Raw genomic sequence first — 55,668 nt, 5'->3', positions numbered from 1 at the left:
GCCTCGGCCGCAACTTCGTCGAGGCCGCCCTGTCCCGGGGCGACAAGGTGGCCGCGACCGCGCGGAACGCCGGAAGCCTTGACGAGCTGGTCGCCGCCTATGGCGACGCGGTGCTCCCGCTGGAGCTGGACGTGGCCGACAAGGCCGCCGTGTTCGAGAGCGTGAAGCGGGCCAAGGAGCACTTCGGCCGACTGGACGTCATCGTGAACAACGCCGGCTACGCCCAGATCGGCGCGATCGAGGAGCTGACCGAGCAGGACCTGCGCGACCAGATGGAGACCAACCTGTTCGGCGCGGTGTGGGTGATCCAGGCCGCGCTGCCGTACCTGCGCGAGCAGCGCTCGGGGCACATCATCCAGCTGTCCTCGGCGGCCGGGGTCATCGCCATGCCGCTCGGCGGCGCGTACCACGCCTCCAAGTGGGCCCTCGAGGGCTTGAACGAGGCCCTCGCCGGCGAGGTCGCCGACTTCGGCGTCAAGGTGACCATCATCGAGCCCGGCGGCTTCGCCACCCGCTCCGGCAACAACCCCGACCCGCTCAACAACGGCCACATGGCCGAGCGCGACCCGGCCTACGACGGGCTTCGGCGGCGCCTCGGCGCGGTCGCCGGCAAGCAGCCCGCCGGCGACCCGGCCGCCGCGGCCCAGGCGCTGCTCAAGCTCGTCGACTCCGACAACCCGCCCCTGCGGGTGCTCTTCGGCCAGGGCTTCTACCCGATGATTCAGCAGGTCTACGCCGACCGGCTCAAGACCTGGGCCGACTGGCAGGATCTTTCGGCGGAGGCGCACGGCAAGCTCGACCAAGAAGCTCGGTGACCCTCTGACGTGCATGAGCGGTCGAATGACCGCCGGCGAAGAACAGCCACGAAGGAGAAGGACCGAGACATGGGCGATCACGCCACCAACCCGGCGACCGAGACGTTCCTCGCCCACCGCAACCTGCTCTTCACCGTCGCATACGAGATGCTCGGATCGGCGGCCGACGCCGAAGACGTCCTGCAGGAGACCTGGCTGCGATGGGTCAAGGCCGACGTGGAGCAGGTGCTCGACCAGCGCGCCTACCTGATCCGGATCACCACCCGGCAGTCGCTCAACCGCCTGCGCAGCATGAAGCTCCGCAGGGAGGCGTACGTCGGTCCTTGGCTGCCGGAGCCGCTGCTCACCGCGCCGGACGTGGCCGATGACGTCGAGCTCGCCGAGAGCGTGTCGATGGCGCTCATGCTCGTCCTCGAGACGCTGTCGCCGACCGAGCGCGCCGTCTTCGTGCTGCACGAGGCCTTCGACGTCGGCTACGACGAGATCGCGGACGCCCTCGGCAAAAGCCCGGCGGCCGTCCGGCAGATCGCGTACCGGGCCCGCCGGCACGTCGAAGCCCGCCGCCCGCGCGAGGCGGTCTCCTCCGGCGAGACCCGGGCGGCCCTGGAGTCGTTCCAGCGCGCGCTCGAAGGCGGGGACCTGCAGGGTCTGCTTGACGTGCTGGCCCCCGAGGTCGTTCTGGTGAGCGACGGCGGCGGCATCAAGCAGGCCGCGCCGCGGCCCATCATCAGCGCCGACAAGGTGGCCCGTTTCATCGTCGGCGGCATCGGCAAGGCCGGGGTCGCGCTCACCGGCGACCCCACCGTGGTCAACGGCAACCCGGCACTCATCCTCCGCGTGGACGGCGAGATCGACGGCGTCATTGCGATCCGCGTCGAGGACACCCGCATCACCGGCCTCTACTACGTCCGCAATCCGCAGAAGCTGACCCGCATCGGATCCGAGACCCCGCTCACCCTGCGATGACCACCGGTGGCGGACAGCCGGGCCTGCCCAGGACCCGCGTCGGGCTTCACCACCGAAGAGCGCCGAACAATCTCAGCCAGATCTCTTTACCGGGAGGTCGTTCATGACGAAGAGCATGACGAAGAGCATCGCCGGCGAACTCGCCGACCTGGAACTGCCGGTCGAGCGTGGTTGCCCGTTCGCCCCGCCCGCCGAGTACGAGCGACTGCGCGAGCACGCCCCGATCAGCAGGACTCGCCTGGCGAGCGGCGCCGAGGTGTGGTGGGTGTCCGGGCATGCGGAAGGCCGTGCCGTCCTCGCCGACCGCCGCTTCTCCTCCGACCGCCGCAAGGACGGCTTCCCGGTACTCAACGTCGATGCGGCAACCCTGCAGCAGCTCCGCAGCCAGCCGCCGTTGATGATCGGCATGGATGGCGAGGAACACGCCGCGGCCCGGCGTCCGGTGATCGGCGAGTTCACCGTGAAGCGGCTGGCCGCACTGCGCCCGCGCGTCCAGGAGATCGTCGACCGGTTCATCGACGACATGCTCGCCACCGATCAGCGTCCCGTCGACCTGGTGCAGGCGCTGTCCCTGCCGGTGCCCTCACTGGTGATCAGTGAACTGCTCGGCGTTCCCTATACCGACCACGACTTCTTCCAGAGCCGCACCGCCGTGGCGGTACGCCGGACCTCCTCGCCGGAGGACCGCCGGCGAGCCTTCGCCGAACTCCGCGCCTACATCGACGACCTGATCACCCGCAAGGAGTCCGAACCCGGCGACGACCTGTTCAGCCGGCAGATCGCCCGGCAACGCCGGAACGGCGCCCTCGACCACACCGGCCTGGTGAGCGTGGCCTTCCTGCTGCTGACCGCCGGACACGAGACCACGGCGAACATGATCTCGCTCGGCGTGATCGGGCTGCTCACCCACCCGGAGCAGCTGGCCCTGATCAAGGCCGATCCGGGCCGGACCCCCATGGCCGTGGAGGAACTGCTGCGCTACTTCGCCATCACCGACGCGGTCGCCTCCCGGGTGGCCACCGAAGACGTGCGGATCGGCGGGGTGAGCATCAAGGCCGGTGAGGGCGTCGTGGTCTCGAGCCTGTCGGCCAACTGGGACCCTTCGGTGTTCAAGAATCCGGCCGACCTGGATGTCGAGCGTGGGGCCCGCCACCACCTCGCCTTCGGGTTCGGCCCGCATCAGTGCCTCGGCCAGAACCTGGCCCGGATGGAACTGCAGATCGTCTTCGACACGCTGTTCCGCCGCATCCCCACCCTGCGGCTCGCCACACCGGTCGAGGACCTGCCGTTCAAGACGGACGCCGTCATCTACGGCGCCTACGAGCTCCCGGTCACCTGGTGAGCGGGACAGAAGCGGGCAGCGGGGCCCGCGTCGGCATCGTGGCCCTGCGGATCGGCCACCGCTGACGCGCGTGCCGATGCCGCACGCGCTCGGTGATCCGGCACGCCTGGGCCGCTCCCGAGCCGGCCGGTTCCGCCGGCCGATCGACTCCGCCTAGGCGGGGTCGAGGCCGAGGAGGCGGGCGACGAGGGCGACCTGTTCGGCGTAGTGGCGGAGGAACTCGGGCGAGCGGGGATCGACCCGGCAGACGCCTTCGATGACGTGCGGAATCGAGGTGGTCGCCATCGCGGCGGCCATCAACATGACCATCAGGCAGGCCGGGTCCACTTCAGCAGGCAGACGGCCGACCGACTGGGCGTCACTGATCTCGTCGACGGCCCTCTGCAGCCGCTCCGAACGGGGCGCGTGATCAGGATCGCTTTCCGGACCGGCGTACTCCAGACCGCCCCACGCCATCAGCCGGACACCGTCCGGGTTGCTCAGCGCCTCCAGCGCGTAGCGGCGGATCTGCTCGGGCAGCGGCGTGTCCGGCGTCACGAGCTCGCTCTCACGCTGCCGCCACTCCTGTGACAGGGCCTGGTAGAGGCCCTCCTTGCCGTCGAAGTAGTACGAGATCAGCTGCTGGTTGACGCCCGCACGGGCCGCGATCGCGGCGATCCGGCCGCCCGCGTACCCGTGCGCGGCGAACTCGGCCGCCGCTGCGTCCAGGATGAGCTTGCGGGTGCGCTCCGCGTCACGCTGCCGCTCCTGCGGCTTGGGTGACCTGCGCGGCTTCGGCGTGGGCACGACCCGATCATACCTCCACCTGACAGTCCCATCTGGCGAGCTGCGCTAATCAAATGAATGGTTGACAAAGATAAGTGGACTGTTGATTATGAGGCTGCGTGGCTAGGACGACAGAGAGGTTGAGACGATGACCGGACCGTACGACCACAAGACCGCCGTTCTCATCGTGGGCGGAGGCATCACCGGCCTGTCCGCGGCGTTCTTCCTCGCGCGGCGGGGAGTCCGCTCGGTGCTGGTGGAGCGGCACCCGTCGACGGCGATCATGCCGCAGGCGCGGGCGTTCAACCCGCGGTCGATGGAGATCTACCGTGCCCTCGGCCTGGAGGAGGAGATCCTCCGGCACCAGTCGATCCTGGTCGGCATGCCGGAGATGATCGGCGCGGGCACGCTGGCCGGTGAGGAGCGCTTCCGCGTCGACATGCTCGCCCAGGTCCGGCCCGGAGGCATCAGCCCGGCCGATTGGGCGTTGATCGACCAGGACGAGTTGGAGCGCGTCGTACGTCCGCACGCCGAGCGCGCCGGCGTGGACGTGCGGTTCGGCACCGAGCTGGTCTCCATCGACGGTGACGACGACGGTGACGACGACGGTGTGACGGCCGTCGTGCGCGACCTCGGCAGTGGGGCCGAATCCCGCATCCGCGCCGGCTACCTCATCGCCGCGGACGGCAACCGCGCGGGCATCCGCGACCGTCTGGGCATCGGCGCGGACGGCCCCGGCGTGCTGGGCCATGCCGCGCACTTCGTCTTCGACGCCGACCTCGACGGCGCACTGCGGGGACGCAGGTTCATGCTCGCCTACTTCGACCAGCCGGTGACGGGCACGGTCCTGGCCCCGTTGGGGCGGCTCGGGCGGTGGATGCTCGGGGTGCCCTTCCAGCCGCGCCACGGCGAGAGCATCGAGGACTTCCCCGAGCAGCGCTGCGTCGAGCTGGTCCGCCGCGCGACAGGGATCGCGGACCTCGATGTCACGTTGGTGCCCCCGGTGCCCGGCTGGAGCCGGACGGTGATGGACGTCAGGATCGGCGCGTGGGTGGCCCGGCGGTACCGGGCCGGCCGGGTGTTCTTCGCCGGCGACGCGGCCCACGTCTTTCCGCCGACCGGGTCCTTCGGCGCGAGCACCGGCATCGCGGACGCGCACAACCTGGCCTGGAAGCTCGCCGCCGTGCTCCACGGGCAGGCCGGACCGGCGCTGCTCGACACGTACGAGGCCGAGCGCCGGCCGGTCGCGCACACCACGATGGACACCGCACTGCGCATCCTCGACGCCCGCCACCACGCCGCAGGCGAGGATGCCACCAGGATCGACGAGGTGACCATGGCCTTCGGTTACCGGTACCGTTCCGCGGCCGTGCGCACCGAGCCGGCCACTCCCGAGGACCCGGTGGAAGACCCTCGCACCCCCAGCGGCCGTCCCGGCCTGCGCGCACCCCACGTGTGGCTGGAGCGCGCCGGGACGAAGCTGTCCACATTGGACCTGTTCACCGGCGCCTTCACGCTGCTGGCCGGCGCCGAGGGTGCGGAGTGGGCCGAAGCGGCCAAGGCGGTGGCGGCCTCGCTCGACCTCGACGTCGACGTCCACCGCGTCGGGGCCGCCGAACTGCGCGACCCGGACCAGCGATTCACGCACGCCTACGGCATCACCGATGCCGGGGCCGTCCTCATCCGGCCGGACGGGTTCGTCGGCTGGCGCGCCGGAGATCTTCTCCGGCAGCCGGAGCAGGAACTACGGCAGGCGTTGACCCGGCTGCTCGCCCTTGACGCCCGTGCCGTCAGTCGTGAGTGATGACCACCTTGCCGAAGCCACCGCCTGACTCCACGTAGCGGAAGGCCTCGGGAACGTCCTCGAACGGGAACACCCGATCGAGCACCGGCCGCACCCGATGGACCTCCACGGCGCGGGCCAGCTCGACGAAGTGGGTGCGGCTGCCCGTGGCGATGGGATGCAGCGTCGCACCCGCTCTGAACAGCAGCGCCGGGTCGATGGGCCGGGCTCCCGCGGCGCCGGAGAGCCAACGGCCGACGAAGGCCACGTCGCCGCCGAACGCGGCGGACTTCAGCGACTGCTCCAGCGGCCCCGTCGAGTCGACGACGCGATCGACGCCCACGCCGCCGGTGAGGGCACGGACCGTCTCCGACCACTCCGGGTCCTCCCGGTAGTTGATCACATCGTCCGCCCCTAGTGCCTTCAGCCGATCGGCCTTGGCGGCGCCGGACGTGGTCACGATCACCCGGGCCCCGGCCAGCTTGGCGAACTGCAGCACGAACAGCGACACTCCTCCCGACCCCAGGGTCAGCACGCTGTCCCCAGGGCGGAGCGGGCTGCCACTGGTCAGGGCGTTCCAGGCGGTCACCGCCGCCAACGGCAGCGCCGCGGCCTCCTCGAACGACAGGTGCTCCGGGATGGGCACGACGCCGTCCTCGCCCAACACGGCGTAGTCCGTCAACATGCCGTCGACCATCGTCCCGAGCTGCGCGGCGTTGTCCAGCCTGAACGGACCGTCCAGCCAGCGGGGAAAGACGGTGGCCGCCACCCGGTCGCCCGGCCGCACCCGGCTGACGTCCTCGCCGACGGCCACGACCTCCCCCGCCCCTTCACAGCCGGGCACCACGCCGGGCCTGATCGGCAGCGGATAGTTACCGGCGAGCACCATCAGGTCGCGGAAGCCGAGCGAGTTCGCGCGCACCCGGACGACGACCTGCCCGCGCGCAGGTTCGGGTATGTCGTGCTCCTGGACCGTCAGCCCGGCAAGGCCATGTCCCGGATCAAGGTGATAGCTCCTCATCGAACAGCCCTTTCATCGTCTCGTGATCATGTCGGTCCGGCGATGCCGGCGGACCGCCACCCGTTCCACGACGAGATCGTGTGGGGTGGCCGTGGCGTCCGGCAATTCCCTCGAGGGAATCGCCGGGGGCTCCGTGGACGCGGTAGAACGGTCTGGTGAGCAGCAGCACGATCGAACAGAGCGGCGTCGGCGCCGAGCTGAGCCGCTGGCGCCGGGCGCGCCGGCTCAGCCAGCTCGAACTGGCCACGCTGGCCGGCACGACCCAGCGTCATCTGAGCTTCATCGAGAGCGGTCGCTCCCAGCCGGGGCGGGCGGTGGTGATCCGGCTGGCCGAGTCGCTCGGCCTGACGCTGCGGGAGCGGAACGATCTGCTCGCGGTGGCCGGGTTCGCGCCGATGTTCACCGAGTCGGACCTGGACGAATCCGCGCTACGCCCGGTCCGGGTCGCCCTTGAGCAGATCCTGCACGGGCATATGCCGTATCCGGCGCTCGTCATCGCGCCCTACGGGCGGGTGGTGGCGGCCAACGACGCCGTCGAGGTGTTCACCGAGGACGCCTCACCCGAACTGCTCGCACCGCCGGTCAACATGCTGCGGCTCATGCTCCATCCGGACGGGATGGGACGCAGGGTGCTGAACCTGGACGAGTGGGGCCGGCATGTGATCGAGAACCTTCGTGCCAGGGCGCGGCGGAGCCCCGATCCGCGCCTGGACGATTTCGTCGCCGAGCTGGCCGGATACGTCCCGCAGACCCCGGTCGGCCCCGGGCATCTCGGCTTCTCCGTGCCGATGCGGCTGGCGTCGGCGGACGGCGAGCTGCGTCTGATCACCACATTGACCTCGTTCGCCACTGCGACCGACATCACGCTCGCCGAACTCCACCTGGAGGCGTTCCTGCCCGCCGACCAGGCGAGCGCCGACCTCCTCCGGATCCGGGCCGAGCGACGCCGCGCCGGATAGGCCCGGTTCCCCTTCCCCCGGGAGGGTAAGGCCCGAGGTAGCGAAATGGAACGTTCCCGTAGTGGCCGGACAGAGTTCGGCAACGCGGGGTGCGCCGGAACAGCGTGAGGAGATTAAATGGTTTCCAGGTAGGAAATAGGTCGTACGAGGTGACTGCCATGAACCAAGTGACGGCGACGATCGTGAAGCCGCTGCCCGACCACCTGTTCAGGGTGCATGGCCTGAACGCGGAGATGCGATGGGAGGCCATGTCAGGAGAGGGATACCACACCCCGATCGACCGGTTCTTCGTGCGCAACCACACCTCCACCCCGATCATCGACGTCACCACCTGGCGGCTGCGGGTGCACGGGGCGGGCGTTCGGCGCCCGCGGGAGTTCGGCTACGAGCAGCTGCGCGCCATGCCGTCGCGGACGTTCGACGTGGCGATCGAGTGCGCCGGCAACGGACGGCGGTTCTACGGCACGCAGCAGAACGACGCCGCCCCGGGCACGCAGTGGGGGCTGGGCGGGATCGGGGTCGCGCGGTGGCGCGGGGTGCCGTTGAAGGTCCTGCTCAAGGAGGTCGGGCTGCTCCCCGGAGCGGTCGACGTCCTGCCCACGGGGCTCGACGCGCCGTTCGAGGACTACGGGCACGTACGCAGGCCGCTGCCGATCGGCAAGGCCATGGACGACGTCCTCGTGGCGTACGAGATGAACGGCGAGCCGCTTCCCCCCGATCACGGATTTCCGGTGCGGCTGGTGGTGCCGGGATGGGTGGGAATAGCCTCCATCAAATGGCTCGGCGATATTGAGGTTTCATCGACAACGCTCTTCACGCCGTGGAACACGGTCTTTTACCCGGACGTCACGACGCAGCCGGTGAAGAGCGCGTTCGAACTCCCCTGGAATGCGCGGCTCCCCCTCATGGGCCCGCACATCCTGCGCGGGCGCTCGTGGTCGGGGCAGGGCAGGATCGTCCGGGTGGAGGTCAGCCTCGACGGCGGGCTCACCTGGCGCCAGGCCGAACATCACGGGCAGCACCTGGCCAGGGCGTGGCTGCCATGGCACATTTCATGGGCGCCCCGTCACACGGGACCTCACGTGCTGATGGCGCGGGCCACCGACGAGACAGGCGCCACGCAGCCGCCGGTCACGCCGCGCCACCCGTACGGGTACGCGTTCGACGCCGTCGTGCGCCACCCCATTGAGGTGGTCAATGGATAGACAATTGTCACCGATCCCGACTGAGCTGGGAATTCGCTAAATCGTGGTACGGCGAGCCTGAATTCATCTGAAAGACTCTCGCGGAAACCTTCCGGAAATCCCTGCATGTGATCCTGCACACACATCACGGGAAAAGGAGAGCAGATGCGCCAGCTCACCGCACTCGACGCCCAGTTCCTCAATGTCGAGACCGCGACCACCGCGGCACACGTGGCCGGGCTGGCGATTCTCGACCCGGCCGACGGAGCGGTCAACAGGGACGCCCTGGCGCGGCTCCTGCTCGCACGCCTCCACCTGTCGCCCGCGCTCAGCCTCCGGCTGGCCGAGGTGCCGCTCGGGCTGGACCGCCCGTACTGGGCGGCCGACCCGGACTTCGACATCGGCAACCACCTCTTCGAGCTGACGCTGCCCGCTCCCGGGGACGACTGGCAGCTGGCCGAGGCGGTGGCGGAGATCCACGCGCGACGCCTGGACCGGGCGCACCCGCTGTGGGAGATGCACCTGATCAACGGGCTGACGGACGGGAGGGTCGCCGTCTACACAAAGGTGCACCACGCCGCCATTGACGGCGTCTCGGGCGCGGAAACCCTCGCCACCCTGCTCGACCTCGCCCCCGACGGCCTGCGCGGCGGCCCCGCGGCGACCCGATGTGTCAGCACGGCGGTTCCCGCGCCCCGGCAGGACGTGCCCGGGCTGGTCGAGATGCTGGCAGGAGCGGCCGCGCGGACGGCGACCCACCCCGTACGGGCCGTCCAGTCGGCCGTCAGGGTGGCCGAGGACCTAGACGCCATTCCGCTGGCGGCGGGCCTGCCCGGCGCGAGGCTCATCGCCAAGGCCGCGCGGCTGGTCGCCGGCGACCGGCACGACCGCCCCGAGCTGCCCAGCCTCACCGCCCCCCGGACCCCGTTCAACGGCCCCATCAGCGCCCGCCGCCGCCTCTCGTTCGGCTCGCTGTCGCTCAAGGACGTCAAGAACGTCGCCAAGGCCAACGGCATGAGCGTCAACGACGTCGTCATGACCCTGTGCACCTCGGCGCTGCGCTCGTGGCTGCGGGAGCGCGACGCGCTGCCGGAGGCGCCGCTGATCGTCGCCGTCCCCGTGGCGGTCCGTACGGCCGGGGCCAAGGATCTCGTCGGCAACCAGATCTCCGCCATGGTCGCCCCCATGCCCACGAACGTCGCCGACCCCCGAGAGCGCCTGCGGGCCGTCGGCGCCGCCATGAACACGGCCAAGCGGCGTTTCGCGCTGGCCCCGGCGACGTGGCTGAGCGAGCTCTGCTCGGTGCTGCCCGCCCCGCTGACCAGCCTGGCCACGCCGGCGCTCTTCCGGCTGGCGGGGACGGCGTTCCCGCCGATCAACCTCATCGTCAGCAACGTGCCGGGCCCGCAGTTCCCGCTCTATCTGTGCGGCGGCAGAGTGCTGTCCTACTACCCGCTGTCCGTGCTGACCGACATGAGCGGCGGCCTGAACATCACCTGCTTCTCCTACGACGGCATGCTCGACTTCGGCATCGTGGCCTGCCCCGAGCGGATGAACGACGTATGGGGGCTGCTCGGCCACCTGCGCACGGCGCTCGACGAGCTGCTAGACGAGCGAGTGGGCGATGAGTTCCGCGACGGCGTCAGGATCGATCTGGTGGCCGGTTAGCTGGCAGAGATTCTCCTGGTAGAGCAGGACGGCGGCGAACGTGGCCGCCGCCACCTCCAGCCTGGCCGCGTCCCCGCGCGCTCCGGGCAGCGCCAGCTCCAGCGCGAACCTGGCACGCCTGATCAGCTCGCCGTTGAGCCGCCCGAGCCGCTCCTTGACCGAGCCGTGGGTGTCGGCCTCCCTGAACAGGATGCGCCGCATCGCGGGTGAGGCCCGCAGCGGGAGGCCGCGCGCCAGCCTGGACAGCGTGCGCGCCGGGTCGCCGGGCACCGCGTCGACCTCGCGCCCCTCCTCGACCAGCGTGCGTTCGTCGACGAGGGCGACCAGCACGTCGATCTTGCGCGGGAAGTAGTGGAAGATCAGCCCTTTGGGCACTTTCGCGAGCCGGGCGATGACCGCGGTAGGGGTGGCCTCGTAGCCGCCGCCCGCGAACAACTCCTCGGCCGCGTCCAGGATGCGCGTACGCGCGTCACCGATCACCACAGCTCGCACCATAGCGCCACCTGCGACTTCACCGCCATCCCGGCGAAGCGAGACCCCCGTGTCCGCGCCGGGACGTCCTTCCGGGCTCGGCGAGGGGGTGCCATCGGGTCCGCTCGGCGAGGGTGCCGATAATGGCGTAATGAGATCAATAGGTACATCCGGCCTGTCCGTTTTTCCGATATCGCTCGGCACAAATGTCTTCGGCTGGACCGCCGACAAGGAGGCGGCGTTCGCGGTCCTGGACGCGTACGTCGAGGGCGGCGGCAACTTCATCGACACCGCCGACGTCTACCCGTACTGGGTGACCGGCGAGTCGACCTCGGAGACGATCATCGGCGAGTGGCTGGACACCCGCCGCAACCGCGACTCCGTCGTGCTCGCCACCAAGGTCGGCATGCTGGAGGGGCTGCAGGGGCTGGCCCCGGCGACCATCCGGACCGCGGTCGAGGACTCGCTGCGCCGGCTGCGCACCGACTACATCGACCTCTACTGGGCACACGTGGACGACCACGACACGCCGCTGGTGGAGTCGCTGGCGACGTTCGACGCGCTGGTCCGCGAGGGCAAGATCCGGCACGCCGGGGCGTCCAACTACGGCGCGGACCGGCTGGCGGAGGCGCTCAGGACCTCCGACGAGGAGGGGCTGACCCGCTACGTGGCCCTGCAGCAGCAGTACAACTTGGTCGAGCGAGGTTACGAGGGCGAGCTCCGGGACGTGGTGGCCCGGGAGGGCCTGTCCAGCACACCGTACTTCGGGCTGGCTCGCGGGTTCCTGACCGGCAAGTACGCGCCCGGCGTGACGGTCGACAGCCCCCGGGCCGGTGGGGCGGCCGAGTACCTGCAGAAGGAGCACGGGCGCCGGGCGCTGGACGCGCTGACCAAGGTGGCGGCCGAGCGCTCGACGGCACCGGCCACGGTGGCGCTGGCCTGGCTCGCCGCCCAGCCCACGGTCGCGGCGCCGATCGCGAGCGCCCGGAACGTGGCCCAGCTCGAGCCGCTGCTGGCGGCCGCGGAGCTGACGTTGAGCGAGCAGGAGCTGACCCTCCTGGACGAGGCCTCCCGCCTCTGACGCGTACGCCGCGCCTCTGACGCGTACGCCGCGCCTTTGACGCGTGCGCCCTCGGGCGGGAACGGGCGCACGCAGGTCATCCGTCCGCGGCACGAAGAGGTCAGTGGACCCGGTTCACCAGCGAGGCGCAGAGGGCGCGCAGGTCCGTGGCGCCCGGCAGGCATTCGTCCATGACCTCCAGCGCCGCGGCGAGGCGCCGGTCGGCCTGGGCCCGGGCGATGCCACGCCCGCCGGCCTGCTCCACCAGGCGGGCGGCGTGGCGGAGCGAGTCCTCGTCCGAGACGCCGGCCGACAGCAGCGTGGAGAGCTCGCGGGCGGCGGGGTGGCCGCCGGCGAGGGCGGCGAGGACGGGGAAGGTCTTCTTGTCGCGCCGCAGGTCGGAGTACACGGGCTTGCCCGTGATGCGAGGGTCGCCCCAGATGCCCAGCATGTCGTCGGCGATCTGGAAGGCCACCCCCAGGTCCAGCCCCATCTCCCACATGCGGTCGGCGAGCTCGGGCGCGCCGCCCAGACAGACCCCCGCGGCCGCGGCGGCCCCGAGCAGGCCGCCGGTCTTGCCCGCGGCCATCGCCGTGTACTCGGCGATGGTGACCGCGTTGGGCCCGTGCCAGGGCCGGTTCTCGAAGGCCATGTCCGCGGTCTGCCCGTTGACGAGCTCGATCAGCGCCGCCGACAGGTACGTCATCGCCTCGGGCGACCCGGCGAGCCGGCTGACGGCCAGGGCCAGGAGCGCGTCACCGGCCAGGAGCGCCGGGCCCACGCCGTACGCCTTCCAGAGGGCCTCACGGTGCCGCCGCCGCTCGTCATGATCGATGATGTCGTCGTGCACCAGTGAGAAAGCATGCACCAGCTCCACCGCCACCGCCCCAGGGAGTGCCGACTCGGCCGTGCCGCCGACGGCCTCGGCGCTGAGCATGGCGATGGTGGGCCGCACGCCCTTGCCGCCGTCCCCGTTGTGCGGCCTGCCGTCCGCATCGGACCAGCCCAGAGCGAACGCGGCCATCCCAGCGCCCCACGGGTGGAGCGCCGAAACCGCCTCGCGTAGAGCCGGCTCGAACAGGGCCCGACAGCGAGCCACGGCGTCACCGCCCGAGGGATGGCTGAGATTCAAACGGTGCTCCTACCCCGGTACGATCTTGAATCTACATGCATAAGCATGTGATACTCCACCCAGATGTTGACTTTTGTCAGGGTATGTCCGTGGTCAAACACGGACACCGTACGCGATGGAGGGAGCACTCATGGCGATGGACTCCATCCCACCCCACGAGGCCGCCACCACCCCCTCCAAAATACGACAAAGCGGACATATTCCTAGTAAGCACGATAAATAGCCGCACAGCTGGCTCTTAGCCGTATAGAGCATTCGGATCGGGGATAGCCGCCATGTCGCACGCCACGGAAACCTCCGTGATGCAGCCGCAAGTCGTACCCTTTCACCGAGCCATTCCCCGGTTGCTGAAAGACCCGGTCAACGAGCTGGCCAGGATGGGCACCGAGGCCGGCGGCCAGGTTGTCCGGGTCGACCTGGGCCCCTTTCGCCCCTATCTGGTCTCGCACCCCGACCACGTCCAGCAGGTGCTCACCACGGAGTGGGATAATTTCGCACGCGAGGGCATGTTCTGGCGGCCAGTACGGCGTGTGACCGGCAAGGGCATCCTGCGCGAGGGCGATGAGTGGGCATCCGCCAGGAAGATCCTCCAGCCGCTGTTCACCGCCAAGTACACGGCCACCCTGGCCGAGGACATGGCCGACGCCATCGCCGAGCGCGTCCTGGAGCTCGACGTCCATGCGCGCGCAGGACGGCCGATCGACGCCGCCGACCAGATGACGGCGATCATCAACCAGGCCGTCGTCAAGGTCCTCTTCGGCGGCCGCATCTCACGCGACACCGCCGAGCGGTTGGCACCCGAGTTCGCCACCTGCGCCACGTCGATCGCGTTCCGGCTGCTCTTCCCTTTCGTGCCGTACTCCATCAAAGTTCCGGGCGATCGCGCGTACCTGCGAGCCATGAACAACATCAACGAGATCGTCTATCCCCTCATCGATCAGGCACACCGCGAGGGCGCGCGCAGCGGCAAGGCCGACTTGATCGCGGTGCTGCTCAGGGCCAGGCAGCAGGAGGACGGCAGGATGGATCTGGAGCAGGTCCGCGACGACCTGGTGAGCATGTACGCCACGTCCACGGAGACCACGGCGACGTCGCTGACCTGGCTGTGGGCCGTGCTGCACAATCATCCCGCCGTCAGCGCCCGGCTTCACGAGGAGATCGACCGCGTGGTGGGCCATGACCAGGTACGGCCCGAGCACGTGCCCCGGCTCACCTATCTCCACATGGTCCTGCAGGAGCTGTTACGGCTGTATCCGGCAGGCTGGATCATCCCCCGCCAGGCGATGGCGGACACAGAGATCGGCGGCGTCCGGATCAAGGCCGGCTCTCAGGTGCTGATCAGTCCGTACACCACCCACCGCCTGCCGGAGTTCTGGGACCGGCCCCTGGAGTTCGACCCCGGGCGCTGGGCCGACGGCGCCGCTCCCAGGCATCGCTACGCGTTCTTCCCCTTCGGCGCGGGCCCGCACTCGTGCCTCGGCCAGGGCCTGTTCCGCATCGAGGCCCCGCTGGTCATCGCCAACCTGCTGAGCAAGTACCGGTTGGCGCTGACCGATCCTCAGCCGCTCACCGCCGTACCGGGAGCCTCGGCGCGGCCGAAACAGCAGGTCATGCTCCGGCTGACGCCGATCGAGACGGACCCGCGGACATGAGCCACGTGAGCATCACCACCGACGCGGCAACGGATATCGTCGCGCACGCGCGCGAACTGATCGAGAGCCTGATGCTCAGGCCATGGGGGCAGGTCTCGCCGTCGGTCTACGAGACCGGACGAGTGGTCGCGCTGGCTCCCTGGCTGACTGGGCACCGGGAGCGGCTCGACTACTTGACCGGCACCCAGCGTCCGGACGGATCCTGGGGCGCACCGGACGGGTACGGCCTCGTGCCGACCCTGAGCGCCGTCGAGGCGATCCTGACCGCGCTGGCGCGTGAGGACCCGGGCACGGACCACGAGCGGCTCACCCAGGCGGCCGAACGAGGGCTGCGCCTGCTCGCGGCCTGGCTGGGCAGCGGACGGATCGAACTGCCGGACATGCCGGCGATCGAGCACATCGTGCCCTCGCTCGTGGCGCTCATCAACCGGCACCTCCAGGACCTGCCGAACCACGCACCGCTGCCGCTGCCCGAGGGAATGAGCTACGACGGCCTCGATCGGGTCATTTCGCGGATCGGCTCGGGAGGCGCGATTCCGGAGAAGCTGCTGCACGCTCTGGAGATCGCCGGCGACAAGGCCGGGGGGGCGCCCGCCGTCCAGCCGGCCTCCATCGGGACCGTCGGGGCGTCACCTGCCGCTACCGCCGCCTGGCTGGCCGGGCGGGACCCGGACGGACCGGCCCGTGATCATCTGGAGGCGGTCGTCCGACGCCACGGCGGCCCCGTGCCCGTCGGGCTGCCCATCACCGTGTTCGAGCGGGGCTGGGTGCTGAGCTGGCTGGTCCGCGCGGGCGTGCCCGTCGAGGTGCCGCCGGAGATGGTGGCGGACCTCAGAACGGCGATCGGCCCCGGCGGGACTCCCGCCGGACCGGGGCTGCCCGCCGACGCCGACACGACCTCCGTGGCGCTGTACTCGCTGGCACTGCTCGGAGCGCCGCACGAGCCGGACAGCCTGTGGGGCTTCCGTTCCGGGTCCCACTTCTCAACCTGGCTCGGCGAGCAGGGCACGTCCGTCAGCGTGAACGCTCATGTGCTGGACGCCTTCGGCGAGTACGTACGCCGTACGCCCGACGCCGCGCCACGTTACGCGCAGGCGATCTCCGAGGTGGCCGCCTGGGTCCGTGAGCGGCAGGAGCCGGACGGGAGCTGGAAGGACAGGTGGCACGCCTCCCCTTACTACGCCACCGTCACCTGCGCGCTGGCGCTCGGCTCCTTCGGCGGTGCCGCATCGGTTGAGCCGGTGGGTGCGGCGGTCGAGTGGGTGCTGGGCAGTCAGCGGCCGGACGGCTCCTGGGGCCGCTGGGAGGGCACCGCCGAGGAGACGGCGTACGCACTGCAGGTCCTGCTGCTGACCGGAGACTGGATGGACCCGCGACGCCTGCGCGCCGCGGCGGCGGGCGAGAGGTTCCTCCTACGCTCGGCCGGCAAGGAGCATCCTCCGCTCTGGCACGACAAGGATCTCTATGTGCCGCACGCGGTGACACGCGGCGCGGTGATCGCCGCGGCCCACCTCGCCCGCCGGGCGCGGGAACGCACCAGGCCGCCGTCCTAGCCTGCGTACGTGTCCGCGTCCCTGACCAGCTCCTGAACGGTATATGCGTGCGTGTCCCTGGCCATGAACCAGCCACCGTTGAACGCGACGTTCCTGCGCTGCCCGTCCGCGATGCCGGCCAACGGGGCAGGCAGCTGCGCGAGGGCGGCCAGGAATGCCACGTGGAGCTCGGCGTAGTGAGCGAAGACCCGCTCGACGGCGGCCTCCGTGCTCATGCCCGCGCGCTCCAGGATGAGGACGGAACTCGGCTTGCCCTCGTTCCTTTCCCGTTCGAACGTCCTGATGTCGTTGGCGAGCCGCATGCATGCCGCGCCGAGGGAGGTGGCTTGCTCGATCGCCTCCCAATGCCCGGCGCCGGCGGGACCACAGATCCCGAGGGCGGCGGCCCACCATGTGGGATAGAGGATCGTGAGGCTGCCGTTGGCCAGATAGTCGTCGTACGACGGCCAGGGCTCGTCACCCGCCGCCCACAGTCGCTCACGGACCATGGCCACGCCGGCGCGTCGGAGCTGTTCCCTCAGCATCGGCGCGCGCGCTTCGGCACCGGCGTGCCCGCGGAAGCGGACGCACCACGCCTGCCAGGCGTGCAACCCCTGCCCGACGGCGTCCTCGGCACCCGCCTGAGGTGGTGTGCCGGAGACCATCGAGCAGAGCTGCTCGAAAAAAGCGGTGATGTCGCTATGAGACCACTGCCCCGCGATGTTGTCAGCGATGTCATCAATGCCGAACAAGATCGTGATCAACGTACCCAGATCGGCGATCTGATCCGCCCGCGCATGCGGGAACGTCGCCGCGGCGGACAGGCAACTGAAGGCCAGCCGGCTGGCGGAGCTGTCACCCTCGGCGAACAGGCTCGCGTACGGACGCACCAGCCGGTCCGCTTCGGGCACGGCGTCGAGGGCGGCCCTGAGAACGGTGCTCCGATCCTCCTCCGGCACGCCGGCAAGCTGCTGCGCCCCCCGAAGCAAGCGATCGACCAGATCATTACTGATGCTGAAGTACGCAGCAGGGGCAGGGTCGCTCACTCTGGAAGGATATCCACTTGGCGAGTATTTGACTAATGTTGTCAAAAAAGGGATATTTGGTAACCAAAGTGATTGATGTTGCTTGAGAGCCGCTTTGAGCTGCGCTAAAGTTCCTTGATCGACGGCGCCCGGTATGCCACTGCATGTCCTGGTGGTCAGCACACGAAATGACTTTCACAGGGTAGGTACAATGGGCTTCCGCAATACACGACTGCGGACCAAAGTCACGGCTCTGCTTCTCTCGCTCGCGGCGCTGTGGGCCTTCGCTGCATGGGTCACCCTTCGCGAGGGCGTCAACCTGCTCTGGGTCTCCCAGCTCGACTCCAGCATCATCTCACCCAGCGAGCCGCTCCTGGTCGAGCTGCAGAAGGAACGGCGGATCTCGGTCGTCAAGCTGAGCAGCTCTGGCATCCGTTCCCGCAAGGACCTGGAGAACCAGCGGAAGCAGACCGACCGCCTGATCACTGCCTTCAAGGAGTCGGCGACGTCGGGCATCGTCGACTTCGCCCTGGATGACGAAGGATCCAGGCGGCTCACCGACGTGTTCGGGCAACTCGACACCCTCAGGCAGACCCGGCAGGCCATCGACTCGGGGCAGATGGACAGGCTACGGGCGACGAGCACCTACGGCGACGTCATCGACTCCATCTACGGTCTCTACGGGTCGCTGGCCACCCTCGACGACAAGACCCTCGCCAAGGGCATCCGCACGCTCCTCGGCCTGAGCCGGGCCCGAGAGGTGATCACCAGGGAAGACGCGCTGGTCGCCGGCGCGCTGGCCGAAGGCCGGCTGACCCCCGCGGAGCACGCGCAGTTCACACAGACCGTGGGAGCCTGGCGGGTCCTCGCCGACCAGGCCGCGGCCGATCTCGCCCCCTCCGAGAAGGCCAACTACGACAAGCTGGTCAACGGCCAGTCGTTCACGCGTCTCAGGAATCTGGAAACGCTCCTCTCCGAACAGGATCCGAGCGCCGGAAGCCTGCCGTTCACCGCCGATCAGTGGAAGACGACCGCCGACCGCGCCCTGGCCGATCTCAACACCCTGGTGCTCACCGGCGGAGACCGCATGGTCGATCAGGCCGTGCCCGTCGCCGTCAACGTGGTCATCCGGTTGGTGCTGGCCGGCGGTCTCGGTCTCATCGCGGTCATCGCCTCGATCATCCTGTCCATCACCACGGCCCGCGCCCTGTTCGCCCAGCTGCAGAAGCTGCGTGACGCCGCGCACGAGCTCTCCGACGACCGGCTGCCCGGCGTCGTCGAGCGCATCGGCCGCGGCGAGGAGGTCGACCTGGCCAAGGAGGCCCCCGACCTGGACTTCGGTGACGACGAGATCGGCCAGGTGGGCCAGGCGTTCAACACCGTGCAGCGCACCGCGATCAGCGTCGCGGCCGAGCAGGCCGAGCTGCGCCGCAGCATCCGCGACATCCTGCTCAGCCTGGCCCGCAGGACGCAGGGCCTCGTCCACCGGCAGCTCACCGTGCTCGACGTCATGGAGCGCCGCGAGACCGACCCTGAGGAGCTGAAGGAGCTCTTCCGGCTCGACCACCTCGCCATCCGCATGCGGCGCAACGCCGAGAACCTCATCGTCCTGTCCGGCTCGACCCCCGCCCGTACGTGGCGCCGCTCGGTCCCCATGGTCGACGTCGTCCGCGGTGCCCTGGCCGAGGTCGAGGACTACACCCGCGTCACGCTGATGCCGATGGGCGACGTCGTGCTCGTCGGCCGCGCGGTCGGTGACGTCATCCACCTGCTCGCCGAACTGATCGAGAACGCCGTGTCGTTCTCGCCGCCCTACACGAACGTGCAGGTCAGCGGCCAGCTCGTGGCCAACGGGTACGTGATCGAGATCGAGGACCGCGGTCTGGGCATGAAGCCCGAGGACCTCGAGGCCAACAACGCGCGCATCGCGGACCCGCCCGAGTTCCGCATCACCGGCGCCGCCCGGCTGGGCCTTTACGTGGTCAGCCAGCTCGCCAAGCGTCACGAGATCCAGGTGGTGCTCAAGCCGTCGCCGTACGGCGGGACGACGGTCGTGGTGCTGCTGCCGCAGGAGCTCGTACAGCTCGACCCCACGCCCGAGTCGCAGGACGGCGGGCCGCGGGAGCGCCTGCCGCGCAGGACGACGGCCGTGGCCACCGCGATCCGGCCGGTCACGGCGGAGAACGTGCGCACGCTCAAGCCCGCGCGCCAGGCGCCCGCCCCCGAGCCGGCCGCCCCTGCGCCCGCACCTTTGCTCACCCCTGTGGAACCAGAACCAGAACCAGAACCGCCAGCCGAACCGGAGCAGCGGCCTGTGACCGAGTTCACGTCGAACGGGCTGCCCCTGCGGGTACCCCAGGCCAACCTGGCGCCAGCGCTGCGGGACGACACGCCCACGCAGCCCGACTACGAGGAGGACGATGACGAGCGCTCGCCGGAGGAGATCCGCGCGATGATGGGATCTCTGCAGTCAGGCACGCGTCTTGGCCGCAGCGAAGCCGCCAAGATGCTCGACGAGCAGTCGAGAGGTGAGGCATGACCCCCTCGTCCGGCACCGATCTCAACTGGCTGCTCGACGACCTCGTGAGCCGGATCAAGGAGGCCGAGCACGCCATCGTGCTGTCCTCCGACGGCCTGCTGATGGCCTCGTCCGCCGGGTTGCAACGGACCGACGGCGAACACCTGTCCGCTGTCGCCTCCGGCCTGCAGAGCCTGGCCAAGGGCGTCTCGGACCACATCTCCGGCGGCACCGTGCGGCAGACGGTCGTGGAGTGGAAGCACCAGTTCCTCATCGTGACCACGGCCGGCGAGCGGGCCTGCCTGGCCGTCCTGTGCGCGCAGAACGCCGACATCGGGCTGATCGCGTACGAGATGGCGATGATGGTGGCCCGGGTCGGCCAGTACCTCACCTCAGGCGCCCGCAACGCCGAGGCCATCGCCGGGGGCGACCGGTGAGAGGCACGGACGGACCGACGGACGAACACTGGGTGGATCCGGAGATCATCCGGCCCTACGTGGTCACCCGTGGCCGTACGCAGCCCGTACACGGCCGGTTCGACCTGATATCCATGGCCCTCGCGGTGGGTCCGCCCCCCGGCCCCGACGCCGGACTGGACCCGGAGCATCTGCGGATCCTCCAGCTCTGCCGCGAACCCAAGTCCGTCGCCGAGATCGCCGCGTACCTCGACCTGCCCGCCGGCACGATCCGGGTGCTACTCGGCGACCTCTTCGACCGCGAACTCGTCTCTGCGCAGGAACCACAATCCGAGGTGGACATGCATGACATGAAGATGTACAGGGCGGTGCTCGATGGTCTTCGGTCGCTCTGAGCGTCCGCGCCTGCCGACGGCGATCAAGATCCTGATCGCGGGCGGCTTCGGCGCGGGCAAGACGACGATGGTGGGCGCGGTCTCCGAGACCCGGCCGCTGCGCACCGAGGAGGTCCTGACCGACCGCGGGATCGGCGTGGACGACCTCACCTCGGTGGAGGCCAAGCGCACCACCACCGTGGCGATGGACTTCGGCCGGATCACGCTGGGCAACGACTACGTCCTGTACCTGTTCGGCACCCCTGGGCAGGAGCGGTTCTGGTTCGTCTGGGACGAGCTCGCCGAGGGGTCGCTGGGAGCCGTCATCCTGGCGGACACCCGGCGGCTGGCCGACTGCTTCCCCTCGGTGGACTATTTCGAGCGGCGGGGCACGCCGTTCGTGGTGGCGGTCAACTGTTTCGAGGGGGCGCCTACGTTCGAGCTGGACGAGGTACGGCTGGCGCTGCAGCTCAACCCGTCGGTCCCCATCATCCTGTGTGACGCACGGAAGCGGGAGTCAAGCCGCGAAGTCCTGATCAGCTTGGTCAAACACTCGGCCCGCCTCCGCGCCGAACCAGTCGGAAGCTAGGGTCACGGGGGGCGAAAAGCAAGGCCTTCCACGGGGAGCGCTTCGCGCAGTGGAGTTCCAGACAGCGCCTCCCAGGGGGCTCACGCCCCCCTTCGCCCCCCGGATCTGACCAAGTGATCAGGTCCAATGGTCCGCCGGTCGAGCTAACGGCACTGTTCGTCGAATTCGTCGAACAGATCCTGGAGAGTCTGGGCGGTTGCCGCACGCGTGGTCCACGTTTCCAGTTGGGCGATATCGGCGCAGGCGGTGATCTGGGCACGTGCGTCCTCTGGGACGTCAAGACCACGAGCCTCCAGCACCAGCAGGAGCAGCCGGATCGCCTCTTCTGCCTTGCCTTCCGCCTTGCCTTCCGCCTTGCCTTCCGCTACGCCTTCTGCCTTACCCTCCGCCTTGCCTTGTGCCAGGCCGCGGCCGAAGTGCTCGCGGGCGAAGGGGCTGTAGACCGGCCATTTGGTGGACGCAGACTTCATGATCTCCTCCATGAGGCAGCGAATCTCGGGCACGGACATGCTGTATGCGTATTCATAGTAATCCGGAGAGTGTTCGTCGGTCGCGTCGGCCAGCGCAGCGGTGAACGCCTCGATGACCTTGCGGTCGTGGCCGTGGACCATGACCGACATGGCCGCGAGGCCTATGTGGGCGGCGGCCTCCTGTGTGTCGACGATGGCCGGGATCTCGTCCGGACCCAGCACCCAGGGCCGCAGGTGGTAGCCGGTCAGCCCGGACTCGATCGGCTGAGCGTAGTGGACAGCGACGTTGCGCTCTGGGCAGATGATCAGGACCGAGACGTCGCAGCCCAGCATCAGCCACAGGGAGGCGGCGTAGCGTGCGAACTGCCGGGGGCTCTTGGTCTTGTCCTGCTGGATCTCCACGATGATGGCATGAGCCGGAGGACGACTTTGCGGAGGTCCCAGGGTGATGACGAGATCGGGCTCGATGTCATCGGAGGTGCGGGTGTTGAAGGTGGTCTTCTCCACCTGCAGCAAAGTGTCGGGGAGGTTCACTCCCATGAAGTCACGCATGATCTCCACCGCCAGTTGAGGGCGGTCGGCGAACATGTTGATGAGGGCGTCATGTCGGGGGGACGGCATGGCACTCATTGTGACATGTCGAATACCCAGAGTGCCGAGAAGTGTGCGAATCCGCAGCTCATCGAGACGGGATGGCGGCACGTAGAGCCGGGAGGACTTCCGTGGCCAAGCGTTCCGACTGCTCGCGCGGATCCGGGCCGACCGGCATGAAGTTCATCGACGTGAACCCCAGGCGGGCGAAGCCGGCGAGCCGGTCGGCGACCTCCTGTGGCGAGCCCGCCACCGCCGCGTCCCCGTCAGCGCGCTCCCCGATGCGGAACGGGACGTTGTACACGCACTCCACCGCACGCCCGTGGGCCAGGATCTGCTCCCGCATGGCGGCCGCCTGCCCCGGCGGGGCGAAGCCGAGGGACGGGATCCAGCCGTCGGCCAGCCGGCCGGTAGCGTCGAGGGCGCGCTTGCCATACGTGCCGAGCCAGATCGGGATCGGGCCGACGGGCTTGGGCTCCATGGCGGCCTCGTAGGTGTGGTAGCGGGTGCCCTCGTAGGTGAAGCGAGGCTCCGACCACAGCCCGCGGATGATGTCGATCGCCTCCACCATGCCGTCGACCTTCTCCCGCGGCGTGGGCACCCCCAGCCCGAACGCCCGGAACTCCTCATCCGAGTAACCACCCCCGAGCCCCAGGATCAGCCGGCCGCCGGAGAACCTGTGCAGGGTCTCGGCCATCTTGGCCACCATCGCGGGCGGCCGGTACGGCACCCCGAGCACCCGGGTGGCCACCCTGATCCGCGAGGTGGCGGCGGCGACCCAGGTCAGCATCGTCCACACCTCGTACGACGGCTCGCTCCCGCAGGGGTGATCCGAGGCCGAGACGAAGTCGAAGCCCAGCTCCTCGGCCGCCCGCGCGTCCCCCACCGGATCGGCCCCCGGCACGGCCGAGGTCGAGATACCCAGCCCGAACATGACTCTCTCCCATCGACAGGTTTACATGTAAACCTAAGACCAGGTTGATTACACGTCAACTAAACTCGGGCGGCATGGAGCCGCGCTGGTTGGACGATGCCGAGTTCAGGGCCTGGATCGGATACCGCAGGATGCGGCTGCTTCTGGACGCCGAGGTCAGCCGGGACCTCATGCGCGACTCGGGGCTGTCGGCACCCGACTACGACGTCCTGTCGGCGCTGACCTCCACCGAGGATCATCGGTGGCGGCTCACCAAGCTGGCCGATCGCATGCTCTGGTCGAAGAGCCGCCTATCACGGCACATCTCCCGGATGGAGCAGCGGGGGCTGGTCCGGCGGGAGGAGTTCGAGGGGGACGCCCGGGGGGCGATGATCGTGCTGACGGAGGGCGGCCTGCGCGCCATCCAGGAGGCCGCGCCCGCACACGTGGAGTCCGTCCGCCGCCACTTCGTCGACCTGCTCTCCCCCGAGCAGATCCAGACGTTGGGGACGATCGCCGAGACCGTGCTCACGCACTTGGATCCCGCCAAGGGAGCGTGACGAGCGGCCGACGCCGAGGGCCGGACGGCCCTGTGCCCGATGGAGTCCGAGGAGTACAAGGCCGCACTCGAGGGCGGCAGCGTGACGGTCCTCAAGGCCTTCCGTTCGAGCCGCGGCTAGGATCATGAGCGGGTGGGTCGCCGCCCGGCGTCAGGCGGGTGGCGTCAAGCCGAGGGACGCGATCAGGGCGATCATCTCGTCGCGGTAGATCGCGGCAGGTTCGTGGGTGAGCGTGCGCAGGTGGCCGTAGATCTCCAGGGCGACCAGGCCGTGCAGGCGGCCCCACACGCGGATCGTGAGCGCCACCGCGTCCGGCGGCAGGCCGGGGAACGTGGCCTGGATGTCCTCCGCCAGGACCGGGTCGAAGTCGGACCAGCCGTACTCGCCCTTGTCCGGCCCGCGCCAGGCCGCCGCGACGAGACCGGTGAGCCCTCGGCAGGCCCGTTGCTCCGCCTCCTTCGCCGGGCCGTCCGCCGGCGGCTGGTAGCCGGGGACGGCGTCGCCGTAGATCAGGCGGAAGCCCTCCGGATGGGCCAGGGCCCACTCCCGTACGGTCTGCGCCCAGGCCAGGATGCGGCCGCCCGGGTCATCGGCGGGCACGGCGTCGCGGGCGGACTCCGCCGCGTCCACCAGCGCCGTGTAGAGGTCGGCGATGAGCGTGGTGACGAGGTCGTCGCGGGTGGCGTAGTAGCTGTAAATGGCCCCCGCGGTCATGCCCATCTCGCGGGCGATGGCGCGTAGCGAGATGGCGTCGGGGCCGCCGGCGGCCATGAGTTCGAGCGCGATCGACTTGATCTCCGCCGTGGTCTGCGCGCGCAAACGGTCGCGCCTGCTCATCGTCTGATCGCCCACCCTTGACAGTCTACAGAGTTGGACTACTGTTCGGCGTACATAGTTTGAACGGCGTGTAGAAGTCATTCGTCGTATAGAAACTGTCAAGGAGACTCCTCGTGACGCTTGCCGACTCTCGTGCGCCGACCGACGTGGGCCCTTCCGGGCGCAGGTTGGCGCTCCTGGCGTTCACCCAGCTCATCGTGGCTCTGGACTACAACATCGTTTACGTGGCGCTCCCCGACCTCGGAGCGGCCCTGGGCTTCAGCACGCGGTCCGTGCAGTGGGTGGTGAGCGCGTACGCCATCGGGCTCGGCGGGCTGCTGCTGCTCGGCGGCCGGGCCGTCGACAAGCTGGGCGCGCGGCGCATGTTCATGCTCGGCCTCTCGCTGTACGCCGTGGCCTCGCTGGCGGGCGGCCTGGCCACAGGGTCCACGACGTTGATCGTGGCCCGCGCCGTACAGGGTGCGGGCGGGGCGCTGCTCACCCCGGCCACGCTCGCGCTGATCTACCGCGGGTTCGCGGAAGGGGCCGCACGCAACCGGGCACTGGGCGCGTGGGGCATGGCGGGAAGCGCCGGGCTGGCCGTCGGCTCGCTGCTCGGCGGCGTGCTGACCAATTACCTGGGCTGGGAGGCGGTGTTCTTCGTGAACGTCCCGCTGGCCATCGGCGCCGCCGCGGCGGCGCTCCGGCTGCTCGACCCCGACCCCCCGGCCACGTCCCGGCCGGGCGGCTTCGACGTACCCGGCGCGGTGCTGGCCACGGCGGGCTCGACGCTGGTCGTGTTCGGTCTGGCGAGCGGACCGGAGGTGGGATGGGGATCGGTACGCGGCGCCGGGGCTCTGGTCGCCGGCGCGGCGCTGCTGGGGTTGCTGCTGCTGGTCGAGGCGCGTACCGGGAATCCGCTGATCCCACCGCGGCTGCTGCGCCGGCGTGGCCCGGCCACGACGATGGCCGTGATCGCCGTGTTCCAGGGCACGCTGGGTGGCGGCTACTACGTGCTCACCTCGTACCTGCAGCCGGTCCTCGGCTACAGCGCCCTGGCGGCGGGTCTGACGTTCCTGCCACTCACCCTCGTCTGCATGGCGGCCGCGCTGAAGGTGGCGCCGCTGCTGCTCGGCAGGTGGGGAGTCCGTACGACACTCAGCACCGGGATGATCGGCGCCGGAGCCGGGATCGGTGTGCTGACCGCCGGCATGCCCATCGGCGGCGGGTTCTGGACCCTGCTGCCCGGCAGCCTCATCTGGGGGTTCTTCGGTGGCGTGGCCTTCGTCGCGCTGTTCGCCTCGGCCGGCGCCGGAGTGGCGCCCGAGCAGCAGGGCGTGGCCTCCGGCCTGGCCAGCACCGCCAAGGAGGTCGGCGGTGCGATCGGGCTGGCGGTCTTCGTGGCCGTCGCCACCGCGGGCTCCACCACCGGCCCGACCACCGGCCCCACCACCGAGCTGCTCGGCGGACTGCAGACCGCCGGCTGGGCGGCCGCGGCCGTCACCGCCGTGGGCGGCCTCATCGCTCTCGTCCTCAAACCGACCAAGAAGGGAATCACCTCATGATCAACGACCTCATCGGCAAGTACCTCGACATCTGGAACGAGCGGGACGCCGCCGCCCGTGACGTACTCATCAAGGCCGTGATGACCGACGACTCGGTCTACTCCGACCCCGACTACGCCGGACTGCGGGGTCATGCCGAGCTGTCCGAGGCGATCGGACGGGCTCAGGAGAAGTTCGGCGATCTGGTGTTCAGCCTCGGCACGCTGATCGGCGCCCACCACCACACGGCGCTGTTCACCTGGCGGCTGGGCGCGCCTGGCTCGGACACGCCCGTGGCCACCGGCTACGACGTCGTGGAGTTCGAGGGCGACCGCATCCACCGTGTGGTCGGGTTCTTCGGCTGAACCACAGGTCCATGCTGTCAGGCTGGATTGACAGGGCAGTTCTGTCAGTCTAGCTTGACAGGCATGAACTCCAGTGACAGGACGACAAGGCGGCTGCTCCTGTGCGGGGTGGTCGCCGGTCCGCTGTTCGTCGCCGCCTTCCTCGTCCAGGGTGCCGTCCGCGCCCATTACGACTCCCTTCGGCACCCGGTCAGCTCGCTCGCGCTGGGTGAGTACGGATGGGTGCAGGCGGTCAACTTCGTCGTGGCCGGTCTCCTGACGCTCGCTCTCGCCGCCGGGCTGCGGCGGGCGCTCAAGGCGTCCGCTCAGCCCAGGGCGACGGTCTGGGGGCCGGTCCTGGTGGGGGCTTGGGGCGCCATGCTGATCTGCGCCGGGGTGTTCACCACCGACCCGGTCAGCGGCTATCCGCCGGGGACTCCCGGGCTGGCGACCGGATACGGCAGCGTGCACGCGGCGCTGCACGACTACCTCTCGCTGATGGGATTCGTGGCGCTGCCCGCGGCCTGCGTGGTGTTCGCGGTCAGGTTCTTACGGGAGCGGGAGCGCGGGTGGGCGGCGTACTCCATCGCCAGCGCCACCGGGTTCGGGGGCGCGTTCGTCCTGGCCACGATCGCCTTCAGCCAGAACCCCGCGCTGGTCGCCTACGGCGGGCTCATCCAGCGGACCGCGGTGACCATCGGGTGGGCCTGGCTGGCCCTGCTGGCGCTCCGGTTGCTCACGTCGAGACCTGGCGAGCCGCGATCACGAGCAGGACGACCGCGCCCACAGTCATGATCGCGTGGCCGGTCCGTTCATTCAGGCTGTGACAGTGCGCCAGCCCTCCCGGGCGCTGGGGTAGCGCGGCGCCCAGCCGGTGGCCGCGCGGAAGCGGGCGTTGCTGACCCGGAGGGAGCGGGTGAGAGACGTGAGCCGGTCGCCGAGGAGCGCGGCGGCCCGGCCGGGGCCGCGCAGCCACATGCGGGCGCCGGCGGCGCGGGCGAGCGCGTCGGCGTACTCGCGCTTGGTCAGCGGCTCGTCGTCCACGACGTTGTACGTGCCCGCGTCGGCCCCGAGCGCCGCGACCACCGCGGTGGCGGCGTCGGCCACGTGGATGGAGGACAGGAAGCCGTCCGGACGGCCGAGCACCATGCCGACGTGGTGGCGGGCCTGGTCGAACAGCTGCTCGCTGTGCGCCGCGCCCGGCCCGTAGAACCAGCCGAACCGCAGGACCACCCCGCACGGGGACCGGTGCGCGCTCGACTCGGCGGCGAAGTTCCCCCGGGCCATCGGGAAGTCGTCCACGGGCGCGTCCTCGTCGATCCAGCGCGCGCCCTGGTCGCGGTAGAGCAGGCAGACCGACTCCTGCACCATCCGCCCGACCCCGGCGGCGCGCGCGGCGTCCACGACCGCCGCCGATCCCTCGGCCCGTACGCGGTGGTTGTCGCGCTGCGCCCGCCTGCTCATGAACTTCGACATCGGCGGGATCGCGGTCGCCAGGTTGACCACCGCGTCGTGCCCGGCGAGCGCCGACGCCAGCTCCTCCCGGTCGAACAGCGACACCATGGCGGGGGTCGCGCCCTGGCCCTCCAGCGCGGCCGCCTTCTCCGGTGTGCGGGCGAGCGCGGTGACCTCATGACCTGCGGCGAGCAGCGCCGGGACCGTGGGACGACCGACCGCCCCGGTGCCGCCTGTGACGAATACCCTCATCCTCCGAGGCTATGACCCTCCGTCTCCGCCTTCCCGGGCGGTGTGGACAATGGTCGGATGCCCGTACGACACACCCCCTGGGACCGGCCGGAGACCCGGCCCGCCATGGCCGGCGCCGAGGACCCCCGCCCCGGACTGGCCCTCACCGACCGCTCGCTCTGGCGCGACGGCCGCCGGTGGATCCCCGTGACGGGCGAACTGCACTACAGCCGGGTGCGGCGCGAGCGCTGGCGGGACGCCCTGCGCCTGGTGCGGGCGGGCGGGGTGGACGTCGTGTCCACGTACGTCTTCTGGATCCATCACCAGGAGCGCGAGGACCGGGAGCCGGTGTTCGACGGCGGGCTGGACGTGGCCGCGTTCGTCCGCCTCTGCCAGGGCACGGGCCTCGAGGCGATCGTGCGTGTCGGCCCCTGGTGCCACGGCGAGGTCCGCAACGGCGGCCTGCCCGACTGGGTTCCCCCGGCCCGCCGCGACGATCCCGCGTACCTGGAGAAGGTCCGGGCCTGGTTCGGCCACCTGGGCAGGGAGCTCGGACCGCTGTGCGGCCCCGACGGGCCGATCATCGGCATCCAGCTGGAGAACGAGCTGTACGACCAGCCGGGCCACCTCGTCACCCTGAAGCGGATCGCCCGTGAGTCCGGCCTGCACGCCCCGCTGTGGACGGCCACCGCCTGGGGCAACGCCGACCTGCCCGTCGGCGAGGTCTTCCCCCTGTACGGCGGCTACGCCGACGGCTTCTGGGTGGACACGGCCGACGGCTGGGACGACACCTTCCGCGCCCACTTCCGCTTCTCCCACCAGTGGGACGATCCCGGCATCGGCAAGGACCTGGCCGGCGACCGGGAGCGCGGCGTCAAGCATCCGGACTTCCCGGCGGCGACGTGCGAGCTGGGCGGCGGCATGGCCACCGCCTACCACCGCCGCCCCCTGCTCGAAGGGGCGGACATCGCCGCGCTCGCGCTGACCAAGCTGGGCAGCGGCTCGGCCTGGCAGGGCTACTACATGTACGCCGGAGGCGCCAACCCGCGCCCGGGCCTGCAGGAGTCGCAGGCCACCGGCTACCCCAACGACCTGCCGGAGTACGACTACGACTTCCACGCCCCCGTCGGGGCCCACCTGCAGACCCGCGACAGCTTCCACCTGCTGCGCAACCAGCACGCCTTCCTGGCCGCGTTCGGCGACCGCCTGGCCGCCATGAACGCCACCATCCCCGCCCAGGCGTCCCTGCGGTGGTCCCTGCGCTCGGACGGGCGCAGCGGGTTCGTCTTCGTCAACAACCACCAGCCGTACGAGCCGCTGCCCGCGCACCGGGACGTCTGCTTCGACGTCGAGCTCGACGAGGCCCGCGTCCGCTTCCCGCACCGCCCGGTGGACATCCCGAGCGGCGCGTTCTTCTGCTGGCCGGTCAACCTCGACGTCCGCGGGGTCGTGATCAACTGGGCGACCGTCGGCCTGCTGACCCTCGTCGAGGGCGACGTACTGGTCCTGACGAGGACGGACGGGATCCCGGCCCATCTCTCGCTGCCCGCGGGCACCTCCGTCAGCGGCCATCCGGTCCTGGACCGGGACGGCGAGGCGATCCTGGAGGACCTGCCGGCGAGCCGCGAACTCCTCACCGTCGAGACGCCGGACGGAGCCCGGCTGCGCCTGCTGGTCCTCGACGCGGCCGACGCCCGGCGGGCCTGGACGCCGGGCGGCCGGCTCGTCATCTCCGACGCCGACATCGTCGAGGCCGACGGCGTGCTGACCGCCGTCACCACCGGCCCCGCCACCGTCGAGATCCTCACGGACGGCGCGTTCGAGCGCCACCACCTCGACCGTCCGGCGGTCCCCGCACCGGTGAAGATCGTGCGGACGGCCGAGGCCACGCCGCCCCCTGCCCGGCCGATCACCGTCCCGGGCCGCGCCTCGGCCCCCGATCCGGAGACGCTGGCCGCCCACGCGGCCCGCTACACGATCACCGTGCCGCCGGGCGGCGAGCGTACGCTGCTCCGCCTCGACCTGGTCGGCGACGTGGCGGTGGCCAGCGCCGGCGACCGCACGGAGGACCTGTACTGGAACGGCGGGCCTTGGGACATCGACATCTCGGGCGGCATCGAGACGGTAGAGGTCATGATTTATCCGCTCACGTCGGAGACACCGGTCTGGCTGCCCGAGGCCGCGCGAGGGGCCGAAGGCGCACGCATCCTGGACGCCACCGTGATCGACTACCGCGCGCACCCCTTGGACGCCCTCCGCCGGTAGGCGCCGTCGATCACCATGCTTCCACCGTGCACGCGCCCTTGCGGACGCTCAGCTCGACCAGGTCCGTCTCCACGGCGGAGAGCGGATCGTCGAGCGGGATCCGGAACGTGCGGATCTGGCCCGGCCCGAAGTCGGCCATGAGCCTGATCCGGGCCAGCGGGATGTCGAGGGTCGCCAGGGCGGACCGGCCCGTGGTCTCGACGGCCCTGACCACCAGGTCGCGCGGCGCGTCCTCGTGCAGCTTGACCGCGGTCACCATGACCTGGCCGGCGCCGTCGTCCAGGTAGCCGCGCGCCGCGGGGAGCGGGCCGTCGTGGAAGCTCTCCAGCATCGCGCGTACCGGGGAGCCGAGCAGCGCGGCGCGGCGGGTGAGCCCGGCGGCGCGCCAGTCGCCCGCGTGCGGCACCAGCAGGTACGTGAACCGCTGCACCCCCTGGTCCTGGTAGGAGTAGAAGCCGTCCGGATCGAGCAGGCGCGGGTCGTGCCAGGCGTGGACCGGGCTGCGCACGGCGGTGATGCCGATGCTGTGGCCGCGCCCCGGCGACGGCGGGGAGACGTCGTAGCCGTGCTTGGCGTTGTTCACGACGGCCAGCCCGGCGCCCGCGCCTGACAGGTCCACCCACGACTGCGCGGGCTCTTCGGCGCCGTCGATCGGCCTGGTCAGGTGGCCGAAGGGGATCTCGTACGTGGCCACCGGGCTCTCCAGCGCGACCGGGAAGCGCAGCTTCATCAGGTGCGCCTGCTCGCGCCAGTCGAGCTCGACCCGCACCTCCACCGCGTCGTCCCCGGCGCCCAGGATGAACTCCTCGGCCATCGTGGAGCGGCCCCACTCGCGCTCGACGCGGATGCGGGCCTGCAGCGGGCCGCTCTCGCGCAGCACCACGCGGGTCGTGGTCATCGCCTCGCCCGGCCAGTCGTAGGACACGACGCGGTGCCCCCACGTGTCGGTCGGGTCCTCGCAGATCTGCGTGTGCTCGCCCGCCGCCCCGGCCACCAGGTCCACGCCGGTGCGCTTGTCGAGCAGCGCGGCCAGCCAGCCCGTCTCCGGGTCGATCTCCAGGCGGAGCACGTCGTTCTCGATGTGCTGCTCGGAGGCGGTCAGGCCGCTCGTGTACGGCGTCTCGCCCTGGCGGAGCCGGTAGAGGCGGTAGCCCAGAGCGGGCAGCTCCGCCTGGAACACGGTGGCGCCGCGTCCCTTGTCATCCGTGGTGGCGACCGACTGGGTGCGCTGGCAGGGCACGTCATGATCGTCGGCGTCCACGACGCGCACGCCGGTGGGCGCGAGGCCGTACTGCATCTCGACCCGGGTCGTGACCGGCCACGGGTGCGGGTTGAAGACCACCACCGGCTGGGTACCGTCCTCCTGCGGGATGCCGATGTCGCGGGCGATCACGTTGTGCGCCCTGGTGATGATCCGCTTCGAGATCGCGACCGCCTCGCCGAGCTGGTCGCGGGCGTCGTCATAAGCGGGCTCGATCGCCGAGCCGGGCAGCACGTCGTGGAACTGGTTGAACAGCACCTGCTTCCAGGCCCGCCCCAGCTCCTCGCGTGCGTCGTGGCCCGCGACGGCGGCCCAGCGCTCGGCCGACAGCAGGGCCGCCTGCGCTCTGCGCTGCCACTGCTTGATGCCCGAGTGCGAGGAGTAGCAGCCGGCCGCGTGGTGCTGCAGGTCATCCCGCCACACCGGCAGCTCGGCCAGGCCCTTCTCGCCCAGGCGCTTGGCCACCTCGTCGAAGTAGCGGCGCGGCGAGGACATCGTCAGCTCGCCGAACGTGCCCATCCTGTCGTAGCGGTGGATGGAGTCGATGTTCGCCCTGGTGGGGCCGCCTCCGTGGTTGCCCACGCCGTAGAAGATCATCAGGTCGCCGAGCGAGCGGTCGAGCTGGCCGAGCGCCTTCTCGGTCTGGCCCGCGACCTCGCCGGGCGGGCTGCAGTACTCGAACGGGATCCGGTACGCCAGCACGCGGCTGCCGTCGCGGCTCTCCCACCAGAACATCGTGCCGGGCAGCTCGCTCTCGTGCGGTCCCGGGCGCAGGAAGCAGTAGGAGTCCATGCCCTGTCCGCGCAGGATCGCGGGGAGCATGGCGTTGTGGCCGAACGGGTCGACGTTCATGCCGACCGTGGCGGTGACCCCGAATTTCTCCTTCAGGTAGCGCTGGCCGTACAGACCCTGGCGGGCGAACGACTCCCCCGACGGCATGTTGCAGTCGGGCTCGACCCACCAGCCGCCGACGTTGACCCACCGCCCCTCGGCGACCCGCTCCCGGATCCTGGCGAACAGCTCGGGGTCCGACTCCTCGACCCACGACAGCAGGACGACCTGGTCGCAGGTGAAGACGAAGTCGGGGTACTCGTCCATGCGGTGGATCGCCGACCAGAACGTCGCCCGCGCCTCCTGGTAACCCTCCTGCCACGGCCACAGCCACACCGGGTCGAGGTGCGCGTTCCCGATCATGTGCAGGGTGCGGTCGGGAGTGGCCACCGGCCTCGGCGCCCTCGGCAGTCCGCGCGGCCGGCCGCCGGAGGGGGCGTTCGACAAGGGGGCCCGCCGGCCCTTCATGCGGCCGCCCATGCGTCGACCTTCTCGCTGATCATGTGCAGCATCAGTGTGTGGATCTCCTGGATGCGCGGGGTCTCGGAGGAGGGGACTAGGAGGAGGCGGTCGGCGAACTTCGCCGCGGCGCCGCCGTCGCCGCCGCCGAAGAGTACCGTCACCGCGCCATTGGTCTGCGCGGCTTCCAGGGCGCTGACGACGTTCGGGGAGTTGCCGCTGGTGGTGAAGGCGGCCACGACGTCGCCCGGGCGGGCCAGGGCGCTGACCTGCCTGGCGAAGACGTCCTCGTAGGAGTAGTCGTTGGCGATGCACGTCATGACCGTGGCGTCGGTCGTGAGCGTCACGGCGGGGAGCGGGCGGCGGTCGCGCTTGTAGTGGCCGACCAGCTCTCCGGTGAGGTGCTGCGCGTCGGCCGCGCTGCCGCCGTTGCCGAGGGTGTAGAGGGTGCCGCCGCGGGTGAACGCCTCGATGAGCAGGTCGGCGGCGGCCTCCACGGCGGGCAGCAGCGCCGCCACGTTCCGCGCGGCGCTGACGTGGGCCTCGACGTGCTGGGCCAGCACGGACGCCGGCCCCTCGGCCGCCACCACGCGCGCCCCCTCGGATGGGACGGTTACGCGTCCATCGCGGAGGGAGGGGCGCCGAGAGGTGGGGACCGCGTCCGATCGGGACGTGGGCAAGCGGATCGGGTCAGGCATGGGACTTCCCTGAGGCAAGAAGGTCGTGGGCCACGGCGCCGGCGCCCACGACGCCGACTCCCGCGCCGAGCCGGGACAGCTCGATGCGGGCGGCGCGGGCGGCGGGAGGCATGGCGTCCCGCGCGACGGCGGCGCGGACGGGGTCGAGGAGCCGGGCGCCGGAACGGGTCACGCCGCCGCCGAGGACGACGAGCTCCGGCTCGAACGCGTTCACCAGATCCGTGATCGCGCTGCCGAGCGCCCATGTGGTCTCGTTCCACACCTCGCTCGCGAGCGCGTCACCCGCCTCGGCGGCATGGAAGACGTCCTCGGCTGTCGGGAGCTCGATCGCGGACAGGGACGAGGCGCGACCGGCGGCGACGGCCTCGCGGGCGCGCTCGGCGATGGCGCTGCCCGACGCGTACGCCTCCAGGCAGCCCAGGCGGCCGCACGAGCACCTGCGTCCGCCGGGCCGGACCATGACGTGCCCCAGCTCGCCGCCGTTGCAGGCCGCGCCCCGGTGCAGGCGTCCGCCGATCACGGAACCGCCGCCGACACCCGTCGAGATCGTGAGGTAGAGCATCGTGGCGGTGCCGCGGCCCGCGCCGTACCGGAACTCGCCGAGGGCGGCGGCTGTGGCATCGTTCTCAAGCACAGAGGGCACGCCGAACTCCTGCGCCGCCATCGGCCCCACCGGGACGTCGATCCACCCCGGCAGGTGCGGCGGGCACTCGAGCACGCCGGCCGCGGCGTCCAGCGGCCCCCCGCAGGAGATGCCGACGGCCGCCACATCAGGCAGCCCGGCCTCCGCGACGGACTTCCTGCCCAGGTCGAACAGCCTGGCCAGGACCGGCAGCGGCCCCTCCTCCCTGCGGGTGGGGGCGACCTGCCAGCCGTGGATCCGCCCGTCGCCCGTGACCACACCTGCGGCGAGCTTGGTGCCGCCGATGTCCAGCGACAGAACGGGGGGAAGATCGTGCTCCATGGGACCTCCGACCGGAACGAGCGCCACGCGAAGAGTTGTGACATCGTTCCCACACGGGGATCCTAAGGCGCGCTTTCCCCACGGGTCAACGCGCCGGACGGAAGAAGAGTCAGCCCACGGGAGGCGGTGCGGTGGACTCGCGCGCGACGAGCCGCACCCCCAGCACGGTGGTGACCGAGTCGGCGTCGGGCATCTCGATCCGCTCGTCCAGCCTGCGCACGGCGGCCGCGCCCAGGTTGAACGTGTCCTGGGCGACGGCGCTGACCTGGGGCGAGACCATGCTCATCCACGGCGCGTCGTCGAAGGCCACGAGGCTGATCTCCTCGGGCGGCCGCAGTCCCAGCTCGCCGATCGCCCGCCAGACGCCCTCGGCGAGCACGTTGTTGGCGGCGAAGACGGCCGTGGGCCGGTTGGGCCCGGACAGCATGTCGAGCGCCCTGCGCCGCGAGTCGGCCACGTCCCAGCCCGACGCCACGACCAGATCGGGATCGACCTTGATGTCGGCCGCGCCGAGCGCCTCCAGATAGCCGTGGTACCTCTCGTAGCCGGTGGTCCAGTCGGTCTCGTCGATGAACAGCGCGATCCTGCGATGGCCCAGCTCGACCAGGTGGGTCGTGGCGGTGCGGGCGCCGACGCGGTTGCCGACCACGACGCCGTCGGTCGAGCCCGCCGCGAACTGCCGGTCCACCTCGACGACCGGGATGCCGTGGGAGCCGAGGTAGGTGGACACCGCCGGGGAGTTGGGTGTCACGATCACCCCGGCCACCCTGAGCGCGACGAGCGCCTCGGCGGCCTCGCTCTCCGTCTCGGCCGACAGGCTCGTGTCCGCCAGCACCATCGTGTAGCCGCGCTCGCGGGCCTCGCTGCTGGCCCCCGCGGCCAGCTCCGCGTAGAACGGGTTGCGCAGGTCGCTCACCAGGACGCCGACCGACCTGCTCACCTGCTGTTTGAGCGTGCGGGCCATCACGTCGGGCACGTAGCCGAGCTCGGCCGCCGCCCGCAGCACGCGCTCGCGCACGTCGCTGGCGGCATACCCGCGCCCGGTCAGGGCCCGCGAGACGGTGGAACGCGAGACTCCGGCGGCCTCCGCCACGTCCTTGATCGTGGGCCGCCTGGAACGGCTGAGGGGGCCGCGCCGCTCTGTGGTCATCGGATCCCTTCCCCGACCACGTCGACCAGCGCCTCCGCGTGCTGCCCGAGGCGCAGATCGCCGATGGTCAAGTCGACTGCGAGACGAACGCGGCGTCGCGGCACGACGTCCGCGCCAAGACGGAGATGTACCTGCTCCATACCCCCTCCGGGGAGCCTTAGCGTCACAGACCCCTGCTCGAGGCGCCAGCCCGGCGGGACGACCGGCTCGATGGTGGCCAGGGCCTTGTCCGGCCACGGGTTGCGTACGGTGACCGTCAGCGTGAGCTCGCCCCCTGCGCGGACGCTCGCGTAGTACGGGGTCAGGCGGCACAGCACGCCGTCGGCCCCGAGGTCGAGGCGGTCGAGCGGGAGCAGGTCGTGGTGGAGCGCGACGAGTTCCTCGCCGCGCTCGGTCATCATGTGCAGGTAGTCGTCGTCCACCCAGCGGGGCCGCCAGTGGCCGCTGACCATCAGGTCGGGGCGCAGGCGGCGGTAGAGAGCGGCGCTCTTCCGGTAGTCCTCGATCTGGAACCGGTTTTTGTACTGAAAATTCAGAACTTCCTGGCGTGCCGACTCACCGGCGCCCGGTATGCCCATCCCGTCCTGCTGGTCCCCTGTGACGAGCACCCGGTGCCCGTCCACCTCGAACTCGTACGCCGCCGCGAACAGGGTGTGCCCCGGCAGGTCGTGCACGGTGATCTCGTACTCCCGCCAGCGCACCGTCTCCCCCAGGCCGAGCACCCGGTCGGCGGGGATGGGCTCGAACCACTGGCACGGCAGGTCGTGGTGGAGCGGCGTGGCCAGGATGGGGGCGATGTGGGACGGCGCCCAGATCTCCGTGCCCTCGACGTCGCGCAGCAGCGGCATGCCCGCCACGTGGTCGTCGTGGTAGTGGGTGGGCAGGGCGACCTCGACGCTCGTGACGCCGTAGTGCTCGCGCAGCGCCGGCATGGAGGCCAGCCAGGGGCGGCGGGCCGCGCGGGAGGTGTTGTGCACGAGGCCGGTGGACATGTCGTACCCGAAGTCGAACACCATGGCCGCGCCCGATTCCGACAGCAGCACATAGCTGTACGACTGGCTGCTCCTGTTCATGAGCAGGTGGGGGGTCACCTGAACGAAAGGGTTGGCCAGCAGTCCTCTGACGTCCCAGGGGTGGGGGCGGCGGAAGTCGACGTAGCGCTGCATGGCGGTGGAGAGCTGCTCGAGCGCCTCCTGGGGGTCGGTCATCGGCTCGCCATGCGAGGGCAGCAGCACGCCGAGCTCCTCCCGCCGCAGCAGCTCGGAGCTCAGGATGACCATGGCGGGGCCCTCGTTCTCGGTGTACGACCACTGGGTGGCGGCCAGCGACCACACCTTTCCAGGCGCGTAGATCAGATCACCGGTGAACGCGACCCGCCCGACGATGTACGTCACGGAGCCGGGGGTGTGCCCTGGCGTGGGCAGGACGCGTACGTCGATCCCTCCGTAGTTCGCCGTCCGGTATTCGGGCACGACGCCGGCGACCGGCACGGGGTCGAGCAGCGAGAACCGGTCGTCGCGCAGGTCGTAGTCGTTGCTGATCTGCCGGCCCGTCCACATCTCGTCGACCCGCTCGAACAGGTCGCGCTCGACGGGCGGCACGTGCACCCGCACACCGGACTCGACCGCTCTCCGCAGTCCTTGGGCCTGGTCGCGGTGGTGGTGCGTCATCAGGACGTCGGTGAGGCGGTCGAGGCCGAGCTCGTCGAGGAGGTCCAGCGCGCGCCCCGAACCGAAGTCGACGGCGATCCCCGTGCGTTCCTCTCCTCCGGCAGGAGCGGCGATGACGTAGACGTTGCAGGTGTCCGCAATGCGGAAGACACCTGGGACAACTTCGGTCACATCGTTGCTCACGAGGCGCGATTCTATCCGGTATCGTTCCCACAATGGAGGCCCTTGACTGGATCGTTCCCGTTCCGCACAAGGCTGCCATCGGCCGGTCCCATGTCGATCTGACCAGATGCCGGATCCAGGGCGCCCCGGCCGCGACCACCGCCCTGACCGCCCTGCGCGCCGCCCTCGCCCCGCCCCCCGGGCCCCTGGTCATCGAGGTGCGGATCGACGCGGACGTCGAGCTGCCTCCCGAGGGATACGCGCTGACCGCCGACGAGACCGGCGTGGTGATCGTCGGGGCGGACCCCGCGGGCGCGTTCTACGGGGCGCAGACGCTGCTCGCCCTCGTGGCGGCCCCGTGTGACGAGCACCGGGCGTGCGTGCCCGAGTCCGACATCCGCGACTGGCCGGACCTGCCGCTCCGGGGCACCATCGAGGGCTTCTACGGCACCCCGTGGACGCACGCCGACCGGATGGCGCACCTGCGCTTCTCCGCCAGGCACAAGCTCAACGCGTACGTGTACGCCCGAAGGACGACCCGTTCCACCGGGAGCGGTGGCGGGAGCCGTACCCGGAGGCGGACCTGGCGAGGCTGGGCGAGCTGGTCGCGGAGGCGGCGGCGCAGCACGTGAGGTTCGTGTTCGCGCTGAGTCCCGGCCTGTCGATGGTCTGTCTGCAGCGACCCGGCCGAGCGGGCGGCGCTGCGGGCCAAGGCCGAGCAGGTGTGGGACGTGGGCGTGCGGGAGTTCGCGCTGCTCTTCGACGACATCCCGCCCAAGCTGGCTCGACCTGCTCGCCGAGACGCCGGGTGGCGGCCCGACCGCCGAGGTGGAGCGGGCGCTCGAGCGTGCCGAGGCGCACGAGGCGAACGTGCTGCGCCGCGTCATCCCGCCGTTCGTGCGGGCGGTGCTGGACCGCCCCGTCACCAGTCGCTTCGCCACCAGTTCGCCACGAGGTCCAGGTCGCCCCCCCTGATCGGCTCGCCGGAGTTGTCGATGGACTCGACGTAGTACAGGGCGGGCACGCCGAGCGCGGGCTGCGCCTCGGCGTACGCGAGCCAGTCCGCCCTGCTCGGCATCGGCCACTGGTCGGTGTCGATCAGGTGCCCCGGCATGGCGCGGGTGGCCACCGCGTGGCGGAAGCGGAGCTGGTCGACGGCGGGGACGGGGACGCCGTGGGGGTCCAGCTCGAGCACGTCGTTGAGCCGGATCATGTCGGTGACGTCGCCGAACGCCGGATGCGGGGTGTGCGTGACCATGAGGGCGTCGGGCTTGACGCTCTTGGCGGCCTCGTACATGGTCTTCAGCAGCTCGTGCAGGAGGGCGAGCCCCCAGGTGGTCCCGTAGGACTTCAGGTGCGACCCGCTGGGGAACCGCTGCGTGAAGTCGACCTTGAACCCGTCGGCCCCGAGGTCGCCGAGCAGCCTCTCCATGATCGTACGGATCCTGCGCCGGTAGGCCGGGTTCGAGGGGTCGGCGGCCACGGGACGGCCGCCCGCGTCCGTCACGCACTCCTCGGCGGGCAGCCCGTCAGGGGCCCACGCCCGCCACCACAGCAGCACGCGCTGCCCGCGCGCGTGCCTGGCGGCGATCCACTCCCCCAGCGCGGGCCACTTCGCCGGATCGGGCGCCGGGTCGCCGTACGTGAGCTGCCACCGGTCGTCGATCACGACGGTCCCCGGCACGATACCGTGCTCCTCCAGCCTGGACAGCCACTCGTCGTAGAGCTCCTGGCGGGCCAGCTCGGTCGGCGAGACGCCGTCGGCCCTGGCGCACTGCGCGCCCCAGCCGCAGAAGATCGGCCTGCTCCACCAGTCGTGCCGCTCGCCGGCGGGTGCGGCCAGGCCGTGCGCGGCCAGGTCCTCCCGGTGGTGCGAGATCGCCTCCCACGGCGACGACGCCGCCCGGAACACGACGGCCGGTGACCGCCAGGTCCCGCTCACCAGGGTGTGGCACTCGTAGTCGAAGCGGAGCAGCGCGCCGCCGTCCAGCGGCTCGTACCCGAGCTCGGTGAAGGTCAGGTCCTCGATGCCCGCGCGGACCGAGGCCCCCAGCCAGGGACCGCCGGGCACGGCGGTGGCGCCGTCCGGCTCCTCCTTGCAGAAGGCCAGCACCAGCGGCGGCGGCGAGAAGACCGCATGGAGGCGGCCCGGCGAGGCGTCGCCGATCACGGTGAGCGCGAGCGGCACCGACACCGGCCGCACCACCTGCACCGGGTGGGTGGGCGTGGGGTTGAAGACGCCACGGGCGTGCAGCCCCGTGCGGAACGTGCCCGCCGCCCTGGTGTTGAGCACGGCCCGCCCGCCGAGCAGCGTCACGTCGCCGATCACGCCGTGGCCCTCGACGCGCACCTCCACCGCGATCGTCTCGGGAGTGCAGGTCAGCCGGACCGTCTTCGCCTCCCACCCGGTCGAACGCTGGGGGAAGTCGAAGATCGCCTCGCCGTCGCGCTCGGCGAGCACGGGCGGCAGCGTCTCGTACGTCTCGTCGCGCCCGCCCGCGGTGTCGACCGAGGCGATCAGGCTGAGCGTCATCCAGCCTTCCAGCTCGGCGCTGGGGTCGGTACGCGAGACCGTCAGCCGGTAGGAGCCGGCGTCCAGGTGGTACGCCTGGTCGGTGGTGGTGATCCGCATGGTTCAGCCGACGTTCCCGTGGAGGTGGCTCATCCCTTGCTCCCTGTGGTCGCGATGCCCCTGACGAAATGTTTCTGGCCGAGGAAGAACAGGATGATCATCGGGATCGTGGTGATCACGCTGGCGGTCATGACGATCTCCCAGTGCCACTCGCCGCCGAACCCGAACTGGTCGAGCAGCGCCTTCAGCCCGCGCGGCACGGTGAACGTGGCGGAGTCGCGCAGATAGATCAGCGGCCGCATCAGGTCCGTCCAGGCCGCCTGGAACTCGAACAGCAGCGTCACCACGACCGCGGGCCGGCACAGCGGCAGCGCGATCCTGGTGAAGATCTTCCAGTTGTCCGCCCCGTCGAGGAAGGCGCTGCCGAACAGGTTCTGGGCCCACAGCGGGGTGAGGGTGCCGACCATTGGCGCCGGGGTTGAACTGACCCGCCGACGAGGTCGCCGACGCCCCTCCGCCGGTGCCCTTGGCGCACGAGGTGAGTGCCAGTGCCAGCGACACCGGCAGGAGGGACCAGCGGACGAGTGGGGTTCGCATCGGGGGGTTTCGCCTCCAGGCAAGCCTGCTGATGACGGCCACATGACGACCAGTGTGGAAACGTTCACACATATGAGAACGTACCCATACCGCTGAAACCCCGTCAACCACTGATCTCCCAGGGTGCGCGGACAGCGGTCACATCTGCCGGGCCGCGCCCCCGAAAGGGCGCACTGAGGAGCGCGTGGCGGGCTCGGTGGATGCGGCACGACGCGGGACCGGCGCAGGGAAAGGGCCCGGTCTCGGGGCGAGACCGGGCCCTTTCGGGGACGGGCGCCTTCGGAGGGGAGAAAGGCGCCTTCAGGGAGCGGACGTCAGTGCTGGGTGGCCTTCTCGGCGCCGACACCGGTGAGGGAGCGGACCTCCATCTCGGCGTACTTGCCGGCGTTGTACTCCTTGCTGAGAATCGTGCCGAGCCACCCGCACAGGAAGCCGATCGGGATCGACACGATGCCCGGGTTGCTCAGCGGGAACCAGTGGAAGTCCACGCCGTGGATCAGCGCCGTCACCGCGGTCCCCGCCGGGGGCGTCGGCGCGGAGACGACGGGCGAGAAGATGACCAGGATCAGGGCGGACCCGAGGCCGCCGTAGATGGCCGAGACGGCGCCCGTCGTGTTGAACCGCTTCCAGAACAGGCTGTAGAGGATCGCCGGCAGGTTGCCGGAGGCCGCGACGGCGAAGGCCAGGGAGACCAGGAAGGCGACGTTCTGCCCCTGGGCCAGGATGCCCAGGCCGATCGCGATGGCGCCGATGACCAGGGCGGACACCCGGGCCACCACGACCTCCTGCCGCTCGGTGGCCTGGCCGCGCTTGAAGACGTGCGCGTACAGGTCGTGGGAGAAGCTGGAGGAGGAGGCCAGCGTGAGGCCGGCCACCACGGCGAGGATCGTGGCGAAGGCGACGGCGCCGATGAGGGCCAGCAGGATCGTTCCGCCGACCGAGCCGAAGATCTCCTGGCCGATCTTCTCGGCCAGCATCGGGGCGGCCGTGTTGCCTGCCTTGTCGCCCTTGACGATCGCCTCCTTGCCGACCAGGGCCGCCGCGCCGAAGCCGAGGACCAGAGTCAGCAGGTAGAACACACCGATGATGCCGATGCCCCACAGGACCGACTTGCGGGCGTCCTTGGCGGTGGGGACGGTGTAGAAGCGGATGAGGATGTGCGGCAGGCCCGCGGTGCCGAGCACGAGGGCGAGGCCCAGGCTGATGAGGTCGATCTTGCCGACCAGCCCCTGGGCGTCGGTGCCGTACTTCAGGCCGGGGATGAGGAAGTTGCCGGGGTTCGCCTTGGGGCCGCTGGTGGCGGCGGCCTGGCCGAGCAGGGACGACAGGTTGAAGCCGAACTTGCCCAGCACCAGCACCGTCACGAGCGCGGCGCCGCTCATGAGGAGCACCGCCTTGACGATCTGCACCCAGGTGGTGCCCTTCATGCCGCCGAAGACCACGTACACGATCATCAGCGCGCCCACGCCGACGATCGTCCACGCCTTGCCCGCGTCGCTGGTGATGCCGAGCAGCAGGCCGACCAGCGCGCCCGCGCCCACCATCTGGGCCAGCAGGTAGAAGATGCTGACCACGATCGTGGACACGCCGGCCGCCGTGCGCACCGGGCGCGGGCTCATCCGGAACGCCAGCACGTCGGCCATGGTGAACTTGCCGGAGTTCCGCATCAGCTCGGCCACCAGCAGCAGCGCGACCAGCCAGGCGACCAGGAACCCGATCGAGTACAGGAACCCGTCGTAGCCGGACAGCGCGATGATGCCCGCGATGCCGAGGAAGGACGCGGCCGACATGTAGTCGCCGCCGATGGCCAGCCCGTTCTGCACGCCGGTGAACGACCGGCCGCCGGCGTAGTAGTCGGCGGCCGTCTTGGTCTGGCGGCTCGCCCAGAACGTGATCCCCAGCGTCCCGGCGACGAAGGTGAGGAAGAGGATCATCCCCAGGGTCGTGGAGCTCACTTGGTCTTCTCCTCAACCTCGTGGCGGAGCTTGTCGGCGATCGGGTCGAGCTTCTTCTCGGCGTGCCTCGCGTACGCCCACGCGATGAGGAACGTGGAGACGAACTGGAGCAACCCGAAGACGAGGCCGACGTTGATCTCGCCGATCAGCTTGATCCCCATGAAGCCGCGCGCCCAGCCGGACAGCACCACGTAGAGCAGGTACCACACGAAGAACGCCACGGTCATGGGAAACGTCCAGGCGCGGAAGCGCCGTTTCAATTCCTGGAAATCACTGCTCTCCTGCATTTGTTCGTATACCGAAGCGTCATGTTCTCTGGTCGTCACGGGAGACCTCCACTGTGATGCGGATCACGCTCAACGTAAGAGCGCAACCTACCTGTCGTGGAGGCCCGTGGTGGGGCTGTTCGGCGAGCCGCTGGGGTCCGGCGCTTAGTTGGGGATGGCCTGCGGTGAAAGGTCTGTTGCGTGCGATGAGCGGTAGCCATCCCCTTTCACCGCGTTATGGAAGACCCCATGCCGGAGCAGCGGCACCGGATGCGGCATACCACCCGGGGCTGCCTCGCCCTGCGCATGGGCCACGCTTTGCATCCGGCCTGCATGCTTCACGCGGTTTTGCCAGGATGACCGTTACCGACCACCTCGCCAGGTAAGCGGTCCCACCATGGCCGTAGGTATCCGCACCGGGTGGGGAGGTCGAGATGATTCCCTTGTCCGCACGCGCACTCATCACCGGCGCGTTCACGATCGCATTGAGCATGCACATGGGCGGTGCGTTCGCCGCTTCCGCCTCACCGATGGGTCCGCCCGCCGATAGGGTGGATCCGCCGAGTCCGCAGGCCCAGAAGGACCTCGAACAGTCGATGCGCGGTGAGGCGTTCGCCAACGCCTCTTATCGCCTGTACGCGGCCCAGGCCCAGCGGGAGAATCTGCCGTCGGTGGCTCGCCTGTTCGAGCGCACCGCCGATGTGGAACTGGGTGAGCACTTCAAGGAAGAGGCCGCGCTGAGCGGCCTGGTCCACGGCGACGCCGCGAACCTGCGCGCCGCGACGGCCGGGGAGACGTACGAGTCCCAGAAGATGTATCCCGGCTTCGCACAGCAGGCCAAGGCCGGCGGCGACAGCCGGGCGGCCGCCCGCTTCTCTGAGATCGCCCGTGACGAAGGCACGCACGCGCGAGCGTTCGGCGCCGCGCTGCGGGCCGTCGAGTCCGGTCGGGGCACCGTGCCTGCGCCGGCGAAGGCCGAGGCGGTGCACGTCCCGCAAGGCCCGCCTGAGGTCCGCGCGCAACAGACCAAGACCGACCTGGACACGGCCATGCACGGCGAGGCGCTCGCGTACGCCAAGTACCAGCAGTACGCCGAGCACGCCAAGGATCCAGCCGTGGCGGAGCTGTTCCGCGGCAACTCCGATGTGGAACTGCACGAGCACTTCGCTGATGAGGCCAAGCTGGCCGGCCTGGTCGGGAGCACGCACGCCAACCTGGTCAAGGCCATCGCCGGCGAGCGATACGAGTCCCAGACCATGTATCCGACCTTCGCCAAGCGCGCCAGGGCAGCGGGCGACAACCAGGCGGCCGAACGCTTCTCGCACAACGCCGAAGACGAGGCCGGACACGCCCGCGCCTTCCAGCAGGCGCTGGATCGGCTGCAATGACCAGGCTCGCGCCTGGCTCACCCGGATATGAGGGGACGGCTACCAGGCTGGTCGGTGGCCATACCGTGGCCTCCAGGCACGGCACAGGGCCGTCGGCACCTCTCACTACGCGAGGCCCGGGCGCGAAGCCCGGCCGGACAGGATAGACATGTTCTTCGGCCTGCCCTTGCATCCGCTGGTTGTCCACGCCGCCGTGGTATGCCTGCCGCTCGCGGCGCTGGGCACCCTCCTGATGGCGTTCTGGCCCGCCGCAGCGAGCCGATTGTGGCCTGCGGTGCTGTTCGTCGCCACGATCGCGCTGGCCGCCGTGCCGCTGTCGATCAGCAGCGGCGAGACGTTGGCCGACAAGGTCGGAGAGAACGCAGCCATCGAAGCCCACGAGGAGCAGGGCGAGCAGGTGCTGCCGTTCGTCATCGTGCTCTGGCTGGCCGCGCTCGGCATCTCCCTGGCAACCCGCCTCATGCGACACAGCACACGCTCAGCCCACGAAAGCACCAGGACGCGACCGCGGTGGCACGCCGCCATGGTCATCGTCTTGGCAGTCCTCGCCCTGGTCGGCGGCGTGGGAGGCACCATCGCCACAGTACGGGCGGGCCATAGCGGAGCCCAGACCGTCTGGACCAAGTGACGTTCCGTGTCCATTTCTTAGAATGTTACTCATATGAGATCTAATAAACAGAAACGCCTTTTCCGTCCACTTTCATATAATATACAGAATATACGGTGATTTATCCGCCTTTGAGGGCTAATGTCTGCATAGTGAAAGTGTCGGCCTGTCCAACGGGGGAGGAGTCATGGCTTTCACGCAGATCTCGATGCCTGGCTTCCAGGGCCAGCCGCCGCCCTGGCGCCGACGGCGCCGTCGCTGGCGCTGGCGCTGGCGCTTCCGTCGCCGCGGGCCCTGGTGGTACGGCGACTGGTACGACAGGTGGTAACAACTCACTCCCGTGAGAGTCGGCGGTTGAGTCGCCGACTCTCACTCAGCGCCTGCGGGCGCTGGCCAGACCCATGAGGCCTTACCGACACCGAGGCGCCTCGGCAGGGACCGGCCGCTCCCATGCAGCCGCGCCCGGCTGCATGGGAAACTGCTGGCGTGACCGCACGACGTATCGCTTACCAGGGCGAGCCCGGCTCGAACTCCCACATGGTGTGCAAGCACCACTACCCCGACTGGCATACAGTGCCGTGCGCGTCCTTCGAGGATGTGTTCGCGGTGGTGGAGAACGGAAAGGCCGAGCTGGCGATGATTCCGATCGACAACTCGATCGCCGGCCGGGTCGCCGACATCCACCACTTCCTGCCGACCTCGGACCTGTACATCATCGGCGAGCACTTCCTGCGCATCCAGTTCCACCTGATGGCGCCGCCGAGTGCGACCCTGGACACGATCAAGGCCGTGCGCAGCCACGTGCATGCCCTCGGCCAGTGCCGCCGGATCATCCGCGAGCACGACCTGGTGCCGGTGATCGCCGGTGACACCGCCGGCGCTGCGCGAGAGGTGGCCGAGGCGGAGGATCCGACCCAGGCGGCGATTGCGCCGCCGCTCGCGGCGGAGATCTACGACCTGCGCATCCTCGCCCGCGACGTCGAGGACGAGGCGCACAACACCACCCGGTTCGTGGTGCTCAGCCCGGACCTCGTGCAGGCACCGCCCGGCGAGGGCCCGGTGGTCACCTCGTTCGTCTTCAACGTCCGCAACCTGCCGGCCGCGCTCTACAAGGCGCTCGGCGGGTTCGCGACCAACGGCATCAACATGACCAAGCTGGAGAGCTACATGGTCGGCGGCCACTTCGCGGCCACCCAGTTCCTCGCCGAGGTCGACGGGCACCCCGAGGACCCCGGCCTGAAGAACGCGCTGGAGGAGTTGGCGTTCTTCACCACGGACGTGAAGATCCTCGGGGTCTACCCGGCCGACCCGTTCCGCGCCGACTGAGCCTCGAGACGGACGGCGCCGGTGAGATCTCGGATGAATCACCCCTTGACCGCGCCCGCGGTGAGCCCTTCGACGATGTAGCGGCGGATGGCGGCGAACAGCACCAGCGTCGGAAGCACCGAGACCACGGTGGCGGCGGCCATCGATCCCCAGTCGATGTCGTACTGGGTGATGAAGGAGTTCATGGCGACCGGGATGGTCTTGGAGTCCTCGCTGTCGATGAACGTGATCGCCAGGAAGAGCTCGTTCCAGCACTGGACGAAGGCGAAGATGAACGTGGCCGCGATGCCCGGCAGCATGACCGGGATCACCACCCGGACCATGGCCACCAGCCGCGAGGCCCCGTCCACCTGCGCGGCCTCCTCCAGCGCGACCGGCACCCGCTCGTAGAAGCCGCGCATGATGATCGTGGAGAACGGCACGAGCATGGCCACGTACACGAGCATGAGCCCGGCCAGCCGGTTGAGCAGGTCGAGGTCGGACATCAGCAGGTAGAGCGGGCCGAGCGCGATGAACAGCGGGAGCATCTGCGTGACCAGGTACGCCAGCATCAGCGCGCCCCTGCCGGGGAAGGCGAAGCGGGCCAGCGTGTAGCCGCCGAGCACGCCGATCGCGGTCACCGCGGCGGCCGCGACGAGGGAGACGAGCAGGCTGTTCAGCAGGTACGCGCCGAAGTCGGCGAAGGAGAACAGGTCCGCGTAGTGCTCGAACGTCACCTTGCCCGGCCAGTACCTGAGCGGCATCGAGAAGATCTCGGGCTTGGGCTTGAGCGAGGTGACGACGATCCAGTAGAGGGGGAACAGGGTGATCAGCAGCCAGGCGCCCAGCACGACGACCTTGGCGACGGTCGCAACTCGTCTCATCGTGCTTTCTCGAATCTCGTCGCGTTGAGGTAGAAGACGCTGAAGGAGAGCAGCAGGCCGAGGGTGAGCAGGCCGACCGCGCCGCCGCGGCCGTAGTCGCCGCCGATGACCTGCTGGATGAGGAAGGTCGTGATGATGTCGGTGCTGCCGGCCGGGCCGCCGCCGGTCATCGAGTAGATGAGGTCGGGGAAGTTCAGGATCCAGATGATGCGCAGCAGCACGATCAGCGCGAGCGTGGGCCGGATGTGCGGCAGCGTGACGTGCCAGAACTGCCGCAGCCGCGAGGCGCCGTCCACCGACGCCGCCTCGTACAGCTCCTTGGGCACCGACTGCAGCGCGGCCATGATCATGATGGCGAAGAACGTGACGCCGTACCAGATGTTCGCCACGATCACCGACGTCATCGCCCAGCCCGGAGTGGCCAGGAAGCCGATGCGCTGGTCGATGATGCCGGTCTTGAGCAGCAGGTCGTTGATCACGCCGAACTGGCCGTTGAACATCCACCGCCACAGCAGCCCGATCAGGAATCCCGACATGGCCCAGGGGAAGAACACCCACGCCTGGTAGAGGCCCCTGCCGCGGAAGTGCCGCCGCAGCAGCAGCGCCAGCCCGAAGCCCAGGAAGAACTGGAAGAACAGCGACACGACCACCCACGTGCCGGTGTTCCGGAGCGCCGTCCAGAAGCGGTCCTCACCTAAGACGGCCCTGAAGTTCTCCAGGCCGACGAAGGGGGTGGAGGTGATGTCGAACAGGTTGTACTGCTGGAAGGCGATCACCGCGCCGCGGAGCACCGGGTAGTACGTGAACACGGACACGAACACCACGCCCGGCAGCAGGCACAGCGCGATGAACCTCGCCCTGCGGAGGCTGAAGGTCCTCATGAGACCTTCTTGGCCTGGTCTGTCCAGAAGGCGTCCCACGACTTGAGCACCTCGGCCACGGTCTTCTTGCCGGTGATCAAGGACTGGACGTCACGGTCGGAGTCGACGAGGAACTGGCTCCAGCCCGGGTAGTCGACCGGCCTGATCGTGATCACCTGCTTGGGGTCCTGCTGGGCCTGCAGGTACGCCTTCCACGCGCCCTGCGAGAACTGCGGGTCGCTCTGCGCCTGCTTGGAGATGGGGATGAGGGAGTTGCCCTTGGCGAAGGCGATGCTCTGCTTGGCCTCCGACAGGAACTGCACCAGCTTGACCGCCTCCTTCGGGTGCTTGGTGAACGACGTGGCGCCCCATCCGGCGTAGCCGACGGGCTGGAAGGCGTACCCGGACGGGCCCTTGGGGATGGGGGCCGTGGACCAGGCCGTGACGCCGCTCTCCTGGACCGTCTTGATCACTTCGGGGTCCTGGATGAGCATGCCGGTGACGCCCGAGGTGAAGCCCTGGACCATCTCGGGATAGGCCCAGGAGACGGAGTCGGGCGGGGACGCCTCCTTGAAGATCTTGACGTAGAGGTCCAGGGCCTGGGCGGCCTCGGGGGTGGAGAAGATCGTGCGCTTGTCCTTGAGATAGAACGATTTTTCGGGATTCAGGGCTTCGCCGTTGTACGCGCTGATCATCTGGACCGCGTAGTCCGCGCCGCCCTTGCCGCCCCTGAACGAGTAGCCGTACCGGTTGCCCGAGGTCAGCTTCTTGCCGGCCTCGTAGAGCTCCTGCCACGTGGCCGGCGGCTGGGCCATGCCCCAGTCCGTACGGTAGAAGAGCGTGCGCTCGTAGAACCCGTACGGGATCAGGTAGGCCTTGCCCCCGATCTCGACGGCCTTCTTCTGGGCCAGCTCGGTCAGGTCCGACCAGCCGGGCCACTCCGTGGTGGGCAGCTCGGCCAGCCAGCCGTTGTTGGAGAAGGACTTGGCCGTGTGGTCGCGGACTTCCAGCACGTCCAGGTCCTTCTTGGTCTGCAGGATCTGGGTGATCTTCTGGTCGGCGCTGTCCAGGGGCGGTGAGACCAGCTCGACCTCGATGCCGGGATTCGCCTTCTCGAAGTCGTCGAGCAAGGACTTGATGAGCTTGGTCCGCTCGGGGCTGGTCAAGCTCTCGATCATGCGGAGCCGTACCCCTCCGGAGGATGAGGAGCCGGAGCCGCACCCGGCGAGCACCAGTGTGGCGGCGACCGCGGCCGCCAGGAAGGGCTTGGTCATGACGAGGCCTCCCGCGTTTAGACAGCGCTGTCAGGTCACGCTAGGCGACCGACCCCCTCCAGCGCTAGACCGAGGTCCTTGATCAACGTGTCCGCGGGCTCCAGACCCACCGAGAGGCGGACGAGGCCGACCGGGATGCCCATGGTGGCCCGGACGCTCTCCTCGGTGGACAGGGCGGGCGCGTTCACCAGGCTCTCGAAGCCTCCCCAGGACACGCCAATCCTGAAATGTCTCAATTTATTGAGAAAACTGCCGACTTCTTCGCGTGACTCCGTGTCCAGGACGAGGCTGAACAGGCTGGAGAATCCCGTCATCTGGCGCAACGCGATGGCATGCCCGGGATGGGACGGCAGCCCGGGATGGTGCACCGCCCGTACGGCCGGATGCCCGCTCAGGAACTCCGCCACGGCCAGCCCCCGCTCCTGGTGCGCCGCCATCCGCACCGGCAGCGTCCGCAGGCCCTTGATCACCTTGGCCGCGTCGTGCGGCGACATGGCGGACCCGTACAGCTGGTACTCGGTCAGCGCCAGCGGCCTGATCAGCCGGGACGGGCCGATCACCACGCCGCCGACCAGGTCGCTGTGCCCGCCGATGTACTTCGACAGCGAGTGCACGACGAGATCGACGCCCATGGTGAGCGGCTTCTGGAACAGGGGCGTGGACCACGTGTTGTCCATGGCCGTCACCAGCCCGCGCTCCCGGGCCCACGCCGTCACTTCCGCGATGTCCACGACCGCGTAGGCCATGTAGGAGGGCGATTCGAAGTAGAGTAGGCGGGTGTTCGGCCTGATAGCGCTGTCACACCCCGCGAGGTCGCCGACGTGCGTATGCGTGACACCGAATTTCTCCAGGTACCGCAGGAACTGCGTGGTGGGTCCGTACACCGCGCCCAGGACCAGGACATGGTCCCCGGCCTGCACGAGCGAGGAGATGGTGGCCGAGATGGCCCCCATGCCCGACCCGAAACACTTCGCCCGCTCGCCCCGCTCGAGCGCGGCGAGTTTACGCTGGGCGAGATCGACCGTCGGGTTGGTCCCCCGCCAGTAGACGTACCGCTCGTCCTCGTTCCTGATGGCCTCGCCGAGCTCCTCCGCCGTCGCGAACGTGAACAGCGAGTTCTCGAACACCGGCGGGTTGACCGCGCCCATCACCCAGGGCTCGTCCTCACCCAACCGGCCACAGATCCATTCGTCATCCATGGGGGCAGACTATGACAGCCGCGAGGGAGGTCGGGGGCAAGCCGACCATGGCTGACGTGGCTCGTCACGCGGGCGTGAGTCTCAAGACCGTCTCCCGGGTCGTCAACCAGGAGCCGCACGTCAGACCCTCGCTGCAGGAGCGGGTGCAGGCGGCGATCAGCGAGCTCGGCTACCGCCGCAACGAGGCCGCCGCCCGCCTGGCCAGGGGCGCGACCATGCTCACGCTGGGCCTGGTGATGGAGAACATCTCGAACGAGTTCTACTCGCGCCTGGCCGCCGCCGTCGAGTCCGCCGCGGCCGAGCACGAGGCGCTGGTGGTGTTCGGCTCGTACGAGGAGAGCGCGGCCAAGGAGCGCATGCTCATCGAGTCCATGTACGCGCGCGGCGTGGACTCCCTGATCGTCGTCCCCTCGGCGGCCGACCACGCCTGGCTGGCCGAACACGCCTCGCTCACCACGGTGTTCGTGGACCGGGTCCCGCCCGGGCTGGAGTCCGCGGACGTGGTGCTGCTGGACGACGTGCGCGGCGGCCGGACCGCGACCGAGCACCTGCTGGCCCGCGGCCACCGCCGGATCGCGCTGATCTCGGACGACGAGGGGGTGAGCTCGGTGCACGACCGCGCGACCGGCTACCGCACGGCGCTGCGCGCGGCGGAGGTGCCGGCCCTCGACAGGCTGGTGGTACGCGGGATCTTCGACCCGTGGCGGGTCTCGCAGGAGGTCACCCGCCTCCTCGACCTCGCCGACCCGCCGACGGCCTTCTTCGCCACCAACAACCGCGCCGCGATCGGCATCCTCCAGGCGCTGCGCGAGCGTCCCGAGCGGCCCGCGTACGTGGGCTTCGACGACTTCGCCCTGGCCGACGTCTTCAACCCGGGGGTGACAGTGGTCCGTTACGACACCACCCGCCTGGCCCGCAGCGCGGTGGACCTGCTCCTGAACCCGTCACCGTCGCCGCGCCGGGTGAAGGTCCCGGTGGAACTGGTCGCCCGAGGCTCGGGTGAGCTGCCGCCTGGTGGCTGATCGCTGAGCGCGCGGCTCCCGAAGGATCAGGCGAGCACGGCGCGGCACAGGACCGTGAGGGTGGTCTCCCTGACGACCGCGGGGTCCGCCCCCGTGGCGATCCGGCGTTGCGCCTCGCCCAGGATGCTCCACCCCAGGTGCGCCACCAGGTCCGGGTGCGGGCACCCGGCGTCGGCCAGGATGGCGCGGAGCGGGGCGATCATCGTCTCGTGGAGCTGGTCGAGCCGTTCCTGGCACTCCCGGGGCAGCTCGACGGAGGACACCGCGCGCAGCAGCGCGTAGTCGGGGTGCGTGACGAACGACAGCGTCACCGCTCCGAAGGCCCGCACCCGCTCCCGCGCCCCCTCGGCCCCGGAAGAGGCCTCTTCCAGCCGGGCGGTCCAGCGCGGGATGGCGTCCTCGACGAGCTGGGCCAGAATGTCGGCGGTCGAGGAGAAATAGCGGTAGACGCTGGAGCGGGCCAGCCCCACGCGGGCCCCGACGGCCGCCGGCGTGAGGCCGGCCGGGCCTTCGGCGACGAGGATCTCCATCGCGGCCGTCAGCAGGGCCGCGTGCTGGCTGGCCCGGTGGTCGGCCACCGTGGCCGCGCTGATCCTGGGCACTCACTCCTCCTTGCGTCGCCTCCCCCCAGTATCGGGCAGCAGCAGCGTCGTCCCGACGCCGCCGAGCAGCACGAGCCCCGTGACGATCGTGACCCGGCGGGTCGCCTCGGCGGAGGCGGCCACGGCCGCGGCGCGCTGGACCGGGTCCCTGATCGCCGCGACGGCCGCCCCTGCGCTGTCGCGTACGGCGCGCCGCAGATCGTCCGAGGCGGGCAGGTGGCGGGCCATCGCCTGGTCGAGCCCGGTCACCAGGACCGCGCCGAGCACCGCGATGCCGATGGCCGCGCCGAGCTGGCGGATCGTGCTCTGCAGCCCGGAGGCCACGCCGGACTGCCGGGCCGGTACGTCGGCCAGCATGACGTTCGGGAGCTGGGCCGAGGCGAACCCGACGCCGACCCCGTACACGACGAGCCAGGGCACCAGCGTCCACGGCCCGAGCGAGGGTGAGACGGCCAGGCCGATCGCGATGGCGGCGACCGCCTCCAGCCCGAGCCCCAGCCGGACGATGACCCGCGGCGCGAGCGGCAGCTTGGGCACGACGCCGCCCGCCAGGAACGTGCCGCCCGCCAGCGCGGCCACGATCAGTCCCGTCCGGAACGCGGTGAACCCCATGGCCGACTGCAGGAACAGCGGCAGCACCAGGATCAGGCCGAACTCGCCGAGCGTGATGATCATCGCGGCCACGCCGCCGTACCGGAAGGAGGGGATGGCGAGCAGGGAGAGGTCCAGGATCACCGGGCGGCCGGCCCGCGCCCTGGCCCGCTCGACCAGCACGAACGCGGTGAGCGCGAGCACGGCCACCGGGAACGCCGCCAGGATCGGGCCGGACCAGCCGTACCGCTGGCCCTCGATCAGCCCGAACACCAGCGACGACGTGCCCGCCACCGACAGCAGCCCGCCCGGCACGTCCGAGCCGCCCGCCTGCGGGTCCTTCGACTCGGGCACCCGCACCGTGCCGAGCAGGACCAGCAGGCCGATCGGCAGGTTCACCCAGAACGCCCAGCGCCACCCGAAGTCGGTCACCAGCCAGCCGCCGAGCAGCGGGCCCAGCGCGGCCATGCCGCCGATGACCGACCCCCAGACGGCGAACGCGACGGTCCTGCGCGTGCCCGTGTAGAGGAAGTTGATGATCGCGAGCGTCATCGGCACCACCATGGAGGCGCCGACCCCCTGGATCACCCGCGCGCCGATCAGCATCGCACCGCTGCCCGCCGCGGCGGCCAGCATGCTGGCGGCCAGGAACACCACCAGCCCGAGCGCGAACATCCCCCGCCTCCCGCGCACGTCGCCGGTGCGGCCGAGCGGGATGAGCAGGGCGGCGAACGCGAGCGAGTAGATCGAGTTCACCCATTCGACGTCCGTCGCCGACAACCCGAGGTCGCCCATGATCGCGGGGACGGCCACATTCACGATCGTCGCGTCGATGATGATCATCGACATGCCGACGCCGAGCACGAACAGCGGGAGCCAGCTCTGCTGCCGGGTCCCGTCACTTAGCAACGCCATGTCGCCAAAGATAGCAACACCATGTCGCAAAGCAACGGACTACTGTGGGGATCATGGATTTCATCCGGGTGCGCGCGTCCTCCGACGGCGCGGAGACGATCTCCTACTGGACCGGCGACGTGTACGGCTGGCAGGACGACGGCGGGCCGCACCACCTGTTCGGGTTCGAGGGGCTCAACGTGGCCAGGGCCGTCGAGACCGACGGCGGCTGGCAGCTGCTGACCAGGGAAGCCGCCCTCTACCTCGACCCCGGGAGCAGGCAGGTGCTCGACTCCTGGGACAACCCGTTCACGGAGCGGACGGTCGAGGTGCAGCACGTCTTCAACGACCCGGTCAACCAGCGGCTCGGCGCCTACCCTGTGCCCACGACCCGCCTGGGCGACCAGGTGGTCCACAACGTGGACATCCGGCTGGCCTACCCTTCGCCGCTGAAGGTCGCCGACTATCCCGAGAACTCGGCGAACGACACGTACCGGGCGCTGGAGCTGTTCCAGTTCTTCACCTCGGCCGAGGACCTGGACTCCGGCGTGCCGGACGTGCCGTGCGTGTTCTCGTGGTGCCGGGTGTCGCCGTGGCTGCCGTGGATGGCGATGGGGCAGCGCGGGGGCGGGCTGGTCTACCACTGCAGGGGCGCCAAGGTGGCCGAGGTGCCGGAACGGCTGCGCGAGCGGGTGGGCGAGCGGTTCCTGCACGCCCCTTCCGAGTGGTCGGCGCCCAACGTGACGAGCTGGACGGCCTTCGCGGACAAGGTCAGGCCGTGAGCACCGACCCGTTCTGCGAGATCATCGCGGGTGAGCGACCGGCGACCATGGTCCACTCCGACGAGGTGGCGGTCTCGTTCCTGGACGCGCGGCCGGTCTTCAAGGGGCACGTGCTGGTGGTGCCGAGGATCCATGTGGAGACGCTCACCGACCTGGCCGACGTGGGACCGTTCTTCGAGCGGGTGCAGGCCATGGCCAGGGCGGTGGAGAAGGGTCTGCAGGTCGCCGGCTCCTTCGTGGCCATGAACAACCGCGTCAGCCAGAGCGTGCCCCACCTGCACGTGCACATCGTGCCGCGCAACAGGAAAGACGGGCTGCGCGGCTTCTTCTGGCCGCGGACCAGGTACGACTCCACCGAGGAGGCCGCCTCGTACGCCGATCTGATAGCGAAGGCCCTCTGAGCTAAGCTCCGCTGCGTGGAGTACGTGGTCGGCGTCGCCGTGGTGGCGGTGCTCGTCGGCGTGCCCGCGATCGTGCTCTGGCGCGTCATGCGGGGCCGCCGCGAGCTGGGCACCAGCCCGGCGGAGCGGGCCGCGTTCGAGACCCTGCACACCGCCTCGCTGGCCGGGCCGCCGCTGCGGGCCGGGCTGACCGCCGACGGCGCCGAGCGCGCCTCACGGCACCTGCGCGCGCTGCTCGGCTGCGCCGCCCTCGCCATCACCGACGGCGAACGGCTGCTCGTGTACGACGGCGACGGCGACCACCACGCCGACCAGGCGTTCGAGCACGCGGCGGCCACCTTGAAGGACGGCCGCACCCAGGTGCTGACCATCGACTGCGAGCTGCTCGAATGCCCCATCCGCCACGCCGTCGTCGTGCCGCTCACCACCGACGACCGGGTGGTCGGCGCCCTCGCCGCCTACGGGCAGACCGCCTCCGCCGGCCTGGTCAGGGCCGCCCAGGAGGTGGCCGGATGGGTGGACTCCCAGCTGGAGCTGGCCGAGCTGGACCGCTCGCGCACGCTGCTCATGGAGGCCGAGGTGCGGGCGCTGCGCGCGCAGATCTCGCCGCACTTCATCTACAACTCGCTCACCACGATCGCCTCCTTCGTCCGCACCGATCCGGAGCGGGCCAGGGAACTGCTGCTGGAGTTCGCGGACTTCACCCGCTACTCCTTCCGCAGGCACGGCGAGTTCACCACGCTCGCCGAGGAGCTGCGCTCGATCGACCGCTACCTGATCCTGGAGCGGGCCAGGTTCGGCGACCAGCTCCAG

At 70.2% G+C, this 55,668-nt stretch carries 51 protein-coding genes and 2 pseudogenes (2 of these 53 cut by a window edge); 29 read left to right on the top strand and 24 right to left on the bottom strand.

The features are described from left to right. The 3 genes from ABD830_RS27895 to ABD830_RS27885 all read left to right on the top strand — a co-directional run. On the top strand, positions 1-815 hold the 3' portion of the coding sequence (locus ABD830_RS27895) for an SDR family NAD(P)-dependent oxidoreductase (protein ID WP_344993487.1). Its footprint begins 37 nt before the window's first position; 815 of the gene's 852 nt are visible here — the last part of the coding sequence; its start codon lies off the left edge, out of view; the stop codon is at positions 813-815. Positions 816-884: 69 nt separating this feature from the next. After that, positions 885-1,781 carry an RNA polymerase sigma-70 factor gene (locus tag ABD830_RS27890; RefSeq protein ID WP_344993484.1) on the top strand — a complete coding sequence of 299 codons (897 nt, stop codon included), beginning with the start codon at positions 885-887 and terminating at the stop codon, positions 1,779-1,781. Between the two features lie 103 nt (positions 1,782-1,884). Beyond that, a complete protein-coding gene (locus tag ABD830_RS27885; RefSeq protein WP_344993481.1) occupies positions 1,885-3,123 on the top strand; it encodes a cytochrome P450 in 1,239 nt (412 codons plus the stop codon). A gap of 153 nt (positions 3,124-3,276) precedes the next feature. Here ABD830_RS27885 and ABD830_RS27880 read toward each other — a convergent pair whose 3' ends face one another. Continuing rightward, complete coding sequence (locus ABD830_RS27880) at positions 3,277-3,909, bottom strand: TetR/AcrR family transcriptional regulator (RefSeq protein ID WP_344993478.1); 633 nt, start codon at positions 3,907-3,909, stop codon at positions 3,277-3,279. 127 nt (positions 3,910-4,036) lie between these two features. On the opposite strand from ABD830_RS27880, the gene ABD830_RS27875 reads away from it, so the two are divergent. Continuing rightward, the gene (locus ABD830_RS27875) at positions 4,037-5,692 is read left to right on the top strand and encodes an FAD-dependent oxidoreductase (RefSeq protein WP_344993476.1); all 1,656 of its coding nucleotides are present in this window, start codon (positions 4,037-4,039) and stop codon (positions 5,690-5,692) included. Here the strand turns inward: ABD830_RS27875 and ABD830_RS27870 are convergent. Next, positions 5,679-6,692 carry a zinc-dependent alcohol dehydrogenase family protein gene (locus tag ABD830_RS27870; protein WP_344993474.1) on the bottom strand — a complete coding sequence of 338 codons (1,014 nt, stop codon included), beginning with the start codon at positions 6,690-6,692 and terminating at the stop codon, positions 5,679-5,681. The two genes, ABD830_RS27875 and ABD830_RS27870, sit on opposite strands and share 14 nt — an antisense overlap. A 155-nt stretch (positions 6,693-6,847) precedes the next feature. Between ABD830_RS27870 and ABD830_RS27865 the strand changes: the two genes are divergently transcribed. The 3 genes from ABD830_RS27865 to ABD830_RS27855 all read left to right on the top strand — a co-directional run bounded on the left by ABD830_RS27865 (position 6,848) and on the right by ABD830_RS27855 (position 10,503). Further along, positions 6,848-7,651, top strand: a complete 804-nt coding sequence (locus tag ABD830_RS27865) for a helix-turn-helix domain-containing protein (protein WP_344993471.1) — start codon at positions 6,848-6,850, stop codon at positions 7,649-7,651. Between the two features lie 158 nt (positions 7,652-7,809). Continuing rightward, positions 7,810-8,856: a sulfite oxidase gene (locus tag ABD830_RS27860; RefSeq protein ID WP_344993468.1), complete on the top strand. Its 1,047-nt coding sequence runs from the start codon at positions 7,810-7,812 to the stop codon at positions 8,854-8,856. 144 nt (positions 8,857-9,000) lie between these two features. Continuing rightward, a complete protein-coding gene (locus tag ABD830_RS27855; protein ID WP_344993465.1) occupies positions 9,001-10,503 on the top strand; it encodes a WS/DGAT/MGAT family O-acyltransferase in 1,503 nt (500 codons plus the stop codon). Here the strand turns inward: ABD830_RS27855 and ABD830_RS27850 are convergent. Next, the gene (locus tag ABD830_RS27850; protein ID WP_344993462.1) at positions 10,441-10,998 is read right to left on the bottom strand and encodes a TetR/AcrR family transcriptional regulator; all 558 of its coding nucleotides are present in this window, start codon (positions 10,996-10,998) and stop codon (positions 10,441-10,443) included. The genes ABD830_RS27855 and ABD830_RS27850 overlap by 63 nt on opposite strands. A gap of 127 nt (positions 10,999-11,125) precedes the next feature. Here ABD830_RS27850 and ABD830_RS27845 point away from each other — a divergent pair, with 127 nt between their 5' ends. Beyond that, entirely contained in the window at positions 11,126-12,055 is a 930-nt protein-coding gene (locus ABD830_RS27845; protein ID WP_344993459.1) for an aldo/keto reductase, read from the top strand. 100 nt (positions 12,056-12,155) lie between these two features. Here ABD830_RS27845 and ABD830_RS27840 read toward each other — a convergent pair whose 3' ends face one another. Beyond that, complete coding sequence (locus ABD830_RS27840) at positions 12,156-13,058, bottom strand: polyprenyl synthetase family protein (protein WP_344993456.1); 903 nt, start codon at positions 13,056-13,058, stop codon at positions 12,156-12,158. A 452-nt stretch (positions 13,059-13,510) separates the two neighbouring features. On the opposite strand from ABD830_RS27840, the gene ABD830_RS27835 reads away from it, so the two are divergent. Together ABD830_RS27835 and ABD830_RS27830 are read left to right on the top strand one after the other, a co-directional pair. Continuing rightward, positions 13,511-14,818 carry a cytochrome P450 gene (locus tag ABD830_RS27835; protein ID WP_344993454.1) on the top strand — a complete coding sequence of 436 codons (1,308 nt, stop codon included), beginning with the start codon at positions 13,511-13,513 and terminating at the stop codon, positions 14,816-14,818. Further along, on the top strand, positions 14,815-16,371 hold the full coding sequence (locus tag ABD830_RS27830; RefSeq protein WP_344993452.1) for a prenyltransferase/squalene oxidase repeat-containing protein: 1,557 nt from the start codon (positions 14,815-14,817) through the stop codon (positions 16,369-16,371). The genes ABD830_RS27835 and ABD830_RS27830 overlap by 4 nt, the downstream gene beginning before the upstream one ends. On the opposite strand, the gene ABD830_RS27825 is transcribed toward ABD830_RS27830, so the two are convergent. Further along, positions 16,368-17,309 carry a terpene synthase family protein gene (locus ABD830_RS27825; protein ID WP_344993450.1) on the bottom strand — a complete coding sequence of 314 codons (942 nt, stop codon included), beginning with the start codon at positions 17,307-17,309 and terminating at the stop codon, positions 16,368-16,370. The genes ABD830_RS27830 and ABD830_RS27825 overlap by 4 nt on opposite strands. Before the next feature lie 277 nt (positions 17,310-17,586). Between ABD830_RS27825 and ABD830_RS27820 the strand changes: the two genes are divergently transcribed. The 4 genes from ABD830_RS27820 to ABD830_RS27805 are packed head-to-tail and all read left to right on the top strand — an operon-like array spanning position 17,587 to position 21,272. After that, positions 17,587-19,914, top strand: a complete 2,328-nt coding sequence (locus tag ABD830_RS27820; protein WP_344993447.1) for a sensor histidine kinase — start codon at positions 17,587-17,589, stop codon at positions 19,912-19,914. Next, on the top strand, positions 19,911-20,330 hold the full coding sequence (locus ABD830_RS27815) for a roadblock/LC7 domain-containing protein (protein ID WP_344993444.1): 420 nt from the start codon (positions 19,911-19,913) through the stop codon (positions 20,328-20,330). The genes ABD830_RS27820 and ABD830_RS27815 overlap by 4 nt, the downstream gene beginning before the upstream one ends. After that, positions 20,327-20,704 carry a DUF742 domain-containing protein gene (locus ABD830_RS27810; protein WP_344993441.1) on the top strand — a complete coding sequence of 126 codons (378 nt, stop codon included), beginning with the start codon at positions 20,327-20,329 and terminating at the stop codon, positions 20,702-20,704. Before ABD830_RS27815 ends, ABD830_RS27810 begins: the two co-directional genes overlap by 4 nt. Continuing rightward, positions 20,685-21,272: a GTP-binding protein gene (locus ABD830_RS27805; RefSeq protein WP_344993439.1), complete on the top strand. Its 588-nt coding sequence runs from the start codon at positions 20,685-20,687 to the stop codon at positions 21,270-21,272. The genes ABD830_RS27810 and ABD830_RS27805 overlap by 20 nt, the downstream gene beginning before the upstream one ends. Before the next feature lie 143 nt (positions 21,273-21,415). Here ABD830_RS27805 and ABD830_RS27800 read toward each other — a convergent pair whose 3' ends face one another. Both ABD830_RS27800 and ABD830_RS27795 read right to left on the bottom strand, forming a co-directional pair. Next, positions 21,416-22,363, bottom strand: a complete 948-nt coding sequence (locus ABD830_RS27800; RefSeq protein ID WP_344993436.1) for an RpnC/YadD family protein — start codon at positions 22,361-22,363, stop codon at positions 21,416-21,418. Positions 22,364-22,421: 58 nt separating this feature from the next. After that, a complete protein-coding gene (locus ABD830_RS27795) occupies positions 22,422-23,267 on the bottom strand; it encodes an LLM class flavin-dependent oxidoreductase (RefSeq protein ID WP_344993433.1) in 846 nt (281 codons plus the stop codon). Positions 23,268-23,341: 74 nt separating this feature from the next. On the opposite strand from ABD830_RS27795, the gene ABD830_RS27790 reads away from it, so the two are divergent. Next, complete coding sequence (locus ABD830_RS27790; RefSeq protein ID WP_344993430.1) at positions 23,342-23,806, top strand: MarR family winged helix-turn-helix transcriptional regulator; 465 nt, start codon at positions 23,342-23,344, stop codon at positions 23,804-23,806. A gap of 150 nt (positions 23,807-23,956) precedes the next feature. On the opposite strand, the gene ABD830_RS27785 is transcribed toward ABD830_RS27790, so the two are convergent. Beyond that, complete coding sequence (locus tag ABD830_RS27785) at positions 23,957-24,658, bottom strand: TetR/AcrR family transcriptional regulator (RefSeq protein ID WP_344993427.1); 702 nt, start codon at positions 24,656-24,658, stop codon at positions 23,957-23,959. A 98-nt stretch (positions 24,659-24,756) separates the two neighbouring features. Between ABD830_RS27785 and ABD830_RS27780 the strand changes: the two genes are divergently transcribed. The 3 genes from ABD830_RS27780 to ABD830_RS27770 all read left to right on the top strand — a co-directional run bounded on the left by ABD830_RS27780 (position 24,757) and on the right by ABD830_RS27770 (position 27,305). After that, positions 24,757-26,187, top strand: coding sequence for an MFS transporter (locus ABD830_RS27780; protein WP_344993425.1), 1,431 nt, complete (start codon positions 24,757-24,759; stop codon positions 26,185-26,187). Next, complete coding sequence (locus tag ABD830_RS27775) at positions 26,184-26,531, top strand: nuclear transport factor 2 family protein (protein ID WP_344993422.1); 348 nt, start codon at positions 26,184-26,186, stop codon at positions 26,529-26,531. The genes ABD830_RS27780 and ABD830_RS27775 overlap by 4 nt, the downstream gene beginning before the upstream one ends. Positions 26,532-26,594: 63 nt before the next feature. Then, a complete protein-coding gene (locus ABD830_RS27770) occupies positions 26,595-27,305 on the top strand; it encodes a DUF998 domain-containing protein (RefSeq protein WP_344993419.1) in 711 nt (236 codons plus the stop codon). A gap of 21 nt (positions 27,306-27,326) precedes the next feature. On the opposite strand, the gene ABD830_RS27765 is transcribed toward ABD830_RS27770, so the two are convergent. Next, a complete protein-coding gene (locus tag ABD830_RS27765; RefSeq protein ID WP_344993417.1) occupies positions 27,327-28,217 on the bottom strand; it encodes an NAD-dependent epimerase/dehydratase family protein in 891 nt (296 codons plus the stop codon). Between the two features lie 57 nt (positions 28,218-28,274). Here ABD830_RS27765 and ABD830_RS27760 point away from each other — a divergent pair, with 57 nt between their 5' ends. Beyond that, entirely contained in the window at positions 28,275-30,461 is a 2,187-nt protein-coding gene (locus ABD830_RS27760; protein ID WP_344993414.1) for a beta-galactosidase, read from the top strand. A gap of 10 nt (positions 30,462-30,471) precedes the next feature. Here the strand turns inward: ABD830_RS27760 and ABD830_RS27755 are convergent, their stop codons facing one another. From ABD830_RS27755 to ABD830_RS27735, 5 genes are all read right to left on the bottom strand, one after another. Continuing rightward, a complete protein-coding gene (locus ABD830_RS27755) occupies positions 30,472-33,033 on the bottom strand; it encodes an alpha-mannosidase (protein ID WP_344993412.1) in 2,562 nt (853 codons plus the stop codon). Further along, complete coding sequence (locus tag ABD830_RS27750) at positions 33,018-33,602, bottom strand: D-sedoheptulose-7-phosphate isomerase (RefSeq protein ID WP_344993409.1); 585 nt, start codon at positions 33,600-33,602, stop codon at positions 33,018-33,020. The genes ABD830_RS27755 and ABD830_RS27750 overlap by 16 nt, the downstream gene beginning before the upstream one ends. Positions 33,603-33,702: 100 nt before the next feature. Then, positions 33,703-34,674, bottom strand: a complete 972-nt coding sequence (locus ABD830_RS27745) for an ROK family protein (protein ID WP_344993407.1) — start codon at positions 34,672-34,674, stop codon at positions 33,703-33,705. Between the two features lie 109 nt (positions 34,675-34,783). Beyond that, positions 34,784-35,824, bottom strand: coding sequence for a LacI family DNA-binding transcriptional regulator (locus tag ABD830_RS27740; RefSeq protein ID WP_344993404.1), 1,041 nt, complete (start codon positions 35,822-35,824; stop codon positions 34,784-34,786). Then, positions 35,821-37,677 (bottom strand): MBL fold metallo-hydrolase, encoded by a 1,857-nt coding sequence (locus tag ABD830_RS27735; RefSeq protein WP_344993401.1) that lies wholly within the window; start codon positions 37,675-37,677, stop codon positions 35,821-35,823. The genes ABD830_RS27740 and ABD830_RS27735 overlap by 4 nt, the downstream gene beginning before the upstream one ends. A gap of 32 nt (positions 37,678-37,709) precedes the next feature. Between ABD830_RS27735 and ABD830_RS27730 the strand changes: the two are divergent. Then, positions 37,710-38,266 (top strand): annotated as a pseudogene (locus ABD830_RS27730) (beta-N-acetylglucosaminidase domain-containing protein); the annotation flags it as partial. Positions 38,267-38,345: 79 nt separating this feature from the next. Continuing rightward, positions 38,346-38,666 (top strand): annotated as a pseudogene (locus ABD830_RS54360) (beta-N-acetylglucosaminidase domain-containing protein); the annotation flags it as partial. On the opposite strand, the gene ABD830_RS27725 reads toward ABD830_RS54360, so the two are convergent. From ABD830_RS27725 to ABD830_RS27710, 4 genes are all read right to left on the bottom strand, one after another. Then, positions 38,579-40,288, bottom strand: coding sequence for an alpha-amylase family protein (locus ABD830_RS27725; protein WP_344993395.1), 1,710 nt, complete (start codon positions 40,286-40,288; stop codon positions 38,579-38,581). The pseudogene ABD830_RS54360 and the gene ABD830_RS27725 sit on opposite strands and share 88 nt — an antisense overlap. Before the next feature lie 29 nt (positions 40,289-40,317). After that, a complete protein-coding gene (locus ABD830_RS27720) occupies positions 40,318-40,695 on the bottom strand; it encodes an ABC transporter permease subunit (protein ID WP_344993392.1) in 378 nt (125 codons plus the stop codon). Between the two features lie 444 nt (positions 40,696-41,139). Further along, a complete protein-coding gene (locus tag ABD830_RS27715; protein WP_344995973.1) occupies positions 41,140-42,759 on the bottom strand; it encodes a solute symporter family protein in 1,620 nt (539 codons plus the stop codon). A 17-nt stretch (positions 42,760-42,776) separates the two neighbouring features. Continuing rightward, positions 42,777-43,067 (bottom strand): DUF485 domain-containing protein, encoded by a 291-nt coding sequence (locus ABD830_RS27710; protein ID WP_344993390.1) that lies wholly within the window; start codon positions 43,065-43,067, stop codon positions 42,777-42,779. A gap of 413 nt (positions 43,068-43,480) precedes the next feature. On the opposite strand from ABD830_RS27710, the gene ABD830_RS27705 reads away from it, so the two are divergent. The 4 genes from ABD830_RS27705 (at position 43,481) to ABD830_RS27690 (ending at position 46,367) form a co-directional block, all read left to right on the top strand. After that, positions 43,481-44,434, top strand: a complete 954-nt coding sequence (locus tag ABD830_RS27705) for a ferritin family protein (RefSeq protein WP_344993388.1) — start codon at positions 43,481-43,483, stop codon at positions 44,432-44,434. A 148-nt stretch (positions 44,435-44,582) separates the two neighbouring features. Further along, positions 44,583-45,062 carry a DUF2231 domain-containing protein gene (locus ABD830_RS27700; protein WP_344993386.1) on the top strand — a complete coding sequence of 160 codons (480 nt, stop codon included), beginning with the start codon at positions 44,583-44,585 and terminating at the stop codon, positions 45,060-45,062. Between the two features lie 166 nt (positions 45,063-45,228). After that, a complete protein-coding gene (locus tag ABD830_RS27695; protein WP_344993383.1) occupies positions 45,229-45,369 on the top strand; it encodes a hypothetical protein in 141 nt (46 codons plus the stop codon). A 158-nt stretch (positions 45,370-45,527) separates the two neighbouring features. Continuing rightward, positions 45,528-46,367, top strand: a complete 840-nt coding sequence (locus ABD830_RS27690) for a prephenate dehydratase (RefSeq protein ID WP_344993380.1) — start codon at positions 45,528-45,530, stop codon at positions 46,365-46,367. 38 nt (positions 46,368-46,405) lie between these two features. On the opposite strand, the gene ABD830_RS27685 is transcribed toward ABD830_RS27690, so the two are convergent. From ABD830_RS27685 to ABD830_RS27670, 4 genes are read right to left on the bottom strand one after another with little or no spacing between them, the layout of a single operon-like run. Beyond that, positions 46,406-47,230, bottom strand: coding sequence for a carbohydrate ABC transporter permease (locus ABD830_RS27685; RefSeq protein ID WP_344993377.1), 825 nt, complete (start codon positions 47,228-47,230; stop codon positions 46,406-46,408). Then, the gene (locus ABD830_RS27680; protein WP_344993374.1) at positions 47,227-48,111 is read right to left on the bottom strand and encodes a carbohydrate ABC transporter permease; all 885 of its coding nucleotides are present in this window, start codon (positions 48,109-48,111) and stop codon (positions 47,227-47,229) included. Before ABD830_RS27680 ends, ABD830_RS27685 begins: the two co-directional genes overlap by 4 nt. Continuing rightward, the gene (locus ABD830_RS27675) at positions 48,108-49,364 is read right to left on the bottom strand and encodes an ABC transporter substrate-binding protein (RefSeq protein WP_344993372.1); all 1,257 of its coding nucleotides are present in this window, start codon (positions 49,362-49,364) and stop codon (positions 48,108-48,110) included. The genes ABD830_RS27680 and ABD830_RS27675 overlap by 4 nt, the downstream gene beginning before the upstream one ends. A gap of 35 nt (positions 49,365-49,399) precedes the next feature. Next, positions 49,400-50,563, bottom strand: coding sequence for a trans-sulfuration enzyme family protein (locus ABD830_RS27670; protein WP_344993370.1), 1,164 nt, complete (start codon positions 50,561-50,563; stop codon positions 49,400-49,402). Positions 50,564-50,574: 11 nt separating this feature from the next. On the opposite strand from ABD830_RS27670, the gene ABD830_RS27665 reads away from it, so the two are divergent. Continuing rightward, complete coding sequence (locus ABD830_RS27665; RefSeq protein ID WP_344993367.1) at positions 50,575-51,585, top strand: LacI family DNA-binding transcriptional regulator; 1,011 nt, start codon at positions 50,575-50,577, stop codon at positions 51,583-51,585. A gap of 26 nt (positions 51,586-51,611) precedes the next feature. On the opposite strand, the gene ABD830_RS27660 is transcribed toward ABD830_RS27665, so the two are convergent. Together ABD830_RS27660 and ABD830_RS27655 are read right to left on the bottom strand one after the other, a co-directional pair. After that, the gene (locus tag ABD830_RS27660; RefSeq protein WP_344993364.1) at positions 51,612-52,187 is read right to left on the bottom strand and encodes a TetR/AcrR family transcriptional regulator; all 576 of its coding nucleotides are present in this window, start codon (positions 52,185-52,187) and stop codon (positions 51,612-51,614) included. Then, a complete protein-coding gene (locus tag ABD830_RS27655; protein WP_344993361.1) occupies positions 52,188-53,693 on the bottom strand; it encodes an MFS transporter in 1,506 nt (501 codons plus the stop codon). It lies immediately after the preceding gene. Positions 53,694-53,746: 53 nt separating this feature from the next. On the opposite strand from ABD830_RS27655, the gene ABD830_RS27650 reads away from it, so the two are divergent. The 3 genes in view from ABD830_RS27650 to ABD830_RS27640 are tightly spaced (at most 15 nt apart) and all read left to right on the top strand, a layout consistent with a single transcriptional unit that may run on beyond the window. Next, positions 53,747-54,454 (top strand): DUF1838 family protein, encoded by a 708-nt coding sequence (locus tag ABD830_RS27650; protein ID WP_344993358.1) that lies wholly within the window; start codon positions 53,747-53,749, stop codon positions 54,452-54,454. Beyond that, positions 54,451-54,855: an HIT family protein gene (locus ABD830_RS27645; RefSeq protein WP_344993356.1), complete on the top strand. Its 405-nt coding sequence runs from the start codon at positions 54,451-54,453 to the stop codon at positions 54,853-54,855. Before ABD830_RS27650 ends, ABD830_RS27645 begins: the two co-directional genes overlap by 4 nt. Before the next feature lie 15 nt (positions 54,856-54,870). Further along, positions 54,871-55,668, top strand: the 5' portion of a protein-coding gene (locus tag ABD830_RS27640) for a sensor histidine kinase (RefSeq protein WP_344993354.1). It continues 381 nt past the right edge of the window; only the first 798 of its 1,179 coding nucleotides appear in the window; it begins with the start codon at positions 54,871-54,873; its stop codon lies off the right edge, out of view.

The sequence above is a fragment of the Nonomuraea helvata genome (genome assembly GCF_039535785.1).
Taxonomy (GTDB): domain Bacteria; phylum Actinomycetota; class Actinomycetes; order Streptosporangiales; family Streptosporangiaceae; genus Nonomuraea; species Nonomuraea helvata.
The sequence above is the reverse complement of the archived record's forward strand: the minus strand, read 5'-3'. Positions and strand labels throughout refer to the sequence as shown.

What these genes read in the sequence shown, in the direction of transcription:
- ABD830_RS27890 (WP_344993484.1), top strand. Translation starts at nt 885, where the DNA reads ATGGGCGATCACGCCACCAACCCGGCGACCGAGACGTTCCTCGCCCAC.
- ABD830_RS27885 (WP_344993481.1), top strand. Translation starts at nt 1,885, where the DNA reads ATGACGAAGAGCATGACGAAGAGCATCGCCGGCGAACTCGCCGACCTG.
- ABD830_RS27875 (WP_344993476.1), top strand. Translation starts at nt 4,037, where the DNA reads ATGACCGGACCGTACGACCACAAGACCGCCGTTCTCATCGTGGGCGGA.
- ABD830_RS27870 (WP_344993474.1), bottom strand. Translation starts at nt 6,692, where the DNA reads ATGAGGAGCTATCACCTTGATCCGGGACATGGCCTTGCCGGGCTGACG.
- ABD830_RS27860 (WP_344993468.1), top strand. Translation starts at nt 7,810, where the DNA reads ATGAACCAAGTGACGGCGACGATCGTGAAGCCGCTGCCCGACCACCTG.
- ABD830_RS27855 (WP_344993465.1), top strand. Translation starts at nt 9,001, where the DNA reads ATGCGCCAGCTCACCGCACTCGACGCCCAGTTCCTCAATGTCGAGACC.
- ABD830_RS27850 (WP_344993462.1), bottom strand. Translation starts at nt 10,998, where the DNA reads ATGGTGCGAGCTGTGGTGATCGGTGACGCGCGTACGCGCATCCTGGAC.
- ABD830_RS27845 (WP_344993459.1), top strand. Translation starts at nt 11,126, where the DNA reads ATGAGATCAATAGGTACATCCGGCCTGTCCGTTTTTCCGATATCGCTC.
- ABD830_RS27840 (WP_344993456.1), bottom strand. Translation starts at nt 13,058, where the DNA reads ATGGCCGCGTTCGCTCTGGGCTGGTCCGATGCGGACGGCAGGCCGCAC.
- ABD830_RS27830 (WP_344993452.1), top strand. Translation starts at nt 14,815, where the DNA reads ATGAGCCACGTGAGCATCACCACCGACGCGGCAACGGATATCGTCGCG.
- ABD830_RS27820 (WP_344993447.1), top strand. Translation starts at nt 17,587, where the DNA reads ATGGGCTTCCGCAATACACGACTGCGGACCAAAGTCACGGCTCTGCTT.
- ABD830_RS27815 (WP_344993444.1), top strand. Translation starts at nt 19,911, where the DNA reads ATGACCCCCTCGTCCGGCACCGATCTCAACTGGCTGCTCGACGACCTC.
- ABD830_RS27805 (WP_344993439.1), top strand. Translation starts at nt 20,685, where the DNA reads ATGGTCTTCGGTCGCTCTGAGCGTCCGCGCCTGCCGACGGCGATCAAG.
- ABD830_RS27800 (WP_344993436.1), bottom strand. Translation starts at nt 22,363, where the DNA reads ATGCCGTCCCCCCGACATGACGCCCTCATCAACATGTTCGCCGACCGC.
- ABD830_RS27795 (WP_344993433.1), bottom strand. Translation starts at nt 23,267, where the DNA reads ATGTTCGGGCTGGGTATCTCGACCTCGGCCGTGCCGGGGGCCGATCCG.
- ABD830_RS27790 (WP_344993430.1), top strand. Translation starts at nt 23,342, where the DNA reads ATGGAGCCGCGCTGGTTGGACGATGCCGAGTTCAGGGCCTGGATCGGA.
- ABD830_RS27775 (WP_344993422.1), top strand. Translation starts at nt 26,184, where the DNA reads ATGATCAACGACCTCATCGGCAAGTACCTCGACATCTGGAACGAGCGG.
- ABD830_RS27770 (WP_344993419.1), top strand. Translation starts at nt 26,595, where the DNA reads ATGAACTCCAGTGACAGGACGACAAGGCGGCTGCTCCTGTGCGGGGTG.
- ABD830_RS27765 (WP_344993417.1), bottom strand. Translation starts at nt 28,217, where the DNA reads ATGAGGGTATTCGTCACAGGCGGCACCGGGGCGGTCGGTCGTCCCACG.
- ABD830_RS27760 (WP_344993414.1), top strand. Translation starts at nt 28,275, where the DNA reads ATGCCCGTACGACACACCCCCTGGGACCGGCCGGAGACCCGGCCCGCC.
- ABD830_RS27755 (WP_344993412.1), bottom strand. Translation starts at nt 33,033, where the DNA reads ATGGGCGGCCGCATGAAGGGCCGGCGGGCCCCCTTGTCGAACGCCCCC.
- ABD830_RS27745 (WP_344993407.1), bottom strand. Translation starts at nt 34,674, where the DNA reads ATGGAGCACGATCTTCCCCCCGTTCTGTCGCTGGACATCGGCGGCACC.
- ABD830_RS27740 (WP_344993404.1), bottom strand. Translation starts at nt 35,824, where the DNA reads ATGACCACAGAGCGGCGCGGCCCCCTCAGCCGTTCCAGGCGGCCCACG.
- ABD830_RS27725 (WP_344993395.1), bottom strand. Translation starts at nt 40,288, where the DNA reads ATGCGGATCACCACCACCGACCAGGCGTACCACCTGGACGCCGGCTCC.
- ABD830_RS27720 (WP_344993392.1), bottom strand. Translation starts at nt 40,695, where the DNA reads ATGGTCGGCACCCTCACCCCGCTGTGGGCCCAGAACCTGTTCGGCAGC.
- ABD830_RS27715 (WP_344995973.1), bottom strand. Translation starts at nt 42,759, where the DNA reads ATGATCCTCTTCCTCACCTTCGTCGCCGGGACGCTGGGGATCACGTTC.
- ABD830_RS27710 (WP_344993390.1), bottom strand. Translation starts at nt 43,067, where the DNA reads ATGCAGGAGAGCAGTGATTTCCAGGAATTGAAACGGCGCTTCCGCGCC.
- ABD830_RS27705 (WP_344993388.1), top strand. Translation starts at nt 43,481, where the DNA reads ATGATTCCCTTGTCCGCACGCGCACTCATCACCGGCGCGTTCACGATC.
- ABD830_RS27700 (WP_344993386.1), top strand. Translation starts at nt 44,583, where the DNA reads ATGTTCTTCGGCCTGCCCTTGCATCCGCTGGTTGTCCACGCCGCCGTG.
- ABD830_RS27695 (WP_344993383.1), top strand. Translation starts at nt 45,229, where the DNA reads ATGGCTTTCACGCAGATCTCGATGCCTGGCTTCCAGGGCCAGCCGCCG.
- ABD830_RS27685 (WP_344993377.1), bottom strand. Translation starts at nt 47,230, where the DNA reads ATGAGACGAGTTGCGACCGTCGCCAAGGTCGTCGTGCTGGGCGCCTGG.
- ABD830_RS27680 (WP_344993374.1), bottom strand. Translation starts at nt 48,111, where the DNA reads ATGAGGACCTTCAGCCTCCGCAGGGCGAGGTTCATCGCGCTGTGCCTG.
- ABD830_RS27675 (WP_344993372.1), bottom strand. Translation starts at nt 49,364, where the DNA reads ATGACCAAGCCCTTCCTGGCGGCCGCGGTCGCCGCCACACTGGTGCTC.
- ABD830_RS27670 (WP_344993370.1), bottom strand. Translation starts at nt 50,563, where the DNA reads ATGGATGACGAATGGATCTGTGGCCGGTTGGGTGAGGACGAGCCCTGG.
- ABD830_RS27665 (WP_344993367.1), top strand. Translation starts at nt 50,575, where the DNA reads ATGACAGCCGCGAGGGAGGTCGGGGGCAAGCCGACCATGGCTGACGTG.
- ABD830_RS27655 (WP_344993361.1), bottom strand. Translation starts at nt 53,693, where the DNA reads ATGGCGTTGCTAAGTGACGGGACCCGGCAGCAGAGCTGGCTCCCGCTG.
- ABD830_RS27650 (WP_344993358.1), top strand. Translation starts at nt 53,747, where the DNA reads ATGGATTTCATCCGGGTGCGCGCGTCCTCCGACGGCGCGGAGACGATC.